47 protein-coding genes and 1 other RNA gene (2 of these 48 running past the window's edge) are annotated in these 57671 nt (G+C 38.0%); 34 read left to right on the forward strand and 14 right to left on the reverse strand.

Translation table 11 applies throughout. From position 1 onward, the window contains the following. Positions 1–1799 carry the 5' portion of a TonB-dependent receptor gene (locus tag HUJ22_RS02170; protein WP_290873081.1) on the reverse strand. It extends 472 nt beyond the left edge of the window, so the window shows 1799 of its 2271 coding nt (coding positions 1–1799); its start codon is at positions 1797–1799; the stop codon falls past the left edge of the window. Positions 1800–1857: 58 nt separating this feature from the next. Then, complete coding sequence (locus HUJ22_RS02175; RefSeq protein ID WP_290873084.1) at positions 1858–2745, reverse strand: DUF72 domain-containing protein; 888 nt, start codon at positions 2743–2745, stop codon at positions 1858–1860. Between the two features lie 149 nt (positions 2746–2894). Between HUJ22_RS02175 and ssrA the strand changes: the two genes are divergently transcribed. Together ssrA and HUJ22_RS02185 are read left to right on the forward strand one after the other, a co-directional pair. Then, positions 2895–3262: a transfer-messenger RNA gene (gene ssrA / locus HUJ22_RS02180) on the forward strand. A gap of 170 nt (positions 3263–3432) precedes the next feature. Beyond that, a complete protein-coding gene (locus HUJ22_RS02185) occupies positions 3433–4620 on the forward strand; it encodes a site-specific integrase (protein ID WP_290873089.1) in 1188 nt (395 codons plus the stop codon). Positions 4621–4734: 114 nt separating this feature from the next. Here HUJ22_RS02185 and HUJ22_RS02190 read toward each other — a convergent pair whose 3' ends face one another. Together HUJ22_RS02190 and HUJ22_RS02195 are read right to left on the reverse strand one after the other, a co-directional pair. After that, a complete protein-coding gene (locus HUJ22_RS02190; RefSeq protein WP_290873092.1) occupies positions 4735–5247 on the reverse strand; it encodes a hypothetical protein in 513 nt (170 codons plus the stop codon). Continuing rightward, positions 5234–5506: a helix-turn-helix domain-containing protein gene (locus HUJ22_RS02195; RefSeq protein WP_290873095.1), complete on the reverse strand. Its 273-nt coding sequence runs from the start codon at positions 5504–5506 to the stop codon at positions 5234–5236. Before HUJ22_RS02195 ends, HUJ22_RS02190 begins: the two co-directional genes overlap by 14 nt. Positions 5507–5979: 473 nt before the next feature. Here HUJ22_RS02195 and HUJ22_RS02200 point away from each other — a divergent pair, with 473 nt between their 5' ends. The 6 genes from HUJ22_RS02200 (at position 5980) to HUJ22_RS02225 (ending at position 9625) form a co-directional block, all read left to right on the forward strand. Further along, a complete protein-coding gene (locus tag HUJ22_RS02200; protein ID WP_290873098.1) occupies positions 5980–6327 on the forward strand; it encodes a hypothetical protein in 348 nt (115 codons plus the stop codon). A gap of 84 nt (positions 6328–6411) precedes the next feature. Next, the gene (locus HUJ22_RS02205; RefSeq protein WP_290873101.1) at positions 6412–7389 is read left to right on the forward strand and encodes a DUF3871 family protein; all 978 of its coding nucleotides are present in this window, start codon (positions 6412–6414) and stop codon (positions 7387–7389) included. Positions 7390–7537: 148 nt separating this feature from the next. Then, complete coding sequence (locus tag HUJ22_RS02210) at positions 7538–7780, forward strand: hypothetical protein (protein ID WP_290873104.1); 243 nt, start codon at positions 7538–7540, stop codon at positions 7778–7780. Positions 7781–7782: 2 nt separating this feature from the next. Then, positions 7783–8253 (forward strand): RadC family protein, encoded by a 471-nt coding sequence (locus HUJ22_RS02215; RefSeq protein ID WP_290873107.1) that lies wholly within the window; start codon positions 7783–7785, stop codon positions 8251–8253. Positions 8254–8359: 106 nt separating this feature from the next. Then, positions 8360–8896 carry a siphovirus Gp157 family protein gene (locus HUJ22_RS02220; protein ID WP_290873110.1) on the forward strand — a complete coding sequence of 179 codons (537 nt, stop codon included), beginning with the start codon at positions 8360–8362 and terminating at the stop codon, positions 8894–8896. A 15-nt stretch (positions 8897–8911) separates the two neighbouring features. Then, positions 8912–9625 (forward strand): ATP-binding protein, encoded by a 714-nt coding sequence (locus HUJ22_RS02225; protein ID WP_290873112.1) that lies wholly within the window; start codon positions 8912–8914, stop codon positions 9623–9625. A gap of 65 nt (positions 9626–9690) precedes the next feature. Here HUJ22_RS02225 and HUJ22_RS02230 read toward each other — a convergent pair whose 3' ends face one another. Next, a complete protein-coding gene (locus tag HUJ22_RS02230) occupies positions 9691–10686 on the reverse strand; it encodes a hypothetical protein (protein ID WP_290873114.1) in 996 nt (331 codons plus the stop codon). Positions 10687–10945: 259 nt separating this feature from the next. Next, positions 10946–11191, reverse strand: coding sequence for a helix-turn-helix transcriptional regulator (locus HUJ22_RS02235; protein ID WP_290873116.1), 246 nt, complete (start codon positions 11189–11191; stop codon positions 10946–10948). A gap of 112 nt (positions 11192–11303) precedes the next feature. Between HUJ22_RS02235 and HUJ22_RS02240 the strand changes: the two genes are divergently transcribed. Continuing rightward, a complete protein-coding gene (locus HUJ22_RS02240) occupies positions 11304–11567 on the forward strand; it encodes a hypothetical protein (protein ID WP_290873118.1) in 264 nt (87 codons plus the stop codon). Between the two features lie 18 nt (positions 11568–11585). Continuing rightward, a complete protein-coding gene (locus HUJ22_RS02245; protein WP_290873120.1) occupies positions 11586–11999 on the forward strand; it encodes a hypothetical protein in 414 nt (137 codons plus the stop codon). A 19-nt stretch (positions 12000–12018) separates the two neighbouring features. Here HUJ22_RS02245 and HUJ22_RS02250 read toward each other — a convergent pair whose 3' ends face one another. After that, positions 12019–12534: a hypothetical protein gene (locus HUJ22_RS02250; RefSeq protein ID WP_290873122.1), complete on the reverse strand. Its 516-nt coding sequence runs from the start codon at positions 12532–12534 to the stop codon at positions 12019–12021. A gap of 74 nt (positions 12535–12608) precedes the next feature. On the opposite strand from HUJ22_RS02250, the gene HUJ22_RS02255 reads away from it, so the two are divergent. From HUJ22_RS02255 to HUJ22_RS02265, 3 genes are all read left to right on the forward strand, one after another. Next, a complete protein-coding gene (locus HUJ22_RS02255; RefSeq protein ID WP_290873124.1) occupies positions 12609–13319 on the forward strand; it encodes an SOS response-associated peptidase in 711 nt (236 codons plus the stop codon). A gap of 305 nt (positions 13320–13624) precedes the next feature. Beyond that, positions 13625–14488: a hypothetical protein gene (locus HUJ22_RS02260; protein WP_290873125.1), complete on the forward strand. Its 864-nt coding sequence runs from the start codon at positions 13625–13627 to the stop codon at positions 14486–14488. A 98-nt stretch (positions 14489–14586) separates the two neighbouring features. Then, positions 14587–15222 carry a hypothetical protein gene (locus HUJ22_RS02265; RefSeq protein ID WP_290873127.1) on the forward strand — a complete coding sequence of 212 codons (636 nt, stop codon included), beginning with the start codon at positions 14587–14589 and terminating at the stop codon, positions 15220–15222. Between the two features lie 38 nt (positions 15223–15260). Here HUJ22_RS02265 and HUJ22_RS02270 read toward each other — a convergent pair whose 3' ends face one another. Next, entirely contained in the window at positions 15261–15869 is a 609-nt protein-coding gene (locus tag HUJ22_RS02270) for a hypothetical protein (RefSeq protein ID WP_290873129.1), read from the reverse strand. 70 nt (positions 15870–15939) lie between these two features. Between HUJ22_RS02270 and HUJ22_RS02275 the strand changes: the two genes are divergently transcribed. The 20 genes from HUJ22_RS02275 (at position 15940) to HUJ22_RS02370 (ending at position 49273) form a co-directional block, all read left to right on the forward strand. Then, the gene (locus tag HUJ22_RS02275) at positions 15940–17283 is read left to right on the forward strand and encodes a hypothetical protein (protein WP_290873132.1); all 1344 of its coding nucleotides are present in this window, start codon (positions 15940–15942) and stop codon (positions 17281–17283) included. Positions 17284–17371: 88 nt separating this feature from the next. Then, on the forward strand, positions 17372–18568 hold the full coding sequence (locus tag HUJ22_RS02280; RefSeq protein ID WP_290873135.1) for an ABC-three component system protein: 1197 nt from the start codon (positions 17372–17374) through the stop codon (positions 18566–18568). Continuing rightward, positions 18565–19050: a three component ABC system middle component gene (locus HUJ22_RS02285; RefSeq protein WP_290873138.1), complete on the forward strand. Its 486-nt coding sequence runs from the start codon at positions 18565–18567 to the stop codon at positions 19048–19050. The genes HUJ22_RS02280 and HUJ22_RS02285 overlap by 4 nt, the downstream gene beginning before the upstream one ends. Next, the gene (locus HUJ22_RS02290; protein ID WP_290873141.1) at positions 19047–21005 is read left to right on the forward strand and encodes a DUF3732 domain-containing protein; all 1959 of its coding nucleotides are present in this window, start codon (positions 19047–19049) and stop codon (positions 21003–21005) included. The genes HUJ22_RS02285 and HUJ22_RS02290 overlap by 4 nt, the downstream gene beginning before the upstream one ends. Positions 21006–21403: 398 nt before the next feature. Further along, complete coding sequence (locus tag HUJ22_RS02295) at positions 21404–22189, forward strand: DUF5677 domain-containing protein (protein ID WP_290873144.1); 786 nt, start codon at positions 21404–21406, stop codon at positions 22187–22189. Positions 22190–22356: 167 nt separating this feature from the next. Beyond that, a complete protein-coding gene (locus tag HUJ22_RS02300) occupies positions 22357–25491 on the forward strand; it encodes a BPTD_3080 family restriction endonuclease (RefSeq protein WP_290873148.1) in 3135 nt (1044 codons plus the stop codon). A 6-nt stretch (positions 25492–25497) separates the two neighbouring features. Next, positions 25498–28242, forward strand: coding sequence for a site-specific DNA-methyltransferase (locus tag HUJ22_RS02305; RefSeq protein WP_290873151.1), 2745 nt, complete (start codon positions 25498–25500; stop codon positions 28240–28242). A gap of 14 nt (positions 28243–28256) precedes the next feature. Then, positions 28257–29966, forward strand: a complete 1710-nt coding sequence (locus HUJ22_RS02310; protein WP_290873154.1) for an ATP-binding protein — start codon at positions 28257–28259, stop codon at positions 29964–29966. A 61-nt stretch (positions 29967–30027) separates the two neighbouring features. Next, the gene (locus HUJ22_RS02315; protein ID WP_290873157.1) at positions 30028–31266 is read left to right on the forward strand and encodes a S1C family serine protease; all 1239 of its coding nucleotides are present in this window, start codon (positions 30028–30030) and stop codon (positions 31264–31266) included. A 9-nt stretch (positions 31267–31275) separates the two neighbouring features. After that, positions 31276–31695 carry a hypothetical protein gene (locus HUJ22_RS02320; protein WP_290873160.1) on the forward strand — a complete coding sequence of 140 codons (420 nt, stop codon included), beginning with the start codon at positions 31276–31278 and terminating at the stop codon, positions 31693–31695. Positions 31696–32126: 431 nt separating this feature from the next. Beyond that, a complete protein-coding gene (locus tag HUJ22_RS02325; protein WP_290873163.1) occupies positions 32127–32978 on the forward strand; it encodes a proline dehydrogenase family protein in 852 nt (283 codons plus the stop codon). A gap of 151 nt (positions 32979–33129) precedes the next feature. Continuing rightward, on the forward strand, positions 33130–34611 hold the full coding sequence (locus HUJ22_RS02330; protein ID WP_366871001.1) for a carboxypeptidase: 1482 nt from the start codon (positions 33130–33132) through the stop codon (positions 34609–34611). Positions 34612–34837: 226 nt separating this feature from the next. Beyond that, positions 34838–38035: a SusC/RagA family TonB-linked outer membrane protein gene (locus tag HUJ22_RS02335; RefSeq protein WP_290873169.1), complete on the forward strand. Its 3198-nt coding sequence runs from the start codon at positions 34838–34840 to the stop codon at positions 38033–38035. A 48-nt stretch (positions 38036–38083) separates the two neighbouring features. Then, on the forward strand, positions 38084–39382 hold the full coding sequence (locus tag HUJ22_RS02340) for a RagB/SusD family nutrient uptake outer membrane protein (protein ID WP_290873172.1): 1299 nt from the start codon (positions 38084–38086) through the stop codon (positions 39380–39382). Positions 39383–39428: 46 nt separating this feature from the next. Next, entirely contained in the window at positions 39429–41027 is a 1599-nt protein-coding gene (locus HUJ22_RS02345; protein WP_290873175.1) for an amidohydrolase family protein, read from the forward strand. 80 nt (positions 41028–41107) lie between these two features. Continuing rightward, positions 41108–42694, forward strand: a complete 1587-nt coding sequence (locus HUJ22_RS02350; protein WP_290873178.1) for an amidohydrolase family protein — start codon at positions 41108–41110, stop codon at positions 42692–42694. A gap of 153 nt (positions 42695–42847) precedes the next feature. Further along, positions 42848–44449 carry an amidohydrolase family protein gene (locus HUJ22_RS02355; protein WP_290873181.1) on the forward strand — a complete coding sequence of 534 codons (1602 nt, stop codon included), beginning with the start codon at positions 42848–42850 and terminating at the stop codon, positions 44447–44449. An 18-nt stretch (positions 44450–44467) separates the two neighbouring features. Next, entirely contained in the window at positions 44468–47398 is a 2931-nt protein-coding gene (locus tag HUJ22_RS02360) for a tetratricopeptide repeat protein (RefSeq protein ID WP_290873184.1), read from the forward strand. A 146-nt stretch (positions 47399–47544) separates the two neighbouring features. Next, complete coding sequence (locus HUJ22_RS02365; protein ID WP_290873186.1) at positions 47545–48867, forward strand: M20/M25/M40 family metallo-hydrolase; 1323 nt, start codon at positions 47545–47547, stop codon at positions 48865–48867. Between the two features lie 22 nt (positions 48868–48889). Next, positions 48890–49273 carry a RidA family protein gene (locus tag HUJ22_RS02370; protein ID WP_290873189.1) on the forward strand — a complete coding sequence of 128 codons (384 nt, stop codon included), beginning with the start codon at positions 48890–48892 and terminating at the stop codon, positions 49271–49273. 3 nt (positions 49274–49276) lie between these two features. Here HUJ22_RS02370 and HUJ22_RS02375 read toward each other — a convergent pair whose 3' ends face one another. The 5 genes from HUJ22_RS02375 to HUJ22_RS02395 all read right to left on the reverse strand — a co-directional run bounded on the left by HUJ22_RS02375 (position 49277) and on the right by HUJ22_RS02395 (position 55688). Next, positions 49277–51916 (reverse strand): TonB-dependent receptor, encoded by a 2640-nt coding sequence (locus HUJ22_RS02375; protein WP_290873192.1) that lies wholly within the window; start codon positions 51914–51916, stop codon positions 49277–49279. A gap of 2 nt (positions 51917–51918) precedes the next feature. Continuing rightward, positions 51919–52878, reverse strand: a complete 960-nt coding sequence (locus tag HUJ22_RS02380) for a FecR domain-containing protein (RefSeq protein ID WP_290873195.1) — start codon at positions 52876–52878, stop codon at positions 51919–51921. 66 nt (positions 52879–52944) lie between these two features. Beyond that, on the reverse strand, positions 52945–54138 hold the full coding sequence (locus tag HUJ22_RS02385) for a hypothetical protein (protein ID WP_290873198.1): 1194 nt from the start codon (positions 54136–54138) through the stop codon (positions 52945–52947). A gap of 157 nt (positions 54139–54295) precedes the next feature. Beyond that, entirely contained in the window at positions 54296–54985 is a 690-nt protein-coding gene (locus HUJ22_RS02390; protein ID WP_290873201.1) for a hypothetical protein, read from the reverse strand. A gap of 103 nt (positions 54986–55088) precedes the next feature. After that, complete coding sequence (locus tag HUJ22_RS02395; protein WP_290873204.1) at positions 55089–55688, reverse strand: RNA polymerase sigma factor; 600 nt, start codon at positions 55686–55688, stop codon at positions 55089–55091. A 59-nt stretch (positions 55689–55747) separates the two neighbouring features. On the opposite strand from HUJ22_RS02395, the gene HUJ22_RS02400 reads away from it, so the two are divergent. Further along, on the forward strand, positions 55748–56554 hold the full coding sequence (locus HUJ22_RS02400) for a M23 family metallopeptidase (protein ID WP_290873207.1): 807 nt from the start codon (positions 55748–55750) through the stop codon (positions 56552–56554). 42 nt (positions 56555–56596) lie between these two features. Here the strand turns inward: HUJ22_RS02400 and HUJ22_RS02405 are convergent, their stop codons facing one another. Further along, positions 56597–57671, reverse strand: partial view of a penicillin acylase family protein gene (locus HUJ22_RS02405; protein WP_290873210.1) — the 3' portion only. It continues 1403 nt past the right edge of the window; only the last 1075 of its 2478 coding nucleotides appear in the window; its start codon lies off the right edge, out of view — the gene reads right to left on this strand; its stop codon occupies positions 56597–56599.

The following is a 57671-nucleotide window of genomic DNA, read 5'->3' on the forward strand; positions in this document are numbered from 1 at the left end:
CGCCAGGTATAACCAAGGGTATAGCCGAGGAAGCCTGTAAATTTTCCGGCTCTTTTTTCAAAAAATATCTCTATTCCGTAAGCATATCCTTCACCTATGCGAAATACATCTTCATAGAGCAGACCTGCAACATCAGGAAGGAAGGGGTCCAGCTCAAACAAATCATGCATACTTCGATAGTAGAGTTCAACGTCAAGTCCATAATTGTTAAAGGGGATGGTTTTGGCTCCCACAACAAATTGATCTCCGTAAGCCGGTGACACTCCTTTTGCGGATGTCAGCCAAACATCAAAGCCTGAAAAAGCTTCATTCGAAATAAGGGTAAGAAACTGATTGTATCTGCCATAGGCTGCCTGAAGGCGGATTTTTTCTGATGGCCTGTACTCCATAGAAAATCTTGGTTCCACCCGGACATAATCGCCGGCGGAAAAGTAATTAAGCCGAACACCCGGGGTAAAAATCCATTGATCGGAAGGGCGCCATTCGTCTTGCACATAAAAGGAGGAGTATTGGTTTTGAATACGATTGTTAAAAGTATTCTCATTATCGAATGAATCCTGAAGCTTAAAGGTAAAAACCCCTGCCCAAATCCCTGTTTTAATTTGATGATTATTTCCGGGCAAATATTCCAAATCTGACTTAAAGGAAAAGTCATAAATGTTATTCTCGCGGGTAAAAGGCGTACCGGCAATTTCAAATTTAGGCAGGTTAAAATACCGGGAACCGGTCAAAACAAAATTGGAAAACAGTTTTTCCGAAAAAATATGAGTCCAGTTTCCGCTCAGGGTCTGGTTACCATAGTCAAGGTTAAATTCGGCATCATCTCCGAAGGGAAAAGTAACCCTGTCTTTACCGGCATAGAAAGCGAGTGAAAATTTATCTTTGTCTGAAGCATCAAGGTTTATTTTTCCATTAAAGTCATAGAAGTAAAATTTACTTGGGATGTTGTCTATGGTTTGTCTCAGCCCTGCCAAAAGGGGTTCCAATGTGGAACGCCGTGCTGCAAACATCCAGGAGCCCTTGCTGTAAGGCCCTTCAATTGAAGCTCGTGATGCTAAAAGTCCCACTGTTGCCGAGCCTGAGGTTTTGTTTCTGTTTCCATCTTTATTGTAAATGGTCAGAACCGAACCAAGCCTTCCTCCGTATTGAGCAGGATATCCGCCTTTATAAAGTCTGACATCCTTAATGGCATCGGGATTAAAAGTAGAGAAGAATCCAAAAAAGTGGCTGGGATTATACACGGTAGTTCGATCAAGTAAAATCAAGGTTTGATCCGGACTTCCGCCCCGAATATACAAGCCGCTTGAAAAGTCGGAAGCCGCTTTTACCCCGGGCAATAACTGTATGGAGCGGAAGACATCGGCTTCAAATACAGAGGGTAATTCTTTGATAAGCTCAGTTTTTACCTGGGCAGTTCCGATATTCCTCTGCTCTTCTTGTTCGGCCCGTGATCGGACTTCAATTTCTTCAAGCTCAATACTTTCGGGAATTAATTCTACGTCAAGGCGTAAATTTTGTCCGGGTTTCAGGGTGATTTCTTTTTGGTAAGGCCGGTATCCAACATAGCTGCAGAAAACTATATAGGAGCCGGGTTCAAGATTTGGGATAGAATAGTAGCCCAGCGTATTTGAAGCCATTCCTTTATTAATTTCACGGAATCCAATATTGGCACTGATGAGGGTTTCCCCGGTTTCGGAGTCAGTAATGTATCCACTAATAGAGGCTTTTTCCTGGGCTAAAGAAGAGGAAGATATAATTAAAAATATGAAGAAAAGTAACAGTGTCTGAATACGATGCATGAAGAATGAACAGTTCCAATTTAATTATAAAATTTCAAACGAATTACTGACGATAAAGTTAGAGTCCTAAATCCCCTTGCCCATCTTCACCCGGTATATTAAGATTGGTTCCCAATTCTTTGTTAATTTTTTTGATGAAATGTGCCGACAGTAACGGAGATTCTTTCTCGATATTCTGATGAACGAAGAAATATAGTTTTTCCATTCCCTGCTCTTTCCAGTACTTTAATCGCTCAACCCAATCATCTAGTCGTGTATAGTCACTTTCGTGATTGGCTCCAACATAGCGAATAAAAGCAACCGGTGAGGTGAGGCGCATATGCAGTAGATCACGCCGTCCGGCTGTATCGGTTATAACATTAGCCACCCCATATTCTTCAAAAAGTTGATACACTTGGTTGGCTACTGCAGCATTATTAAACCAATCGGTGTGCCGTAATTCTACGGCTAACGGTATATCATCAGGCCAAATTTCAACCAATCGTTGAACCCGGTCAAAATCCTTTGGTTTGAAATCATCACGCAGCTGAAGGAAAATCATTTCAAGCTGATCCCCAAACCCACGCATTCCATGAAGATATTCTTCAAGCGGTGCTTCAATTGCCTTCAGTCTTTTGAAATGTGAAATGCTGTTTACCACCTTTGGGAAAAATTTAAAATCATCCGGTGTTTTCTCTGCCCATGTTTCTGCCTGCTCCGGACCATACATTCTGTAATGGGTGGCATTCAGCTCAATAGAGTTAAATTGCCGGGAATAGTATTCCAGTTCATCTTTAGTTCCCCGCGGATAAAAACCTTTTAAATCTTTTTTATTCCACTTGGCACAGCCTACGTAAGCATCAAAGCTATTACTGCCTCTTTTATTTAATATTTTTAAAGTGTCGGGATGGTCTTCCGGGAGGGTGAAGTCGATTTCTGAGGGATTATCTACGCTGCCGAATTTCATTTTTGAAATGTTGAATTTTGAATGTTAAATGCTAAATGTACGTGTCTATAACATAACATTTAGCATTTAACATTTATAATTATCTAGTTAGTTGGATTACAATAAAGAGCTAAAAATTTCGTATATTTAAGGCAGTTCATTGACGTATTGGGGGTGTTCTGGATTCGACGGGTTGAGTAGCGCCGTAAGTTGCATGTCGAGATTGTCCAATGATTCTCGTAATAACAATCATTATGGAACAAAAGTAATTGACAATAATTACTCATACCGCCTAGCAGCATAAACTGCTAAGCCGATCCCTTGGTTAAGTGCCTATCATTGCCAAGCCGATCGTCATACAAGATAGGATAGCGCAGTGGTGCTTTCTGTCGCCATTGCGTAAAACTAAAACAGAATAGTTTGAAGTCGCTTAGTTACTGGGCTCGGCTTCAGGCGAATTTTTAATCAGTGACTAAACATGTAGATGCTTGCAGGTTTACCTTCTCGGACCGGGGTTCGACTCCCCGCACCTCCACTAATATTAGTACATAATTCTTTAAATCCCTTCATATCGTTGATGTGAAGGGATTTTTTGTTTTTAGTACTTTGTATTTCACCTATTCTCTTCATGATTCTGGTTACCATATAGGTTACCAAATCAAATTCTCATTTTTGGTATCAAACATTAACAAAAAACAAGTAAAAACAATGTTTAATACCAATAAATACTTCTATATCAGAAATGATAAAGTTGACCAAAAAGGACTAGCTCCAATCTATCTTCGACTCACAAATAACTCAGGAAAAGTAGAAATATACACCAAGCAGAAGGTTAAACCCGAGAAATGGGATACTGATAAACAAAGATGTACAGGAAGGGAATACAAAGCTATTAACTTCAAATTAGACCAAATACAATCCAAAGTAGCCGATATAGAGTCAAAATTTCTTTTATCAGAAGAAGAACCGACTTTAAGTGAAATAAAAAAGATCCTCACAGGAAAAAGAGAAAAACGATATATCCTTGATTACTGGGATAAATACTTAGATCGTGTTGAATCCCTAATAGGACGAGATTACAGTGAATCCACCTATAAAAAGTACAGGACTACAAAATATCATTTTCGTGATTTTCTAACTGAAAAGGTAAGGGAAGAAGATATCTTATTTACCAAAATAGATAGCTCTATGGTTCGTGATTTTATGGATTATCTTAAGATCGATAAAGATCTGAATCATAACACGACAATTAAGTACATGAAAAACTTTAAGGTGGTAGTGGATGAAGCTCGTAAAAGAAAATGGCTTAATGAAGATCCATTCTTAAATATTGAAATGAAATATCAAGACATAGATCGACAGTACTTAACTTCGGAAGAGCTTAAAAGCTTAGAAGAAAAAGAGTTTGATATTGAGCGACTAGAAAGAATCAAAGATTTCTTCCTCTTTAGCTGCTACACAGGTCTCGCATACTCCGATATTTCAGCCCTAACACCTGCAAATATAAAAAACAGGGAAGACGTTCTTTTAATAGAGACAAGGCGGCAGAAGACTGATATAAGATCAATTATACCATTAAATAAGAGGGCAGTGGAACTTCTGGATAAGTACGGATTCCAACATAAAGATGACAGTGAACAAATATTCCCTGTTCCAAGTAATCAAAATTACAATGCTTATTTGAAGGAGGTAGCGGATCTTTGTGGCATCAAAAAGGAGTTGTGTACACATGATGCCCGAAGGACATTTGCCACTACAGTTGCAATGGATAAAGGAGTTTCATTGGAAGGAGTAAGCCTTATGTTAGGGCATAGCTCAATTGATTCTACAAAGATCTATGCTAAGGTAACCGATGAAAAAGTGATAGCTGAAATGAAAAAAGCTGGGAATATTTAAAAAAATTAGGGAGTAAAATTAAGGCTGGTTGATATCACCCAAGTAAAATAGTTTAAAACCCTTTTACTATTTCTCTTAGTTGTATTCAACCAGCCTTTTTACTGAAATGTATATTTAACGGTTATAAATATATGGAAATTGGGAATCCTCTAAATTTTCAACCTTATTCTTATAGTGTTCGAAAAGTTCCACGAAATCATTTTTATATGCTTCATTTATAAATTTATTATCAAATTGATTGAAATGATATATTTCTTCTATGTTATTGATGATGCAATCAAAGTTGACTGAATATCTATTTTTAAAATTATTCTTTTTATTGCCAGGTTTAATATTGATAAATCCAGCATTTTCTAATTCTCTTCTATATTTACGGTATGCATGATCACTTAATCTAAGATTCTCTAAAAACCGTTCTTTTTGGTAATAAAAAACCTTACCGTATATCATTGATAGCACAATAAACAGCTCAAAAAGTGCGATCTTTTCTATTTTCCAGTCACTCTGGTATAAGTCTAATCTGTATGTATTTAATGCTAACGGAGTTCTTGTATTAATGTCATGATAAACTCCATCGGAGTCTTTTTTTAGTATATTCGTTTCCTCTTCTTTTCTATAATGTATCATTTTTCAATACCTCATAAAGTTCATTGCGGTTATATCTCTTGCTTCCATCTAATTCATATTGTTTTATTATTCCTTTACTTATCAAATTGTAAAGTTTGGTTTCTTTTATTCTGAGATACTCCATTGCTTCTTTTGATGTAAACCATTCCTGGTTGTTTGCATGGAGTTCTTTGAAGCTCTTCAACTCATTAAATAATCTTCGTTCAAAAGCCTCAAAATCATTAGTTGTGCATATGTTTGTTAAAATTACATCTGCCATTATTTTAATATTAAAAATTAAGAGAGCGGCTCCTTAGGTCTTTGCGGTAGCTTCATCGTTAATCTCTGTATGGCATAACCATCTTATTTGGCTACAGTAGGTGGGATATATGCAGCGCTTATTCTATAGTGTAACCACCATGGGACTTCTGTTAATATTGGCTGATATGCCTTACCAATAATACGTTAAATACACCCTTCGTGGGTTTTACTGGCTTAGAAAAGTTTATATAAATACCAGTATTTTCTATTGAAAATTATTCTATAGAAACAAATATAGAGCAGATTGTATGTGAGCGCAAGAAAAAAATCGAATTATTTTAAGCCCCTTTTATTCTGATAACAAACAACATCCCCCCGCCTAGAATTTTAATTCTCTGTGAATGCGCAGACCACCTATCTCAAACACCCCCACAAAGTCTTGGGGGTATAACTATCCCCGTCACTTAAACTTTAATTAAATATCAAATAATCATGGTTAAAATCAAAAGTTATGTCAACAGAAAAAATTCAGAAGGGGAATCTTTCAATGCATTAGTGCTGGAAGGTGATCTTGAAACAGTAACCAGTGAAACTGGCAATGTATATTTCACAGCCCGCACAACAACAGTACCAAGTAATTTTGATGCTGAAAAGTGTGAATCACTAATTGGAAGAGAACTTCCAGGAAAAATTGTTCGCATTCCATGTGAACCCTATGATTATACCATTCCTGAGAGTGGAGAAGTGGTCATTTTAAGTCATACCTATGAGTATGATCCAAGCTCAACAGAAACTATGGAGGAAGCTGTCTTCACCAGAGATGAGGAATTAGTGGCTTAACTACACTCCAACATCAACATTCACACAAGGCAGGTAGTCGAAAGACTGCTTGCCTTTTATTATTTCAACCCAAATTTATTTGTTATGAATAATGAACTGATTATTACTGAGAATGAGGCCCATACTGAACATGATAACTCTTCACCCTTTATAGAAGCTAACACTGAAAAACTGGAATTGGAAACTATCCAACGTGAACACATTATACCCGTTTTTATTAAGGACAATGAGCCTGTTATTTCGACTCCTGAGTTTATAGATATAGCAGTTGGAGTTACTCATCATGTCTTTAGTGGTGAGCATGTTATAGAGCCAAATATCAGGGTTTCACACCCAATAAAAGGACGTATACCAGAGGCAAAGCACAAATCTGCGAGTGAACTTTTAGACCATGAGCGCACTATTTATTATGAGCGCACGGCTTTTGTGATCCAGATTCCTTCTATTTCTAAAACCGTTAATGGAAATACTCTGGCCTTAACAGTAGGAGGGATTAAAGCATATAATCTTGACAACCTCAACCGAAGTAAGGGGGCACCTGAACACTTTAAAATATTTGTGGGCTTTCTTAATAAAGTCTGTACCAACCTTTGTGTGTGGAATGAAGGTTTTTGTAAAACCGTAAAAGTTTCTACTCCACGACAGCTTGAAGTAGCCATTTTTGAAATGGTGACTGAATTCTGTGATTCAGGATATTTTGAAAAGTTTGGTTTTTGGGATCAGTTGGGAGAATTGGAGCTTGGAGAGCAACAGTTTGCCAATCTGATAGGCAGAGCTAAAATGTATCAGCAACTTCCAAAGGCAGCAAGAGATAAGCTGCCTGACTTTTTGCTCAATGATTCCCAAATCTCATCTATCACTAAGGAGTATTACAGTAATCCTAATTTTGGAAATCCCAGAGGTGGGAGTATCTCCCTTTGGAATCTGTATAACCTCTTCACGGAATCCAATAAATCATCCTATATCGATACTTTTTTGGATAGGGGACTCAATGCCCATCAATTTATGAGTCAGCTAACCAGTGCCCTGGTAGAGGAAAAGGAGTTTTGGTTCCTTAACTGAAATTCTTGTCAACTTTTGAGTGTGAGCGGGTGCCCTTATGCCCCTAAATCCAAGGTATTTTCCCACTCATGCTTTTCCATTCATTTACTATATAACAGTAACCAACGAAGGCAGGTGAGAAATCATCTGTCTTTTTCATTCAACAAATATGTATGAACCAATTTACTACACAGCAACGAGCCTGTTGATCTTTAATAAGCAGAGGGTGCTCAAAAGAATAAAATGCCCTTTCAGGGTAATTCCTGTTAAAGATGAAGGTGGTATCAGCCAAAGTGATATATACTTTGTTAACCGCGTATATCCTTCTGAAGAACACCGACTGATCTATGAAATTGAAGGAAAAAAATACCCATATAACACTTTTAAAATTGTCTTACAGGAGGATAAATAACAATGAATAAACTTAAAAATATCACACTTTCTGATTCAGTGCCTTATTGCAGTATCAGCTACTCAAAAGACCCCGTGATTGAAAATATGCCAACAATTAGTAGCTCTGAAGAAGCATACGAATTCCTTATGGGAGTTTGGGATCATGGGAGCATAAGCTATAAAGAAGAGTTTGCCGTGGTATTACTCGACAATGCAAAAAAGGTATTAGGTTGGGCAAAGATTTCCAGTGGAGGCGCTACAGCAACCATTGTAGACCCTGCTATGGTTTATCAGGTTGCTCTTTTAAGTCATGCCCATTCAATTTTATTAGCTCACAATCATCCTTCAGGAATACTCAGAGCTTCTACGGCAGATATTCATCTTACTAAGCGACTCAAGAAAGCTGGAAGACTACTTGGTATTCAAGTTGTAGATCATCTGATTATCAGTACCTCTGGCTACACTTCTTTTATGGACAAAGGGTTGCTCTAACCCTTTTCCTTTTAAAAGAACGAGACTTTATAGGTTTATCATAACCGCCTCCCCAAACCTGTACAGAAAAATTTTACACATTTATCACCAAAAACATGAGATAACTATGTCCAATTCACACATAAAAACACCAACAAAAACAAAAGAATCTCTATTTCAGATTGGAGAGCACTTTTACGCCCTTGAATCTCTGCTTATAGAGAATGAAGGAGAGATTGACGATACCATAGACCAGTGGCTTGAAGAGTACATCGCTAAAGAATCTGATAAGATTGACGCCTACTGCTACCTGATTCAAAAATTTCAGGAGATAGCAGAAGAGGCTAAACGATTAGCCGAAAGATCTTCTATCTACAACAAAAAAACCAAGAGTATGAAGGACAGGCTTAAACATTACCTGGAACGTAGAGGAAGGGATAAAGTGGAAACCAATAAGTTCACTATTACCGTATGTCAGAATGGAGGAAAACAACCCATCAAAGTTTTTGATGAAGTTAATCCAGAAAAGTTGCCAGATCAGTTTGTAAGAGTTTATCGGGAGCCAGATCTCGATGGAATTAGGACTGCTCTTTTAAATGATGATGAAGATGCACTAAAAATTGCAACACTACTGCCAAGAGGCACTCACTTAAGAATTAAATAAAAACGGAGAATAATTATGTTTAACAAAGCAACGAGAAAAGGAAAATTTATAAAACTAGCTATCACTGGCCCAGCAGGATCAGGGAAAACTTATTCAGCTTTACGGCTGGCAAAAGGGATATCAGAGAATGGCAAAATAGCCCTCATTGACACTGAAAATGAAAGTGCATCCTTGTATGCAACAGATTTTGATTTTGATGTGGTCAATGTGGAAGCACCTTACGAAATCAATAAGCTGGTTCAGCCTGTTAAAACAGCTCTGGAACAGAAGTATGATACGTTAGTTATTGATTCTGCGACTCACTTCTGGAATGGTATTCTGGAATATAAAACTAAACTAGACAAGAGGGGAGGGAACAGCTTTGCTAATTGGTCTGATGCCAATGTGCATTATGATTTATTTTTAAGAGCAATCCTGTTTTCTAAGATTCATGTGATTGTATGCATGAGAAGTAAAATGGAATATGTGCTTCAGGAAAATGAGAAAGGGAAGGCCGTACCTCAAAAAATTGGCATGGCTCCGATTATGAGGGATGGGGTAGAGTATGAATTTACTACTGTCTTTGACTTGGACATGAATCATCAGGCAATGGCAAGTAAAGATCGTACTAATATCTTTGGGGATTCAATATTTCAGGTTACTGAAGAGACAGGTGAATTATTCAGCCACTGGCTTAATGAAAATCAACAAACTCAGAGATTAGAAGAAGAAATACTCAATCTGGAATAAATAATAAATTGGATCAGAAGAGCTAATGGTTCTTTTGATCCATTCATTACTCGTTGCCAAACTGCTTACTCTTTCTTATTGAATAGAGCAATCTTATAACCTAGCCCAAAACCAAGCCAATCATTTTGATGAAAATTCCATTTTGTTGCTGCTGTCCCAATTCCAAAATCCCAACCATAGAATACTCCTAAATTAAAGTCGCTTATATGAAATAATAGTCCTACTCCGAGATTAAATATAGGTACTGAAGTTTTAGTTAGGACTGGATTGTTGGATAAATAAGTTGAGCTTGAGTCGATTTCCTGAGCGCTAAAACCGAGGACGGCTCCATATGAAAGGTTTAAATTTCTGTTTTTCATACCCTCATACATATCATACCTGTAATTGACTCGACTTAACCTTCTGCCTACGAATGTACTAATATTAATGTCTGTATTAAATTCTGCTGGTACCTTTACATTATTTTCTTCAAACCCAAAGTGCATTTTAAAGGGAAGGGTAATAGCGCCAATTTCCCAATTATGCCCCCAGAATGAAACTGCTTGTCTGTTTTTTAGCGTTATGAAATACTTTTTATTTGGGAGAAATTTGAAATCAGCTTCATTAGGAGCATCGAAATCATAATAAGTTGAATCATTATGTTCGGCCAGCCAAAAATTAATATACAGAGTATCATTAGAGGCATATAAATTAGCAGCATATCTACCTGAGGAGATGCTGGCTCGTTCTGAATAAGTTTCACTTATTGATTTTATAATAACGTCGTTCTGAGAAAATATTGAATCAGATTTTACGGTATATGTTTTTCCATTAATAGTCTTTTCTACAGTAGTGATCAATTGATCCCCTTTATTTATGTCTAAAACCACCTTCTTTGATCTGGTTTTTAATTCCATAATATCTAAAGAGTCCAGCTTTGAGTATTGTGCGATTTTTTTCTGTGATGAATCTTTTATATGGACAACATTAATCATAACTCGTTCTTTAAATTTTGTTTGTCCAGTCGCAAATTCTGAGAAAAGAAATAAAATTAAGCCCGTGAATAAAACGTGTTTAAGCATAATAACCCCGATTTTTGTACCATTAATTTTTTACTATGAGTAGGAGGGATGAATAGCAGTTTTGTTACAAAAAAGAGTGAAATCATTCAGAGACTTTATTGTTGAATCGCTACATTTTTGAAAAATGACCGAAGAAACGGGGGAGTTATTTCAGCAATAGTTGAATGATAGCTTAGTAAGTCTGCAAATGGGGCTTGAATTCTTACATTTAATAACAAGCATGAAAAGCATTAAAGTGGATTGTGAATAAGTCTTTCACCTAATCTTCGTTTGTAAGATTTGATTCCACTTTCTTTACAAACTGGTGGAGTTTCAAATCCAGAGCTTTTGAAATGATATAAACTGTACGAAATGTAGGCTGCTTTATCCCGCGTTCAATTTCTGAGATATACACGGCACTGGTATCACATCTTTCTGCTAATTCTTCCTGAGTTAAGCCCTTATTATTTCTAAGGACTTTTACAGTATTACCAAGTGCGATATTTAATCCGTCTGCTTTTTTCACTTGTAAAGCTTAAAGCAGATAGATAGATTAGTCCATAAACTATAGCATTAGTTAAGAATATACTTTAGATCCGATTTCAAGTATAACTGAAGGATTTAACGGGGGATTTATTTTGAGTAACGAAGCCAATAAAACATTTTTGAGAAAACTGACAGAGGCTAAATTAAGAGAAGCTGCTAAATCATCTTTAGATCGGAATAAAGATATGGATGACTTTTTTCTAGGGCATGTATTGCTTGAACAAATTGCCAACCGTTCTAAAAATTATCGCCAAAGTTTAATTGATGGTAAAAATAAACTTGGGCTAAGTGAGGATGAAATTAACCAAATTGTCGATGATGCTACTGAGGCAATCATCGCTGAATTTATAAGTTAATAGAACAGGTATTCAAATATGGGATGGCTACTATTTTTTGCTGTTGGTGTGATCATAATACTTATCAGGTATCAGCTTCGGGATAATGAAATTCAAAAGGATACTCCAGATCTGATGCGGGGACATCATAGCAAAAACGAAATGATGGAGGATTTGAGTAATCAAATTGTGGAAGTAGTTTTGGAAAAAATTAAGGGTTTGATTGATATGCCCGAATTTAAATACCAAGATGAGTGGAGTGAGCATCATTGGTATAAAATAAATCAATACATCAAATTTGGATTACAGGTAAATAAGGAAGGAATGTACATGGATAGAGAAGCCCATGGATTGAATGATGAGGAAATTGAAATTGTGGTTAATAATGCGAGATCAGAATTGAGTACACTAATCAAAAGAGCAAAGTTTTTAGGAGAACTGGACCTGGATTAAATAGCCGATGTTTGCTTGTTTAAGCTATAAAACTAATATCTTCATCATCAAATTTGTCGCTTACGAAGATTGAGACTGTGTGAACCTGATTTTCGATACTATGGTGCACTTCTTTGACTTCAAAATATCCGAAGCTGTATTCTCCTTTAATAAATTGTACTCTAAACTTATCACCTACTGTGGGTATATGCTCTAAGTGATCTAAACCAATTTGCCAATTCTCGTTATCTAACGTCTCTACGTTTACGAAATATTCTGTCTTCTTTATTGGGTACGTGTGAGCCTGAAATATAGAGTGTTTGAAGTCATGGTATAGCTCACGGAGTAATTCCATCAATTTTGTTCTTGTAAGGTCTAGCTGTGCTAACAAATCTTTCTGTTTTGGCATAGAGTTATACTCATCCTCTTTGTACTCAGAAAATACCTCCAGTATCATCTGATACTTCGGGTCATCTCCGAAATAATGCAACAACGTTTTTAGCTCAGAACTTAAAACAAGAAATAGATCTCTGTATCTTAGATTTGTTTCTGACATAGTAGATTGTGTTTTTAAGAATTATCTCGTTCTATTCGTACATTCCTTTTCAAATAAAATAAAACTTTCACCCAATGTGTGGCAGATACGTCCTTTATAAAGAACTTGATGAAGTTAATGACTTCCTGAATGCTATTGACAGTGGGAAATACCGCACCCCAGGCAAACAGGGAGAATTTTACCTTACTCCAAATTACAATGTAGCCCCCACTTCCATTATGCCTGTTGCATTTATTAATGATGAGGGGAAACGAATTTTGGAACCAATGCACTGGGGGTTTATGGGATGGAAACCAAAAGATGGTAAGAAACCATTTTTACCAATTAATACTCGAGATGATTCTCTTACTAAAAAACCGATGTGGAGTAAAGCTTTTATTCAAAGAAGGTGTATAGTCCCAGTCAATGGTTTTTATGAATGGACAGGGAAAAAGGGAAATAAAACCCCACACTATATTTTCCCCACAGAAGGCAAACTTATGGGCTTTGCAGGTATTTATTCAAATCTGGCACCAGATGATAAGGCAGCAGAACTATCCTATTCCATTATAACCACTTCACCGAATAAGGTGATGGAGGATATTCATGATCGTATGCCTGTTATCCTGCATCCAACTGAATTTAATGATTGGTTAAATCCTGAGCACGAAGATCCGAACTATCTGACGGAGTTTTTGAAACCTTATCCTGATGATGGAATTGATGAGTATATCGTTTCTCAGGCTGTAGGTAATGTGCGAAATAACGAGTCAGGTCTTATTGAAAAAGCTGATTTATTCGGGTAGTGTAAAATATTGAACACCTTATCCATTATCTAACTCCCATGCTTCGTTATTTCGTCTTCTCATTAAGTAATTGACTTAGTGAAAGATGAAGTTATATTTGTAGAGTAATAAGGAAGCAATTCCTTACAAAATTAATTGAATTTAACCGACGAGGTTATGCGACATTAACTTCCCATATAAACCAAAAGATGTCTCAAAAGATGTCTCAAAAGTGATTGTAAGGGATGTTTTAGAATATTTACGACGTCTTATAAGATACCCCTTGTCGCATATTAATAAGTTATAACACAAATAATAGTTCCTCTATGAATCAGTTTCTAACAAGAAAAATTATAGGTGATAACTACGAGTATAGGATCCTTCATGAATATTTTGATGAAAATGCCTTAGAAAAAGGTAAGAAGAAACTAGATAATAGTTTCATTACTCAAACTAGAGATTGGGATACACAAAAGAACTCTGAATGGGTTTTAAGGAATTATCTGGCAATTAAGATGATAATGTCTTCCACCGTTATGTTGACTTCTTTAGAATATGGAAATGAGAGAAATCTAAAAGTTGTCGATCCATATTTGACTTACTACTCATTATTAAACTTATCAAGAGCTGTTCTATTTACAAATCCAAACGCCCTTTGGAATGAAGGTAAACTTATTAATTCAACCCATTCTAAGATTATTAATATAGTAGGAGACGCGGTAGGTCAATTTGACAAACAAATTGGTAGCCAAATAAAAGGGATCTTAGAAAAAGCTAGAGACTATCGAGAATTATATTCTTATAAATTTCCTTCCACAGGAATAACTGATTTTAAAATTGAATCTTCTGAAGCAATTTCAATTTCCACATTACTTGCTGAAGTAGCTCAATTCCAAAGTGAAGTCTTAGAAAAGCGAGTTTTATCAAAAGATAAAATAATTAAAGAATTTGATCATGATATTCTTGAACTGGGATTTACTTATGAATTGAAAACTTATGATTTTATAGACCAAGAAGATCAATATAGGCTAGATTATATTGTACGTAAACAACCATTTCCAACAAGTCTATATTTAACATTAACGGAAGGTTTTGTAGATGATTTTTTTGGAGCGTGGTGCCCTGAAGACTCAGAAACTGATGATTATAATCCCGATTTGGATAACTCTTTGATTTTTCAAATGCCTTAACATTTTGTGTGAGATAAGAATCGAGGTAACTTGCTTTTTAAAAATGGACTAAAGTAATTGATGACTATTACTAATTACACAAACGATTTTTACATAACATGCCTAATATTACTTTAATTAGTACAGTTCATAAGGAGATTGGTAAATGCAATGCCGATGAATTATGTGAGATTATAGAAAGAATAAGTCCAGAAGTTATTTTTTTAGAAGCTCTTGAAAAAACGTATTCAGATTATGAAGAATCATTGTTCTCATCATTTGGAATATTTCATAAGAAATTGGAAATAAGTGCAATTCAGAAATACGGCTTCAATACCTCTTTTAAATATATTCCAGTGCTTGATAATGGATTGTCCGATTCTTTCGAAAAAAAATACAATATAGTTTGTGAAAAAAAAGAGTTGCAAATTTTGATTGACAATTTTGATTCTTTGGCCGCAGAACATGGGTTTAAATTTCTTAATAGCGTTGAAAGCATAAAGCTTCATGACGAAATGCGAATGCTAGAAGAGCGACTTTTAAGTGAAAGTGAGATAAATAAAGTGGCTAATGAAGATATTGATACATATGAAAACTCAATGATTCGAAATATCTATTCTTATTGTAAAACCAGTAAATTCAATACGGCAATTTTTATGTGTGGTGTAGCTCACAGAAAATCAATTATTGAAAAAATAGAAAAATTTAAAGCTCAAGAAGAAATAGATCTGAGTTGGATAATTTTTGGAGAATGAAGCAGCTTATATAACATGTCGTTATAATAAAGCACGAATTACCGTGCAAAAAACAGCTCCTCATCTACTTCCTGCATAAACCGCCAGTCTAATTCATCCAAAATATATACCAGGTGAAAAAAACGGTGTAGATCTGTTTTTACTACATAGTTTAGGTGCTTGGTTATCATGGTATTTTCCATATGTCGGGTAGGGATTTCAACTACCTGTGCAGAGTTTATTTTACCTGACTGAAACCTATAAGGTTGCATCCGATGAATAAGAGGAAGTTCAGTGCCATCATTTTCTTTTTGGACTAATGATTTAGGCAGTATTTCAAACCTGAAAGGGATAATTCGGTGTGCCCTTGAGGGTGTATGCTTATGTCGCTGAATAAAAGCCAAAACCCGATCAATGGTTTTATCCTCTAAACCTGGTGCTGATTCTAATGACCACAAAAGTTCTTCTTCATTAAAGCACAGATCAAAGAGTTCTCCACTCTTTGTTTCAATACTGAAAAAGGATTTTTTTATTCCACCATCTACTTTACTGTGACAAGAGCGCACCTTATCCATGTGCTTCACATATGGCTTCCTCCATGCAGGTTTTTCTAACCTGCTGTATCTGCTAAAAAAAGCCAACATCTCTACTAGGGGAAATTTATTCATGACCAATAATTTGTTTGGTCATTTTAAACTATACACATATTTTATACATATCAATATGTGCAACCAGAAAATGTCGAAACACAAACCCCATCCATACCAGCCAGAGAAAGATGTACATCGGATAACATTATATAGCACTATATATCCTGAGCATCAGCATCACTCCAGGAAAGAGAGGCTGTACCTTCATTTTGATTTTGCTTGTTTTTATGCTCAGGTAGAACAGCTCCGAAAAAAGCTTTACGGGTTACCGTTAATTATCGGGGGCTGGAGAAAAGATAATGGACAGGCGAAGGGCATTGTGGCAACAGCCTCTTATGAAGCTCGGGCATTTGGCATAAAAACAGGAATGAGTGCTTTTGAAGCTTACAACCTATGCCCTTATGTGTGTATGCTTCAAGTAGATTATGATGCTTACACAGCTATTTCAAAGCAAGTACACTTTATATTCAAAGAATTTGCTCCAATTGTAGAGCGATATTCTATGGATGAGTATTTCATGGAGATCGACTTCCTAAAAGATAAATCCCGTAAGGAAATTGAGCAGTTTTCAAAAAGGTTACAGCAAAGAATTTACGATGTAACAGGACTGGTAGGTGCAGTTGGGGTAGCACGCTCAAAAACATATGCAAAGCTTTCCAGCAGTTTAAAGAAACCCAAAGGCAGGACACTTATCTTAACAAATGAAGATGAACGGACAGAAATTTACTCGCTGAAAGTAAATGAAGTTTGGGGAGTTGGAAAAAGAAGATATGAACACATCTTAGCAGAAGGGTATAAAACTATTGGTGATGTAGCTGACCGTGGATCAGAGAAAACCTTTATTCGGCTGTTTGGAGCAAACTTTGGCAAGATGCTTTATCAGACAATAACTGGAAAGGATCAGGGAAGGGTTATGCCTGAAATCTCTGAAAATTACACACCAAAAGAAGGACCTGGATATGGGCATACATTTTCAGAAGGCTCTTTGGATGTAGAAAGAATTAAAGGTGAGTTTGCTATTGCAATCCAAAGAGTGTGTTACAGGATGAGAGCTTATGGAATAAGAGCAAAAAGCTTTTCTGGTATGTTTGGATATAATAAGCAGGGTGCAGGAGGGGTAGGTTTTCGTTTTGTAACAGATGGCTATACCAATATTGATGATTACATCTATAAAGCTTGCATGAATAAAATAGAATCTGCTTTAAGAAAAGCCTGTGATAATGGTATTGAGATTAGAAACATAGCTATTTATCCAGATCAAATAGACAAGTCTGAGCAGCTCGATGTATTTTTTCAGGAAGATGAAGAACTAAAGTCTCAGATAAAGGCGATGGATGTAATCAAGAATCGCTTTGGACAGGAGTATATTTGTAAAGGGAATACGCTACTCAGAGTAGAAGGAAATACGCATTTTTTGGAGAGAAATACATAAAAGAATGACATGTATCATGACTAAACTGGTATTTATTGTTATTTGACATATAAATATTATTTTAGCTTCAAGACATGATGGGGTTAAAATGACAGAAAAGTATTCGGCGAAAGACTCAAATCTTGGTTATTTATATCAAGCAAAGTATGCTTTATATGAAATAATAAGATCAGATCAAGAGGAAGATGCAAGTATTACTATTGAGGGGTTAGATGATTTTGATATAAAAAAGTTAGGAAGCGTAACTAAACTAGGTCAATTAAAACATCATAGAAAGCCAGGTGGGAATCTTACTGATGCAAGTCCTGATATTTGGAAAACTTTGCGAATTTGGATAGAAACTTACAAGAAAGGAGAGCTTCTGTTTGATAGGGTGACTTTATTTTTAATTACTACATCAAGCATAAAGGATGACTCAATAGCGGCAAAATTGACTAAAAGTAATCTAAGAGATATTGATGATGCATCTAAGAGATTAATTAAAGTTGCTAAAGAATCTAAAAATAAGGATCTAAAGGATTGTTTCGATGCTTTTATAGCCTTGTCAGAAGCAGAAAGGGAACTTATTCTAAGTCGAATAATTGTTAGGGGTAAGGCTTACAGTTTTGAAGAGTTAGAAAAGTTGATTAAAAATTTTCTACAATATTCGGTAAATCCAGATCGAATTCAAAGTGCTTATACAAGGCTTGTAGGATGGTGGAACAATCAAATTCTTGACATATTATTAGCAGAGAAACAGGTATATATTCAGCGGCAGAATGTACTATCAAAAATTAGAGAGATAGCTAGTCAATTTACAATCGATAGCCTTCCAGTTGATCTACTAGATATACATTTCACAGATCATAATGCAAGTGATTATCAAGACTACCAATTTGTAGAACAACTAAAAAGCATAGATGTTGGTAAAGAGAGAATCAGGAACTGTATTTTTGATTATTACCGAGCTTATACTCAACGTAATAAATGGATTACAGAAGATTTGTTAATTGATAATGAGCTTGAATCCTATGAGAAAAGACTAATTAATGAATGGAAGAGGCAAAGAATAATCATCAAAGATTCAGAAGGGATAGATGATAGTTCTAAAGAAGAAGAATTGAAGAAGTTTGGAAAAAAAGTATTGAACTGGGTTGAGCAAAAAGCAGAGCTACAAATTAGATCTGATGTTAAAGATGATGGTTATGTTATGAGAGGTAGTTATCAAATGTTGGCTGATGAAGAAGATCCAAAGATTTATTGGCACCCAAACTTTATGGAAAAATTTAAAGAACTAATTAAATGATGGATCTGAAAAATCGACCAATTGAAGTTATAAGTTTATTGAACCCAGCTTATTGTTCATTAATTCTATTTGAAGCGGTAAAGAATTACATGAAGAAGAAACCTGATGGGATGCCATTTTCATTAGCTTATGTAGCTTTACCAATGGTCTTAAATAAAAAACTTTTTAGTTCTTTCCCGTCTAATACAAATGCAAGGTTGGATATATGGATAAAAGATAATCCAGAATTGAAATATATATTTATGAAAAGTGCCGTTAATATTTCAAGATATGTAAATGAGGCAGTATTATTCTCACTAGATCAAAACTCAATTATCTTATCTGATAATGGTAATTTGTTGAAGGGCACTCTTAGAAAGAAAAATAATTACTTAAATGATGAACTTAATGAATGTATTGATAATGCAGCATTCATTGGGAAGTGGTTGAGTAAAATAAATAAAGAATCAACCATATATACAATTATGGGTATAAGACCATGAGTTTTCAAATTAAAAAAATATGCCTTTACAACCTAAAAGGTGATCGGAGAGATATAGAATTCGAGATTGGACAGGTAAATATTATATGTGGTGAATCGGGTACTGGAAAATCAGCAATAATTGATATTGTAGATTATTGTCTCGGTAGAAGCAAATTCAAAGTATTTGAAGGTGTCAATAGAGGGGTTATATCTTGGTATGCAATACTTTTACAATTTGAAGGTGAACAATTATTTATTGCAAAACCGCAACCTGATATAGATGTAGAAAGTCAAAGTGGATCATATATTTTAAGAGGTAGTAAAATTGAATTGCCTAGTATTGAAGAGTTAAGTATTGAGTACAATGACGACTCCTTAGATGCTTTGATTTCAAATATGACAGGAATAACCCCTATTGATAGTATCAATAATGAAACAAGAAGTACTTCTTCATATAAGATCAAGTTCAAACATTCAAAATACTATTTGTTTCAGAATCAAACTCTTATTGATAATGAGAATCAATTATTTTGGAGACAAGATGATGATTACATACCACAGAATATCAAAGATACATTGCCTTACTTTTTAGGTGCTGTAAAAGAGGAAAAAATAGAAATTACCCAAAAGTTAAGGGAGGCGAAGAAAACCTTAAATTCTCAAATTAAGAAGCTTAGAGAAGCAGAAGCAATCGTAAGCAATAGATATGAGCAGGGGCAAAGACTACTTTTTGAAGCTGAGCAAATAGGTTTAAATGTGAACTCAGATGTGAATAAAGAAGCAATCATTGAAGAATTAAGAAAAGTGGAAGGATGGAACCCTAACGAGTTTTTAGAATCCTACAAAGACTCTAATATACTTGAACTACAGGATGATTTGGAAAACTTAAGGGATGAGTTCAAAAAAAATCAAAGAGAACTCCATTCACTAAGAAGTTTTATAAATTCTTCAGATGAATACAAAGATAGTGTTACTACTCAGAAGTCAAGATTGATATCACTCAAACTGTTCAACAACAAAGAATCTAATTTTTGTCCTGTCTGTAATTCAAAGTTAAATGAGAAGAATGAGATTGTTGTACATTTAGAAAATACTCTACAGAAACTGAATAAGTCTTTGGAATCGGTTACTAATGAGAAGCCAGCAATGAATGAAAGGCTTGGTTTTCTTCAAGAGAGAATGTCAGAATTGAGGGAAGATATTAGGAACAAAGAATTAGAAATCCATACAGTCATATCTAATCAACAAGAGGCGAAAAAGATGAGGGATAGAACTGCTGAAATATCAAAAATATTAGGCAGGATCAGTTTATTTCTTGAAAATGTAAAGGCAATTGGTGTTTCCAAGGAATTAGAAGAGAACGTAATTGAAGCAGAAGTACTAGTGCAAACACTTGAAGAAAAATTGAGTGAATTTGATGAAGAACAGTTACTTGAATCCATATTCAACTTAATTTCGAAGTACATGGGAATCATACTTAATGACTTGAATCATGAGTTCAAAGATTCTGCATTTAGATTTGATTTGAACAAACTGACTGTTATTGCTGATAGTAAAAATGGAGCTATACCATTGTATAGAATGGGTTCAGGGAAAAATTGGTTGGGGTGTCATTTAGCTACTTTGTTATCTATTCACAGGGTATTTATAGAACGAAATCGTCCAGTACCAAGATTTATTATATTGGATCAGCCATCTCAACCTTTTTTCCCATCTCAAAATGATTATGACTTATTTATAAAAGAGCTTGAAGAAGGGGTAAACAGTGAAGAGGCTACTTCTGATTTAGCTGTTGTAAGGAATCTATTTGATGCACTATTTAATTTTGTTGAAGTAGTTAAAAATGATTTTCAGATAATAGTATTAGAACATGCCGAGTACCAAGATGATCAATATCAAAAGGCTGTGATTGAAGATTACTGGCATACAGATATCAACTCACCTTCTTTGATTCCAAAAAGATGGTTACAGTAAAACATTTCACTTTGATCTAAATTTTAAAGATTAAAGATGCTAAGCTGGTAGAGTTAATAAATGTGCTTTTCCAGGATTCCCGAGCTTTGGTATCTCACAGGGAAGCTTGTGATGGAAGTTCATGTGAAATGATTATTTAGTTCAGTTGTTACTTAAAGGTTCTAACTTTGCAGCTTAATTGATTTTAGTTATAATCAGTATATAACTATAAATCGATGTTTTTTAATGCAGAACTACTCAGTTAGACAGCATCTAATAGAAACGCTGATATATTGGATAAAGACATGGAAAATTGAGTACTGATAATTTCTGGGATTATACTTTCGAAACTTATGATGATTACTTGAATGAAAGGAGAAAGCTGATGAGTCGATATATAAACAATTTTATCATTCTCTATGACTGAACCTGATTATGAACAAATTGATGTTTTAATATCCAGGTTGATAAAAACTGTAGATGATTCATTTAAGAATGAACCTCAGGGTAATAAAGAAACATTTTTCTGGGGTTTATACTTTTCCTTGTTAGAATTATCTCAAGAGTCAATTCGTCTAATTAGCGAGAAAAGATATGAATTGGTTGCTATAGCCTGTAGGAATTCTGTTGAACTCTACATGGATGTCTATAATTGTCTTAAGTACGATGATTACATAGATCGCTTGCTGTTAACAAGCTTTTCAAAACAAATTAAGTTATCCGAATTCATATTTAAAGAAAAGAAAGAGTTTGATGAAAAAACATTAAACAGGGAAAGAGATAATATTGCATATGCAAAAAAACAGAAGGCATTATTGAAAAAGAGGGGGGTTACAAATATATACGGTATAGCTGAGAAATATAAATTGTCAAACCTTACACAGTTTCCGTTAATGTTTTGGATGATTGATATGTTGAATCAAGAAGTTCATGCGGATCTTAGATTAATGATGGAACGTTATAGTATTGAAGACAAAATACCAAGGGACTTTAATAAAGGATATATTAGTCCATATCGAAATAGCAAAACTGAGATAACTGTTAATAACTATCTTAATTTGTTTCTCGCTGGAATTTGCGAATCTACATCAGTAATTCTCAAAGAGAAAAAATTGCTCTATTCAAACTCAATTGAAGTTATAATCAACCAACTTAAAGATATACTAAGCCAAGCTGAAACAGAGGGTTCGGGAAATAACGCATAAAGTAGTTAATAAATGATCTTAGACAACAGAGACAACGGAAGGGTACTCGATACTTATAGCAATTTTCTGAACTGAATGTTGCCAATCTATAATTATACTGGCATATTCCACAAGCAAACTAGCTGTTAAATCACCATTAAATTGTTACTTACGGGGACTAATAATACATGCCTGATAACCACAATCCAATCTTAAATAATCCATACGAAGAACCTAAACGGCATTATGCTACCCGAATGAATGGGAAATTGGATTATGAGGATATCAGAAATGGGCGAAGAATCTTTGTACCAGTAAGTCAGTCTGCAATACCAAGTAGGGCAGGAGATCAGAAGGAGGTTTTTGATGTAAACGAAGAAGCTGTTCAGTATGAGTCACATCTTATAAATAGGTTAAGGAATTTAATAAGGCAGTGGAGAGATGATAATTACCCCCATGTCACAAAGGTGACAAGAGACTTGTTAAATCACTGGTTTATTCAATATGAAAATGAGCCACGTAAGAATCTATTTTTCGCCCAGAGAGAAGCCCTTGAAACTGCCATATTTTTAAATGAGGCAGCACATAAATCAAATCCTGGAACAAATATTTTAGAACAGTTATCAAAAACTCATAAATCTGTTGATCCTGGTAATCCTGCAAATCAGCTTCCACGTATAGCATATAAAATGGCTACTGGAACAGGCAAAACCGTAGTTATGGCTGGGCTTATTATATATCATTACTTAAACAGGCAGAATGATAAGTCGAATACTAACTTTGCAGATTATTTTCTGGTAGTTGCTCCAAGTATTACGATAAGGGATAGATTGCAGGTACTTCTTGTAGATCAAAAATCGGATAATTTTCAAAATAGAGATGATTATTATGCCGAAAGAGACTTGGTTCCCAGAAAGTATTCGAAGTTTTTAGGTGGTTTAAACGCCCGTATAAAGATCACTAATTATCACTCATTTATTCTGAAAAATCTTCAGGGTAATAAGCGATCAATTTATGATGGAAAATTAGATGCTGATGGTAACAAAACTACAGAACAAGAGACTCCTACCCAAATGGTTAAACGAGTAATGGGAGATGCCAAATTTGGAAGGAGGTTATTGGTGTTAAATGATGAAGCTCATCACTGTTATTTGCCTAAACAAAATAGGAGCAGACAAACGACATCAGATTTTGATCATGATGAAAATGAAAAGGCAGCTCTTTGGTTCACTGGACTAACTTATATTGCAAAACGTTATAAGCTCACGCAGGTTTATGATCTTTCAGCTACTCCGTATTACTTAAATGGATCAGGATACGAACCATATAGTCTGTTTCCTTGGGTAGTAAGTGATTTTGGTTTAGTAGAATCGATTGAGAGTGGATTAGTTAAGATTCCATTTCTACCAGAAAAAGATGATACTCATCAAATTGAACAACCCGTACTTAGAAATATTTATGACCATGTAAAAGATAAGGTCCAAAATAGAGGCTATAAAAAAAGGAAAAAGAAGAAACTTTCGGAGAATGAAATTGAAAATAAAAAGCCCGTTGTTCCAGAATTAGTTAAAAATGCTCTGGATCAGCTTTTAAGTGATTATAAAGATCATTTTTACGGTTATCGAAAAATACAGGAAGAATCCCCTAATCTATTAAGCGCTCCACCAGTAATGATAATAGTCTGTAATAATACTCGTTTTTCGAGAGATGTATTTAAGTATTTGGCAGGTTATGAAATCAAAAATGAAGATGATGAATTACAAAGAGTTGTTGAAGGGCATCATGAACTGCTTACAAACTATGATGGTCAACAACAGCGGCATAAGAAGAAACCTCCAACTATATTAATTGATAGTGCTGCTTTAGATGACGCAGGGCAAATTAATGATCAGTTCAAAAATGTTTTTGAGCAGGAAATTCAGGAATTCAAAAGAGATTATGCATCACAGTATGGGCAAGGAGCAGCGGCTCAGTTAACAGATGCCGATATTTTACGTGAAGTAGTTAATACAGTTGGAAAAAATGGAAGGCTTGGTTCTCATGTGCGATGTGTAGTTTCAGTGTCGATGCTTACTGAGGGATGGGATGCCAATAACGTGACTCATATTATGGGAGTAAGAGCTTTTCAGTCTCAGCTATTATGTGAACAGGTAGCAGGTAGGGCACTAAGAAGGATGGATTACGGACTACGTGGATATGATAGTGAGGGAAATCCGACTAAAGATAAACGCAAGATTACTGAGTATAGGTTTCCCCCAGAATACGCCACTATTATTGGAGTACCATTCCAATTCTTTAAAGGGGGAGAACAGCCGACACCTGAACCAAGTGAATCTGTACAAGTTCGTGCTTTGCCAGAAAGAGAGGAAGAGCACGAGATTAAATTTCCAGTACTGGAAGGATATCGAAGGGAATTTGCATCCAAAGAATTGGAATATGATTTCAGTAATGTGGAACCCTATGAAATAGAAGGGGGAAAAAACCCTACAGAGACTATTATTGCATCTGCTTTTTCTAAGGAGGAGCGTAAGCTAGAACCAGAAAAGTTACTTGAGCTTAGAGAGCAACAGATTATTTATGAATTGACCAATGAACTGATGCAGGTGTACTTTAAGGATGATGGGCAGATGGCAATGTTTGGTAAACTGAAGGAGATCGTTGAATATTGGTACAATAATAAGTTGAAATTGCTGAATATACCTGACCAAAGGTATAAACGCTTTGTGAAGTATGAGGACCCTAAAGCAGTTTGTGAACATATTAGGAGAGGGATAAATCCTCATGAGAATAAAGAGGAATACCTTCGTCCCATATTTATGAATAAGTATGAAAAATTGGGCAGTACACGCTATGCTCATGGAATAACCACCAGAGAAGTTTACCCTACTGAGAAAAGTCATTTAAATTTTGCAGTAGCAGATTCTGAATGGGAGCGAATTTTTGCAAAAACCTGTGAGGAAGTGGATATGGTTAAATCTTACGTGAAAAATGACTATCTCGGATTCAACATACCTTATAATAAAGATGGCGTTGAAAGAATGTACAGACCAGACTTCATTTTAAAAGTGGAGAATTCAAAAGGGGTGAAAGCAAATGTGATTATTGAAATATCAGGATATAGCAACGATAAAGATGAGAAAAAGTGGTACACCACTTATAATTGGTTGCCTGCTGTTAATTCTGTTAGAGAAAAATACGAGTACGAGCCCTGGTATTTCTATGAAATTGCAAATGATATACGTGATGTGAAAAATCATCTTATTGCCATTATTGAAGACCTGAAGCCTGAACCAGAAATTGAATTAGCTGATAAATCACAGTAAAATATTATGTCCAATAAATCTTACAGACATACCTCTGATAAAAGAGCCCATATTCCATCTAAAGAAGAAGCTGGATATGAAAAATCAAACAACAAAGTTCGGGAAGCTGGGGAGAGATACCGTTTACCAGTAAATCCTATTTTACATCGTGGGCAGGACCCTGAATTATTTTGGATGGATAAGTATAAGCACGATGAAAAGATCAGGGAATTGCTTGATAAACTAGCTGAGTCTAAAGCTGATCCTGAAACAAAGGCATTGGTTGATGAATTAAGAACGGCATTAACAAACCCACCTGATGAAGCATGGGAAGAGATGCTGGATATTGATATCCGTTCACTCTATAGAACTGAACATATTGCTCCAGAATTACTAATTGAAGGGCTCGCCAAGCTGGTAAAAAATGAAAGGGACCAGGGAGATTTATTTCAGCCAAATGAGCTATTTGGTAATTCTCTTGAAAAGGATGAATTGAGTAAAGTTAGTGATTATTACACACATAGTGATGGTTGGAGTAACCGAATGATTCTTGGGGATAGTCTAAGGGTTATGACCAGTTTATTGGAAAGAGAGGGGATGGCTGGGCAAGTACAAATGATCTACATAGATCCTCCTTATGGGATCAAGTACAATAGTAATTGGCAAATGAAAATAAATGATAGAACAGTAAAGGATGGTAAGGATGAACATATAACTGAAGAACCTGAACAAGTAAAAGCTTATAGAGATACTTGGGAGAAAGGAATTCACTCTTACCTAAGTTATTTACGAAAAAGATTGAATGTTGCGAAGGAGTTATTAAAAACCTCAGGTTCCTGTTTTGTACAAATAAGCGACGAAAATGTTCATCTAGTGCGAAATTTAATGGATGAAGTTTTTGGAAGTGAAAACTTTATTAGGCTGATATTCTATAAAACAACATCAGGGTTAGGGCAAAACTTATTAGATAAATGTGGTGATTATTTAGTCTGGTACGCAAAAGATATCAATGAAGTTAAATACAGAGAGCTTTTTAAAGATAAAAAGATTGAGTCCGTAAAAGATAGCTATGGATATGTAGAAGAAGATGGAAAGGTTCAAACTGTCCATCAATGGGAAAAAAAGAATGGGATAGAGTTAACTGATGATACAATTTCTAAGAAGGGTAAATTACTAAAGTATGCAGATCTGAAAAGTCAGTCAGGAAGTGGGGGTGAAATAGAGATTGAAGGAAAAAAATTTGTAACGAATAGCGGTAGCTGGAAAACAAACCAAAGTGGTATTAATAACTTAATTAAGGAAAATAGAATTTACCTTTCTGGAAAAGTACCTAATTATAAGCGTTATCATAGCGACTTTCCTGTTATGTCTTTAACTAATATGTGGGATGACACAATTTCTGGTGGGGATTATAAAAGGTTTGTTGTTCAGACTACGAACCAAATTATACAAAGATGTCTACTCATGACAACTGATCCTGGCGACTTAGTTTTAGATCCAACCTGTGGTAGTGGAACTTCAGCACATGTAGCAGAAGAATGGGGTAGAAGGTGGATAACAATTGATACCTCAAGAATAGCATTAAATATTGCTAAAATTAGATTGATGAGTAGTACATTTCCTTATTTCTACCTCCAATCAGAAGTAAATGTAGAGCGAACTCAAAATGAAAGTAATGAGATCAATAAAAAGATAACCTATAAAAATAAGAGTGAGCAATTAAGTGATACTAAACAAGGGTTTGTTTACAGAGAAGTACCACACATAACTCTTAGACAAATTGCTAATAATCTAGAGCCAGAGACTGAAATATTATATGATAAGCCATTTGTGGACAAAAATAGAATGCGTGTTTCAGGTCCATTCACTGTGGAAACACTGCAAAATTTAAACCCTGTTAGTCCATCTGAAATTGAAGCTGAAACTCGTGATGATGAAGAGGCTCAGAAGTTTGAAGAGATGGTGTATCAACATCTTCAATCAGCTGGCATAAAGAATGGAATCAAACAAGAGCAGGCAGTATTTACATCTGTAACAGGACTTAGTAACCGAGCTCTCCATGCAGAGGGATATTATAACACTGGAGATGGGGAGCGTAAAACCTATTTCCATATTGGTCCTAAGTTTGGAACAGTAAGTAATGAGTCAGTTAACGAAGCCATTAAAGAATGCCGAGCTAAAGGAGATGGTGATTGGTTAGTTATTTTAGGTTTCAGCTTCGAAAGTGAAATTGAAAACCAAAGCGTAACCACAAGTTTAGGTAGTTTTGAGGTTACTAAAGTCCGCATGGCAGATGATCTACTTCAGGATGGACTTCTCAAGAAGGATAAAAAAGCGGCATCCTTTGTCACCATTGGTGAACCAGATATTGAAGTTCACAAAAATGAAGATGGTACAGTACAATTAGAAGTGCAGGGCATTGATATCTATGATCCCATCAAAAATCAGATCAAGCCCCGTAATGCCAAGGATATTGCCTACTGGTCAGTGGATGATGAATATGATGGCAGTAATTTTGTAGTCCGTCAGATCTTCTTCAGTGGAGGTAGCAAAGACGAGTTTAAAGACATCAAAAAAGATCTCAAAGATCAGGAAAAGTATGCTACCAAAAAGGCAGTAGAACACACCCTAAGAATCGAAATAGATGATGAAGCCTTTGACAGGTTATACGGCTTAAAATCGCATCCAATTGAGTATAAAGAGGGTAAAAAGGTGGCAGTAAGGGTGGTAAGCCAGTTTGGGGAAGAGACTACTAAGGTTATCACATTATAAATAGTTGGTACATTTTGAGTGAGTTAAAAAATCGTATAAAATCGGGCATAAGAATAAAAAACTATAAATGCTTTGGAGAAAAGCCTCAAGGTTTTGATGAGATTAAACCCATAAACATCATTATTGGTAAAAATAACTCAGGAAAATCATCACTATTGGATTTGGTTGATTATGCAACTAAGGAAAAGATAAATATCCAACCACAAAAATTTCGAGGTAATAAACAATCCCAAATTGAAATAACAATTGAACTCGAAGAGGACCAGATTAAGAAAGCTTTTCCAAATAATAAAAGTGGCGGGCAAATTCCTGGAAATCATTATAGTTATGGTAGCAAGTTTATAGGAAAGAAATTTTCATTCGAATTAGATAGGAAAAATAGATTTACTTTTCTGATGGGGGAAAGTAGAAAGTCAGTAAAAACTGGGCAAAATTATTGGGATGATTTAGCAGTAAGATTAAGTAGCCCATTAGAGGGTTATTTGTATAAAAAAATTTCTTCTGAGCGAGATATATTACCTGAAAGCGATAATATACAATCTCTTAAACTGGAATCGAATGGAAAATATGCAACCAATATTATCCAAAACTATTTGAATCTTGCGACTTTGAATGCAGATCTGGTTAGGAAAAATTTTTTAGATGCATTAAATAAAATTTTCGCACCAGATATCCATTTTAATGCAATCCATTGTCAAAAATTAGATTCGAATAGATGGGAAATATTTTTGGAAGAAAAAGATAAGGGTACTATACAACTTTCAGAATCTGGCAGTGGTTTAAAAACAGTAATACTTGCACTTATACACACTGTTTTAACTCCAAAAATTGAAAAGCGACCGTTACAGGACTTTATTTTTGCTTTTGAAGAACTTGAAAATAATCTACATCCATCTTTACTTAGGAATTTACTTGTTTACTTAAGAGACATTGCAATTGAAGAACAAGCAATTTTTTTCATAACAACACATTCAAATGTAGTTATTGATTTGTTTAGTAAAGATGATTACGCTCAAATTAATCATGTACAACAGGAAAGAAATGAGTCAAAAGTATATTCTGTTTCCTCGTATTATGATAATATTCGGATTTTGGATGATTTAGATGTCAGAGCTAGTGATTTACTTCAGTCAAATTTGGTGATATGGGTTGAAGGGCCTTCAGATAGAATATATTTAAACAAATGGATACGACTTTATTCCAATTCAAGACTACTTGAAGGAGCACATTATCAAATAGTTTTTTATGGTGGTCGGTTACTATCCCATTTAACATTTAAAGAACCCGATAGTGATGAAATTGATAACTTGATAAAGTTACTTTCAGTGAACCGAAATGCTGCTATCATAATAGATAGCGATAAAAGAGCTAAGCAAACAAGGCTCAATGATACTAAAAAGAGAATAATCGCAGAGTTTAAAAAACATAATGGTTTTGTCTGGGTAACCAAAGGTAAAGAAATTGAAAATTATATCCCTTCCTCTGTCATTAATAGAAGCTTGTCAAAGAAGATAAGTTCATCAGTTAAGCAATATGGTGATTTCAGTAATTATTTAAATAAAAGGGAATCTGGATTGGGTAAAAAATTTGTGAAGAATAAAGTTAAGTACGCACATCTTTTTGCGGACAATTTTGAAACAAAAGATTTCTCAGGAGTATTAGATCTTAAATTTAAAATCAAGTCGCTAATCAGCTACATTGAAAACGTTAACAGTTTAAAATAATTGACTTAAAAGGGAAGCACTGTTAAGTAACTTAACAATAATTAAATATTCGGGAGTAAGTATGAAGAAATTTCAATTAATAAAATTAATTCTTTTAGGGGCTGTGTTATCTGTATTTACTGGTTGTGCCACAACTACTCAATTAGAAAAAGCATCACAAAAAAGAAAGATTGAACCAATAGAGGTGGAAGATTCTGAATCGATATCATTCCACAGAGTGATTTTTAAAGTTCCTCGAGGGAAAAAGTTAGGTAATCACCATGACGGTATCGCCAGAGTCAAATACCAAGATTACACTTGGAGATCAGGAGTTTCAATCGGTTCAGATGAATTTAAAATAAGTGCTAATGAAGAACTACTGTATTATGGTTACTCAGTTCCAGATGGGGGGGATATGCTGTTTACTAGTGATAATACCGCCAAAGCCAGATATCAGATTGGTGCTGAGATCTTAGATATATCTTATAATACTTACGCACCTTTGGCAGGAGATTTTTCTGAGGCTTCAGTTAATGTAAGCTGGCAAATTTATGACTCTTTTAACGAAAAAGTTGTGATGCGTTATGAAGATACTGGCTATTCAAAAAATCAGAATAATCAATCAGTCATAATTGATGCCTTTATAAACTCTATGTATATGTTGATGTCTCAGGAAGATTTTGTTTCACTTATAATTGATGAAAATTCGTCAGAACAACCAGTGTTTGAATCAATTCAAATTGCTAACGCAAATAAAGATTTAAGTCTCCCGACTAACATTGAACAAATTAATAATTCAGTGGTTACTATTGTTTCAGGATTTACTCATGGTACAGGCTTTTTTATAAACTCCGAAGGATATTTACTAACTGCGGCTCATGTAGTGTCTGGTTTAGACAAAGTACAAATAAGAACAAATCAAGGATTTGAGTTACCCGCAAGAGTTGTTAGAAAAAGCGAAAACTCCGATGTAGCATTATTAAAAGTTGATGGCACTGGATTTGAGGGATTATCACTTGGGTTAAATAAACTTAATTCAGGAGTTGATTTATATGCTATAGGTACGCCAATTGATAAATCGCTTTCAAACACTGTTTCTAAAGGGATATTAAGTTCCTATCGGGATATCAATGGTGTAGAATTTGTGCAAACGGATACCAATTTAAATCCTGGAAATAGTGGTGGTCCATTACTTAATACTAAAGGCAAAGTCATCGGAATTATTAGTTGGAAATATTCAAGTAGGGCGGGTTATGAAGGCATAGCTTTTTGTGTTTCAATTCCACAAGCAGCTGAAACTCTTAGCTTAAACATTAAATAATCATTGATTATGAAAAAAAGATATTGTTTATGTTTTCTTATAGGATTTTTGTTATTTGTAAATAGTACGCATTTACTGGCACAGTTAACGGTAGAAGCAGGTGTAAGTTATCAAATGGAAGATGATGAATTTTCCGATTATTATTGGCGAGAAGTAGATATTGTGAGTGGTAGTATTTTGAATAGAAATTCAATTTTGAATGAATATTCATTTTCATCTGATTATGTGATAGTTTGGTTTTCACAAAATGAAGCAGCAGTTATAGAACTTACATCAGTTAGATTTTCAAGTATCACAAGAAGTGAGATCTCAAAGGATATTTTTAACTTTACGCTAAGACTTAAGGGTGATGATCATAAAGGAGTCGATAAAAATGGAACTAACTGGAAAATTTGTTTTAATACATTATTGAAAAGTTTTTGTGATTAACATTAAATTCAGTTACCAAATAGGATACCAAATTTTTAAAAACACCAAAAATGTAGCTTAGTAGGGATTAGAGAAGTACTTTTTATGTGGATGTTGTTCCCCGCACCTCCACAATACAAAATTTACCTAAGCCAAAGTGCCTTTAAAAGCGCTTTGGCTTTTTTATTTGGGTGAATATTTAATGTTTTGATGACCTATGGGGTGACCATTTAACAATCGATAACATATCCTCTTACGTTTGCGCTTATTCAGTTCGGAATAGGTTGTTTTGAAAAAGCGGGTCTTGTTATACTTTGTTAAATGGAGGGGATATGGCCAATTTTTTAGGTGAGGCTATTTTATTCACTGTAAAGTTTCTTCATTTTATTTTGAAAGTTTTTGGTCATGCAAAGGTGCCAAAACATCAAAGCATAAAATTCAAAATTATAGAAATGAAATTACCTTTTGTTCTCGCGAAAAAGTTTGTAGCCGGAGAATCTTTTGTTGATGCCAAGCCTAAAGTTGAAAACCTGAATGGAAAAAAAATTAAGATTACCCTGGATTTACTGGGGGAAAATGTTGAAGACCGGGATACAGCCGATGCCACTGTCCAAAGTTATATAGATCTGATCAATAGTATAAAAGAGGCTCAATTAGAAAGTAATATTTCTATCAAGCTTACCATGTTGGGCCTCGACATAGACCAAGGCTATTGTAAAGAGAACTTATTCAAACTCCTGGAAGTTGCCCGCGATAATAATCAGTTTGTCCGAATTGATATGGAGGGCTCTGATTACACACAGGTTACCATAGATTTGTTTAAAGAAGCTCATCAGGAATTTGGCAAACATGTTGGGATTGTAATACAAGCTTACCTGCACAGAAGTAAAAATGATATTATCGAGTTGGCGAAAATCGGGGCAGATGTACGCATTTGTAAAGGTGCGTACAGTGAACCCAAAGAAATTGCATTGCAGAACATGGATGCCATTCGGGAAGCCTATAAGAAATATACAAAAATCTTGTTGCAGGAGACTCCTTATCCAAGAATAGCGACGCACGATGACAAACTCATAGATTGGATGAAAGCCTATACGAAGGAAAACGGGATTGAAAAAGACCGGTTTGAATTTCAAATGCTTTATGGCCTGAGACAGGATACGATGGAAGGATTTGTGAAAGAAGGGTATAACGCCCGGATATATGTTCCCTTTGGAACGATGTGGTTCCCGTATTTTAAAAGAAGGCTCATGGAGCGAAAAGAAAATATATGGTTTGTGATTTCGACGATGTTTCAAAAGTAACAGAAAAAAATGCTCTTGAGAAGTAATGCCCGGTGTTTCCGGCCAATCGTTTGAATCAACAATTTTCTTGAACTAATTATTCAATTTATACACTAACCCTTAACCAGAATGAAACAGACTAATTATGAATTCAAACCTTAACACATTTAACATGAAGGCTCTTTTGTCTTTGTTAATGCTATTTATGATTTCTTCAGCAACAGTAGACGCTCAGAAGCGATCTTTGCCGATAGATACAGCTATCGTTTCAAATGATGAAGTCACGATTAAAGGACAAAAAGTTCCCTATAAAGTAACAGTAGGCACCCAACCCGTTTATGGGGAAGATGGTGAGGCAGATGCTTCATTATTCTTTACCTATTATGAACGTACCGATGTCAGCAATAATGAAAACCGGCCGGTTTTTATATCTTTTAACGGCGGACCAGGTGCAGGTTCTCTTTGGATGCACTTGGGATATACAGGTCCCAAGCGTCTAAAAATAAGTGATGAAGGATATCCGGTTCAGCCATATGGAGTAGAAGACAATCCACATTCAATTCTTGATGTGGCAGACATTGTTTTTGTGAATCCTGTAAATACCGGATTCTCACGCATTGTAAATGATGGAGAGCCCGAGCAATTTTTCGGGGTAAATGAAGATTTGGCTTACTTAGCTGATTGGATCGATACATTTATTTCGAGGCATGAAAGGTGGAAATCTCCAAAATATTTAATTGGGGAAAGTTATGGTACGCCAAGGGTATCCGGGTTAGCAGGACAGCTACAAGGCCGCCATTGGATGTTTTTAAATGGCGTTGTACTTGTTTCTCCCACCGGCTTGGGATTAGAGCCTGAAGGCCCATCTCCTCGTTCCTCAGTGCTGAAGATGCCTTACTATACCGCAGCAGCCTGGTATCATAATCAGCTTACTCCGGATTTACAGAATAAAGATTTAACTGATCTGCTTCCGGAAGTTGAAGCATTTACGCTCGACGAATTACTTCCTGCGTTAACCAGAGGAGGTTTTGTAGATGCAAATCGAAAGGCAGAATTAGTAAAGAAAGTAGCAAAGTATGCCGGACTTTCAGAAGAGTTCGTTGAAGATTACAACCTGGCAGTTCCAGCTTCCGCTTTTTGGAAAGAGTTACTGCGAGATGAAGGATTTACCATTGGTCGTTTAGATTCCAGGTATAAGGGAATTGATAAAACGGATGGCGGAGACCAGTATGATTATCCGGCTGAATATTCATCATGGAAGCATTCGTTTACTCCTGCTATTAATCACTATATACAGGATGTATTAAATTTTAAAACGGATCTTCAATATTATGTTTCCGGGCCTGTACGTCCATGGAACAGGGAAGGAAATGAAACCGGAGAAATGCTTCGTCAGGCTATGGCTGAAAATCCAAACCTGAAAGTATTGGTACAGTCTGGTTACTATGATGGTGCTACCGATTATTTTTCCGCGAAGTACACCATGTGGAACATCGACCCGAGTGGAAAGATGAAAGACCGGTTTAGATTTGAAGGGTACCGAAGCGGTCATATGATGTATTTGAGAACAGAAGATTTGGAAACTTCTAACGAACATATTCGCGAATTCATCAAAGATTCTTTACCTGAAACAGGGGCTCCTGCTAAATATTAAACCCATTTTAAGGTAAAAATGACCAAACCACAGCTGTGAATTTCATGGCTGTGGTTTTTTTATATCACTAGTTAACAGTCATATGTGTGAAGATGTTGTGAAGCTTGAAAGCGCTTTTCAATCTTTTACACAGTCTCCTTTGTATTTGCGCTTTTAATAGAAGAAAATAGAGGGACCTAAAATATGGTAATGGATTAGTTAATCAAGAACCAAAAATAAATATCAAATGAAAATACAGATACCACTCTTTATAATATTAGCAATACTGTTTTGCATACCCAGTCTGAGTTGGGCGCAAACCGGTACAATTGAAGGACAGGTTACGGATGAATCCGGTGAAATTTTAGTCGGAGTAAACGTAATGTTGCAGATTGAGGGCAGAACCCTCGGAGCATCTACAAATGTAGATGGGACTTATGAAATTAATGGGGTGCCTGCAGGTACCGTTGAATTGAGAGCCCGCTTTGTTGGCTTTAGAACTGAAACCAGAGAAGTTCAGGTTACAGCAGGTCAAACAACTACCGTTGATTTTATATTGTACACATCAACCATGAACCTGGATGAGTTAGTAGTAACCGGTACGGGTGGTATGGTAGAACGGAAGTCATTGGGGCATACTATTTCATCCGTTGAATTCGGCGGCATTGAAAATGTTTCGACTACTTCGGTACAAGATGCCCTGACCGGTAGAATTGCTGGTGTAACCATTAATGCTCAAAGTGGAGCCGTAGATCAGGAGCCTAAAATCCGTATTCGCGGAACCTCAAGTTTGTCTATGACTAATCAGCCTTTGATTTATGTTGATGGAGTTCGTGTAAACGGCGGCGGTGGATTTGCTCCTGGATTTGGTACCGGTGGTTTAGGTGCTCCTTCAGGGCTTGCAAATATTAACTTTGACTCTATCGAACGAGTTGAGATCCTAAAAGGACCTGCTGCTGCAACTCTGTACGGTTCTCAGGCGAGTTCCGGTGTAATGCAAATTTTCACCAAGCAGGGAAGGCAGGAATCCGCTCCTCAATTTGATATTGAATTAGGTACTACCTTGTACCAAATGCCAGATCGTTTTAAGACAAATGCCGGTTTTGTGGAAAATGCCACTGAGCAACAAAATGTAAGTGATGTTTTAGGGTTGAATGTGGACTTATATGAGCCATTCGAGACTCCGATTAATCTAATCGATCTTTACAGTATCGGTGTAGGCCAGGAAATTTCTGCTTCCGTTCAGGGTGGTGGAGAGTCGATGACCTATTTTTCTAATTTAAGATATACTCACACCGACGGCCCTTTCGATCCAAGACCTTCCAATTTTAATGGAGGCCCGGTTGGTGAAGCAAATGATCTTTATAAAAAGATTTATTTCACCGGTAATTTAAATTTCATGCCGAGTGATAATTTTACTTTGAGAGCTCAAACTTCTTATACCAATTCGGATATTAGCATCTATGAAAGTGGTATTACCATTTATACACCTACCAGTACTTCCCGTTATGCGAAACCCGAGCGAGTAGGCCAGGTCAGTCAGTATGATACTTTTGGTATTCCACTTTTTGCTACTGTTAGGGAAGGAACGTATCCAACCGTAACTGATGCCACAAACCAGGGTAGAGTAGTGTTAAAAGCTGATTACTTCCCTACGGATGAGCTTTCTTTTGATGCTTCTTTTGGTCTTGACTATCGTGACCAACGCAGTTCTAATTATCTGCCGTTCGGTTATAATGTAGATGGCCTTGCTCCGAATGGAGACGGACAAATTGCAATTGGTACGCGTCAGCAAATGGTAAAGTCATTAGAAGGTAAAATGAACTGGACCAAAGATATTAATGAAGACATCAAATCAACCTTTGTAGCCGGTTTCCAAGCCTACCAGGAAGAGCAATATACTGCAAACTCTACCGGTACCGGTTTTTCCGGCCCCGGGTTAGAAGTATTGGGTGCAACGGCATCTCAGACTTCAAATTCTTCTTTCCAGGAAATTGTTAATGCAGGTGCTTTTGTTCAGGAGCAAATTGACTACAGCGACTGGATCTACCTGACGGTTGGCTTGCGTATGGATGCAAGTAGTGCCTTTGGAGAAGATTTTGATTATGCAACTTATCCAAAATTCTCAGCATCCTTTATCCCCACCACGGCATTTGATTTTGAGATTAATAATGTTTCTTCATTCAGGATTCGCGCTGCCTGGGGACAATCAGGCCAGCAGCCGGGTGCCTTTGATCGATTCACAACTTTTGTTCCTGTGAACTCATCTGAAGGGGCGGGAGTATTACCCGGTAACCCAGGTAACAGAGACCTGAAACCTGAAGTAGCAACCGAATGGGAAGCCGGGTTTGAACTTGGTCTGTTTGAAGATAAGATTGGATTCGAAGCTACCTACTGGGATCGTGTAGTTAGAGACGCTCTCATTGACCGGACATATGCTCCATCAGGCGGATTCACCTCATCGCAGCTTACCAATGCAGGAGAACTTGTAGCTCATGGCCTTGAATTAGGCTTGAACAGTAATGTGATTCAAAACTCGAACTTCACACTTAATATATTTGCCAATGCAGCCTACATAAAGGAAGAAGTGACATCACTTGGTGGCGAACCGCCTATCAAAATTGATGCATCTTACATTCGTGACCGAATGTTTATTAAAGAAGGATATGCACCGGGTTCTTACTTTGGAACCAAACTTCCTGAAGGCGTAGCTTTTCCTTTTGATACTAATCAAGATGGTGTTCCTGACAGTCAGGCTGAATTGGAAGCTTATTTTTCAGGACCAGTTGACCCGGGTTCATTTAACTCAGCCATTATGGTTGCAGGAGCTAATGGAGAAGCCCTTCCCGGTGGTTCAACTTACTTAGACCACTATTTAGGCAAACCAACTCCGGATTGGGAAGGTGCTTTCGGATTCACAGCGAATGTGTACAAAAATATCTCAGTCAGCAGTCGTTTTCAGTATGCTACAGGAAACTACTACCACCATAACCTGACAGATGCATTCCGCAGGGTAAACAGTGCTATTGGACGAAATACTTTGAGTGCTTCCAGCCTTGAATCTGTACTGAAAAATCCGAACAGTACCACCGCAGAACGTATAGATGCAGCTCAGAAATGGGTTAATAACAATGTATCTCTTTCACCCTTTGACGGATTAAATGAAATTGAGAAAGCTGACTATATCAGATGGACTAATTTGAGTATTTCTTACCGAATTCCTACTGAGACAGTTGAGAAACTTGGTGTAAACGGTGCTTCATTGACATTATCAGGCAACAACCTGGCGCTTTGGAGTAAGTATAAAGGAGTTGATCCTCTTGCTACCGGAGAAGCCAGTTTAGGGCAGGGAGCAACTCTGCAAGAAAACTTTGGTGGCGGAATGGATACCTATGGTACTCCACTGCTTAGAACCTATGCCTTAACATTAAAGTTTGACTTTTAATTTAATGTTGTCAGCACAAACAATTTTTCACTCAAATTATTTTCAATTATGAAAAGTATATTTAATCAATTTAAAATTCGCCACGCCACGATATTAGTTACAGGTACACTCCTGTTGTTTCTTGGTAGTTGTAACCTGTTGGAAGTAGAAAATCCAAACAGCCTCACCGTAGAGGATGTAAGTTTGCCTTCATCTGCTGAAGGTTTAAAAAATGGACAGCTTAACGCTTTAATGTCCGGATTAGGATGGACCTATGCCGCTACTGCTACCATTAGCGACGAGATTTACTGGACCGGTTCTTACGAATCGTATAAAACGTTCAGTGAAGGAAGAGTCGATTTTGATGCTAATGAAATAATCGTAGCCGGTTTTCCGGAAATAAGTCAGGCAAGATATATGTCTGATTTTGCCATCGAGAAGTTAGAAGAGTTCGACAGTAATTCCGAACTTGTTGACCGATCAGTATTGGTTCGGAGTTATATATACGGGGCATTGACTCGTATTACGATTGCCGACTCCTACGATAATTTTGTTTACTCTAACGGAACTGAAACTTCCCCCGCCATTGGTGAAGACCAAATGTTTACGGTTTATGATCAAGCGATTGAGATGCTGGATAAAGCACTGCCTATTGCCCAGGCAATTGGTAATACCACGCTTGAAAGTCAGGTATTTGGACTTCGTGCGCGAGCAAAGCATGCCAAAGGAGTTTGGCAGAAACTGAATCCTAAAGGATCAACTCCTGCTAACCCATTGGTATCAGGAACAGGTGCTATTGCGGATGCTGAAGATGCCCTGGCACTTATGTCTGCAGATTATAAAGCGGTTATTGACTATCAGGCAGGTAATATTACCAATTATTTAGCCGGTCAGGTAAATAGCCGCGGGGAACTTACTCTTACTCCTGATCCTGATGGAGACAGAGCTCCTTTCGATGATCTGAAAACAGGTAATCCGGATCCCCGGGTAGTAGCTATTGCAGCTGACTTTAATGACACTCAAACATATACCGAGAACTATTCTCCGTTAACTTGGTTGTCGGCTCGGGAAATGCATCTCATTATAGCAGAAGAGTTAGTAGGAACGAATGATATCAGAGCCAGAAGTGAAATCAATACGGTAAGAGCACTTGATGGCCTGCCGGATATGGATATAACCGATGATTTCGTTGCGTTTATCGAGCATGAAAGAAGAGCCAATCTTTATCTGCAAGGCAGAAGGTTGAATGATATGTACCGATTCGGATCACAATCTCCTGATTGGTTGGCTGGTGAAGATGCCATAGAGACTCCCGGGATATTATTGCCTATACCGAGAAATGAGCAATTAGCCAATCCTGACCTCTGATAAAAAATTCAAATCAATAGAAATTATAATTAACTGGATCTAAGATATGTTGAATCTAAAATTTAAAACCATGTTGTTGGGCTTGGGAGTATTTATGCTTTCCATGTTCACAACAACGGTGTTGGCTCAACCTTCAAATCCCGCCCCTGACCGGACGGAAGGTGAAGGACCTTACGAGCGTCTTATTATTCGTGGCGCTAATATGATTGATGGAACCGGGGCACCTATGACAGGCCCGGTTGATATCGTCATCGAAGGTAATAAAATCGTATCAGTGCACCGGGTAGGTTATCCCGGTGTGCCGATCAACGAAGATCGCCGCCCGGGTGGAGCAACACAGGAAATTGATGCCACCGGAATGTATGTGATGCCCGGATTCATTGACATGCACGTACATACAGGCGGACAGCCAAAAGTGCCTAATGCCGAATACACCTATAAATTATGGATGGGTCACGGTATAACAACCGTACGCGGTGTTCCATTTGATAATTTGGAATCATCACTGAGCGAGAAAAAGCGAAGTGAGCGAAACGAAATTGTAGCTCCGAGAATGTTCAGTTACCATCGTGTAGGCTCGGGATGGGATGAGCCTGTAAATACACCTGAACAAGCACGGGAGTGGGTTCGTTGGGCCAAAAAACAAGGTATTGACGGGCTGAAAGTAGGCGCTCATGATCCAGGCATTATGGAAGCTCTTCTTGATGAAGCAGAAAAGCTTAAGCTTAACAGCACCGCGCACTTAGACCAAATTGGAGTGGTTCGCATGAATACTGCGGATGCTGCTAAATTAGGTTTGGGAGCGCAAACTCATTATTACGGATTATTTGAGTCCATGTATGATGACCATGATCTGCAGCCTTATCCCAATGACTATAATTACCAAAATGAACAAGATCGTTTTGGGCAAGTTGCGCGGCAGTGGAACAAAATTGTAGAGCCGGGTGGCGAAGAATGGAATGAACTGATTGAGTTGTTTCTGAAACATGACCTGACCATGGACCCGACCATGACTATCTACGAGGCGAGCAGAGATGTTATGAGAGCTCGTAATGCCGACTGGCACGAAGATTATACCTTGCCAACTTTATGGGACTTTTATAAGCCCAATCGTGTAGCTCACGGATCATATTGGTTCGATTGGACCACCGAGGACGAGGTTCAATGGAAGAACTTTTACCAACGTTGGATGCAATTCCTAGATGATTACAAAGATGCAGGTGGACGTGTTACCACGGGTTCCGATGCAGGATTTATCTATAAGCTGTATGGCTTTGATTATATCCGTGAACTAGAACTGTTGCAGGAAGCCGGTTTCCATCCTTTGGAAGTTATTCGTTCAGCTACCATGTACGGTGCCGATGAGTTGTATAAAAAGCTGGATGGAGATGCTCCTTTCGGAATCATCCGTCCAGGTAAATTAGCTGATTTGGTTATCGTGGAAGAAAATCCACTTCAAAACTTAAAAGTACTGTATGGAACAGGAGCGATAAGAGTTGAAGGTGTGGATGAAATTGTACGAGTGGGAGGTGTGAAATACACCATTAAAGATGGAATTGTGTATGACGCAAAACAACTGCTCGAAGATGTTCGCAATATGGTTGACGAACAAGAAGCGGAACTTGGTGAGAAGGAACGTTACTAAGATTTCTAAATATTATTATTAATATCGAAGCCCCTGCCCAAAACAGGGGTTTCTTTTTAAGTAAAAGTGGGATTAATAAAATGAATAAAATTAAAGCTATAACTACAATACTCTTGGTAATACTTTTTTGTGGTGTTTCATTCGAGGGTATGGCTCAAAAGAAATTCGGAGACTTGGCAGAAGGTCCATATGACCGATTAGTAATTCGGAATGCAATGGTAATTCCGGGACATGGCGGACCTCCTGTAGGGCCTTATGACATTGTAATTGAAGGCGATAAGATTACCGAGATGATACCTTTCGACCCGGTAACAGCTGAAAGAAGGGGAGACAGTGACCGTCCAACAGGAAACAGGGTGATTGAAGCGGATGGTAAATATGTAATGCCCGGTATGATTGATCTGCATATGCACTTGAGACAAGAACCAATGGAAATTGAATATGTGTATTACACGAAACTTGCTCATGGTGTGACAACAATGGTGCCGGCGCCTGATCGCGGATTAGATAACGCGATGGAAGAAGCAAAACGCAGCGAGGATAACGAGATTCTGGCTCCCAATATGTATCCGATTTGGGGATGGGGTTCCAATACAGATTTTGACCGCGAATTTTTGGAAAATCCTGCCAATGCTCCCAAGGTAGCAGCAGAAATGTTTAAAAAAGGTGCACATGTGGTAAGCGTGGGAAGTTTGGGATGGAATCAGAAATTACTTGGCGCAGTAACCAAGGCAGTGACTGATAACGGTGGTATTACTACTTATCATATTCCTCCTAATACTACTTCGGTAACACAGGCGGTAGATGCGGCCCGTTTAGGCGTTACGATGATTGAACACCATTACGCTTACGCCGAGTCATCTTTAGATCGTCAAGTTCAGGATTATCCTCGCGATTATAATTATAACGATGAAAATGCACGGTTCCGTCATGCCGGTAAAGTATGGACAGAAGCCAACCGGGAACGGCTTTTGGGTGAAGTAGCTGATTCTCTCTTTGCATACGGTGTGCATATGCTTCCGACCCGGGTGGTATATGAAGCAAACCGTGACATTTTAAGAGCGGCCAGTTTGCCATGGAATGAAAAATATACTCACCAGGCGCTTATAAACTGGAACTTACCTAATCCTGCTTTTCATGGATCATATCACTATGACTGGACTTCTGATGATGAGTATTACTGGAGCTATGCATTTGACTTGTGGGGAGATCTGATATATGAATTTAATAAAAGAGGTGGCCATGTTTCTTACGGTACGGATGACAATTATATTTGGGCAACTCCCGGATTTTCTAACATTCGCGAACTACAGTTACTCAGAGAAACAGGAATGCATACTCTAGAAGTACTTAAAGCCGCCACACACAACAGCGCGATTACATTGCGTGAAGAAAAACTGGGCCTCGTACGTCCCGGCTATACAGCTGATCTGATAATTGTAGATGGAAGCCCACTTTATAACCTCCGCAATATGTACTCATTTGGTGCAATTAACACCGATCAAGATGGAGACATGTTTCGTTCAGGAGGTATTATACACACAATTAAAGGGGGTGTTGTGATAGAAAATGACCGTCTGATGGAAGAAGTAGCCCGAATGGTTAAGGAGTCCAAAGAAGGTGTTTCTCAGGAAAATATTATGACGGCTCCATTTATAGTGGAATAAAGTTAGCATAACAAAATAACAGTTTTTATTACTGCAATAATAAGTTGAAAAGAATTCTTATCCGTCCTTCCATCAAGGCAAATCCTGATGGGAGGATTATAAGATGTTTTTTGGCCGTAGATTATATCATTCACCAATAAGTTGGACTATACAATGATTTATCAAATTAATAGGATCGCTAAAATTCTTGGACTCGGATTGGTTTTACTGGCTCTAAGTTGGCAAGAAGCACAAGCACAAAAACAGTTTGGAGACCTGGCGGAAGGCCCTTATGACCGATTGGTTATTCGGAATGCAATGGTAATTCCGGGACATGGCGGCCCACCGGTAGGCCCATATGACATTGTTATTGAAGGAGACAAGATTACAAGAATGATTCCTTTTGATCCTGTTACGGCAGAGCGAAGAGGTGATGCGAACCGTCCAACGGGAGACCGGATAATTGATGCCACCGGCAAATATATAATGCCCGGGCTCATTGACTTGCACGGTCATCTCAGGCAAGAACCTATGCCTCTTGAGTATATCTACTATTTAAAACTAGCTCATGGTGTAACTACTTTTGGGCCAGCCTCGGACCGAGGGGTTGAATATGCGATGGAGGAAGCGCGGCTTGCAGACCGAAATGAAATTTTGGCGCCCACCATGTACCCATTATGGTCTTGGGGTTCCGGATTGGATTACGATGAAGTGTTTTTATCAAATCCTGAGAATGCCCCCAGAATAGCTAAAGAAATGGCTGAGCAGGGAGCACATCAGGTTTATCTTAACGGTATCGCCTGGAACCAGGAATTATTTAAAGCTGCAGCGGATGCGGTATGGGAAAATGGGGGCGTTACCGGAGTTCATATTCCCCCGTCTTATACTTCTGTGATAGATGCAGTGGATGCAGCTCGATTAGGGGTTACATTTATCCTTCATCATTATGGATATGGTGAATCATCATTAGACCGAGCGGTTCAGGATTATCCAAGAGATTATAATTTCGATAATGAGAACCACAGATTTCGCGAAGCCGGAAGGGTATGGCAGGAAGCCAACCGGGAACGGTTGTTAGGTGAAGTAGCAGATTCACTGGTTGCCTATGGAGTGTTTATGCAGCCTACTCAGGTTGTTTATGAAGCGAACAGAGATATTATCAGGGCCCAGAGTTTACCTTGGCATGAAAAATACACACATCAGGCTTTGATAGAATGGAATCTGCCTGATCCGGCCTATCATGGATCCTTTCATTACGACTGGACTTCGGATGATGAGCAGACCTGGTATGAGGCCTATGATCTTTGGGGTGACTTGATTTATGAATTTAACAAGCGGGGCGGTACGGTTGCTTATGGTACAGATGATAACTATATCTGGGCCACTCCCGGTTTTTCGAATATCAGGGAATTACAACTTCTGAGGGAATCAGGCATGCATACACTTGAGGTTCTGAAATCAGCAACTCATAACAGTGCAAAAGCTCTTCGTATTGAAGATAAGACAGGCTTAGTGCGTCCCGGGTATGAAGCAGATCTTATCCTGATAGATGGAAGTCCTTTATATAATCTTCGATTTATGTATTCCTTTGGAGCCGTCACACTTGATGAGGATAATAATATGTACCGGACCAGGGGGATTGTTCATACCATAAAGGATGGAATTGTCATCAATAATGATAAGCTCATGGAAGAAGTAGCCCGAATGGTAAAAGAATCAAAAGAAGGGGTGGGTTCAAATATTGCCAATGATCCCTTTTTAATTGAAGAAGACTAAAACAAAAATTTACCTCTTATGTCATTTTTTAAAAAACTTTCGATAGCAGTAGTCCTGCCAATACTTTTTACACTGTTACTCATATCATGCAGTTCTGAAGCGGATAAATACGCTGATGATGTAGCTTCAGTGCTGGAGAATCTTGAACAGGAGCGTGCAACAACACTAGCAGAACTTGAAACTGAAGTAACACCACAAAATATTGAGAAGCTTGTTGAGCTGGGATTGTGGAGTGAAGCAGAACAATATATTACCAATGCGGGTGCGGACAGTGATGAAGTCAGACTTGCGGAAGCTAAATTACTGTTTAAAAAGCATCGTTACAGTAGCTCAGAAAGTATTGTTAACACGATTTTAGAGGAAAACCCTGCTAATCGTGAAGCAAAATTACTAAAGGCTGAATTGAATATTCAGGCTTGGGAATTAGACGAAGCTGATGAGGTTGGTGCGGCTCTTTTGGAAGAAAATATGAATGATGCCGAGGCCGGGTTAATTCGAGGGAAAGTAGCCCTGCTAAAGCGTGACTTTGAAGAAGCACTTCGCTGGGCAGAAAATGTTCAGGACTGGGACCCGCAATTTGACGGAGGTTATCTGCTTGAAGCTGAAGGTTTGTTCTGGGATCAGGACCCAGCAGCAGCGGAGCCTGCTTTGAAGGAAGCTTTGGCATTGAATCCATACAACCCTGATGCCCGATTCAGCTATGGCTATGCTGTATGGCGGAGAGTAGATGCCACGCAATTGGACAATATGGCCGCCCAATGGAACCTGGCTTTTGAGGTGAATCCGCTTCATTATCTTACACACTGGCATTTTGGAAATGGGCATACCAATTTAACCTATGCGGATTATATCCATCCTTCCGACGATAAAGTGCGTGAAGAACTTAGCCGGGCGGAAGCACTCATACCTCAAAACAAATTAGATGAGGCTATTCAAATAACACATCAGGTGGAAGCAGAATATCCTGAATCGGTTCTCCCGGAGATGATGCGAGGCTCCATTTATTATATGTACTATGATATGGATCGGTCTGCACGACTGGATTCATCACAAGCTGCTTTTGAGAATATCCTGGACAGAAAAAAAAATTACGGCCCGGCACATAACGGATTAGCGGCAGTTATTAAACAGCGTCAGTTTGAGTATCTGGATGGATTTGAGGAGCTTGAACAGACAATAGCTGACACCCAGATACCAGATGAAGGCGCAGTGTTTTATAATGTATTTAAGGATGCCAATTACTATCCGGGTGAGCGCGTAAAAAAGATGATTGCGCAGCAGATTGGACCCAGTAAGGCCTATCTTCCAATGATCAATAAATTTAATTCCGATTTTGCCATTCCGCCCCTCCACATTGATTTGGCTATTGCTATGGACCGGAGCTATTTCCGGTTTGGTACTACCTTTGATAATCGGCAATGGATGGATATTCGCGGAGTGGGCAGCGGTGCTACCGGCATTGAATATTTAGAAAGAGGAGCCCATTGGGAGCGTAATGTGCTGGCCCATGAATATGCTCATCTTTACCACGGGCGTATTTTAACAGATGAAGAAAGCCGCAAAATCCGGTCATTATATTACACGGCCAAAGAAAATAATACCACCCTGGATTATTATGCTTCTAATAACGAAAGTGAATTTTTTGCACAGGGGTACGCCGGATTTCTTTCGGAGAAAAAAGTGCACCCGCTGAATCATAAATCGATGAATACCCGTGAATTTATTCAGAAGAAAGATCCGGATTATTATGAGTTTTTAAAATCACTCCTGCAAAAGCAAGAGAAATACCTTGCCGGCAACGAAGAAGTGCTGGCCGATAACTGGGCCCAAACTTATTTAACACTTGCAAACAGAGCTTATGGCAGTAACGACCTGACTAAAGCTACTGCTTACCTTGATACCGCGCTGACTTTCAGCAACGATTATATTCCGGCACTACTTGAATATGCGGAAGTAAATGCGAAGAAAGGTGATTTTGAAGGTGCCGAAAGCATGATTACCAGGTCACATGATCTGGATGCAAATTATGCCCCGGTGTTAGTTACAAGGGCAAATGTTATCCATCAAAAAGCATTGAACGGCTTAATGACGTTTGATGAAGCGATGGAGGAACAAAAAACACTTTTTGCTGAAGCAAAATCAATAGAAGAGGATTTAGCTGAAGCAGCTAATCTCAACCGCCTTTCACGGGAAAGATATCGTAACTATGGTTTTCTAAAAGAAGCCATTGAGGTATCCGAAAGTTATGTGGCTGATGCCCCCATGGTTTCCACGTATCTGCGGGACCGAAAAGAAGATGCAGAAGCTTTTACAAATAACCTTCGCAGTGTACTTGGATACTCAGGCGAAGTGTCTGCATTCTTTAAAGACCTGTTGGATCAAAATCCCCAAAATTTTGATTACCGGCTGATATATGCTGATGTACTGACACGCCAAAACCGGCTTGATGACGCATTAAGTGTTTTGGAAGAAGGTCAGCGTATTTTAGCTTCAGCTGATAATGAATTACCCAGCTATACACTCAGAATTGCCCACATCAATTTTGAAAATGGAGAAGTGGAAAAAGCTGAAGAGGCGGTAAATGAGATATCCGGTGGTGAGGCAGAAATGGATGAAAAGTTTTTGCTTGCAGAACTTTATGCAAAACTCGGTCGGGTGAGTGAAGGCAATGATGTACTGAATGATATTTCAGAAATAAACTTACCCATTCATAAGGCTGAATATGAATATGTCCGCGGTACACTGGCGGAAGCTGATAATAATAACGAAAGTGCTGAAAACCACTATAACGAAGCTTTGACGCTGAACGTATATCATTTGCCTGCACGTGCAGCTTTAATTAAGCTTATGAATCAGCAGGATAAAAATGATATGGCCGAAACACTGATTGAGGCAGCCGAAGATCTGCCGATCCCGCTCGGCCCCGATTTTACCCGATTGATCAACTAAATAAGAAAGAACATTATTCTACACATTAATCAAGCCAAAGTGTCCATCCGAACGCTTTGGCTTTTTCTTTAAACTCATAACCGCTTTCACTATAATTGATTGCTGTTTAATGGTTTGAACTTTCACCTTTATAACAAAATAATCGAATGAAATTCTTTAAAAAACTGATAATTCCGGTACTTGCCTTATTAATAATAAGTTGTTCATCAAATGAACCCAATGAAAATGATGCAACTGCTGAAACCGAAATTACTTTACAGGAAGTTTATAAAAATGAAATTCAGGAATTAGCAAACCATAGCCAAATGGAAGAGGCTATGGAGTTTATTCAAAGAACAGATAATGAAACAGTTCAAAATCAGATTCTGATTACAGAGATCCCGGCTCCGCCATTTCAGGAAGAAGTGAGGGCTGAACGTTATGCGGAGATGATGCGCAGCTATGGCTTAGATCAGGTTGAGATAGATGAAGAAGGCAATGTCATTGGCAGGCGCCCGGGTACAGAGGGAGAACGAAACATTGTGATTTCAGCTCACCTCGACACCGTGTTTCCGGAAGGAACCGAAGTAAAAGTTGAAGTAAGAAATGATACCTTATTTGCCCCGGGCATAACGGATGACACCAGGGGACTTTCGGTACTCCTTGCCATTTTAAATACTTACGAAACACTGAATATTCAAACCAAAGATAATATATGGTTTGTTGGGACCGTGGGAGAAGAAGGGCTGGGAGATCTAAGAGGAGTAAAACATCTTTTTGAGACAGAAGGAGATAATATCGATGCCTTTATTAGCATCGATGGAAGCAACGATAGCCGTATTGTGAATAAAGCATTGGGGTCTCACCGGTATAGAGTCACTTTTGAAGGTCCCGGTGGTCATTCATGGGGAGCATTCGGAATTGGAAATCCGGCTCATGCATTAGGAAGAGCTATAACACACTTTGATGAAGAGGCGTCGGAATTCGTTAAAAATGGTCCGAAAACAAGTTATAATGTGGGAAGAATTGGTGGTGGGACTTCAGTAAATTCCGTACCATTTGCCAACTGGATGGAAATAGATATGCGGTCTGAAAGCCAGGAAAACTTGAAACAAATTGATGAAATCTTGCAGGAAGCAGTTCAGGAAGCCTTACATGAAGCCAACGATATTAAAACCGAGGGTCCGCAGTTAACCGTGGATGTAGAGATGATTGGAAACCGCCCTTCAGGTATCATTCCCTCTAATAATCCATTTATACAGCGGGCTATTGCCGTTTCAAAATATTTTGAGCAAGAGCCGGATCTGACACGATCTTCCACCGATTCCAATGTTTCCATTTCGATGGGAATTCCCTCAATGACTTTGGGAGGCGGAGGCAGTAGTGGGGGAGCACATTCTTTGGATGAATGGTGGTATAATGATGAAGGCTATAAAGGCGTACAAAGAGCATTTATGATCTTAACTTCAGAAGCCGGTATAGCAAATTAACTGATGACTTAAGTAAAAACCGATGAAGCAAAAAATATCTTCCGGATCTGAATGGGAATCAAAGGTAGGATACAGCAGGGCGGTTAAAACCGGGAACCTTATTTTTGTATCCGGAACTACTTCCATAGGTGAAAATGGTGATATTATTGGAAAAGGCGATGTGTACCAACAAACAAAACAGTGTATTTTAAATATTAAAAGAGCACTGAAGAAAGCCGGAGCTTCATTGGAAGATGTAGTCCGAACCCGTACATTTATTACGGACATGGATGAGTGGGAGGCATTTGGGAAAGCCCATAGAGAGTTTTTTGGGGAAATAAATCCGGCGGCCACCCTGGTAGAAGTTTCCCGGTTAATCCATCCTGATTTACTGGTGGAGATAGAAGTAGATGCTGTTATGTCCTGACAGCTAAAACCATATCATAACGTTGAAAGAAGGCTGAATTCCAAGATCATACACATCTACGGGGTAAGCGGTTAATCTTTGCTGAGAGGTGGGTACTGAGGAATCAATTACCAAGTCCAATTCCCGATACCAGGTGTTTTGTTGATCTAATACATTAAAGACTGAAATATTCATTTCAAGCTGTGATTGACCTATTTCAAGATTGTATTCAAGCCCTGCATCAACCCGGTAATAATTGTTAAGTCGCTGTTGCTCTTCCACTCTTAAGAAGTGAAGCCGGTTTGGAACTCCCGAAGCTGCAGTAAAGCCGACAAAAGTTGTTAAGTTTGATGTGATCTTAAGCTCTGTAGTTGAGTTAAAACTATGAGTCCGGTCCCACTCTGCATGAAACTCAGAACCATTCAATACGGCAGGGTTTTGAAAAGTAGCCGAAGAGAGGGCGTATGAGTTTGTTAAGGAAAGTTTTTTAAATTGATTTTTGATAAGGATTTCCACGCCTTTTGAGAGACCGTCATTATTATAAAGCCACGGCGGTGCGTCAAAGCTGTTGGTTAGTGTTTGAGCATTGATTTCGAAAAGCCTTGCATTGGTGAGATATTTATGATACCCCTCAACCTGAAAAAGTGTGTTTTTTATACCGCGGAAATAAACACCTGCAGTAAAATAGTCAGAAGAGGCGGGGGGTTGCTCTTTCGAACTGATCACCCACACATCGGGACTGCTTACATTATAAAATGAAAGACGGTGCGTAAATTGGAAATTTCGGCTGTAACCCAAGCCAAAAGAAACCGGTTTTTCATTAAAAAATTTAAGCTTAATTCGGGGTGAAAAATAAAGGTAATTTCCATTGGTGTAGTAGTGTAAACGGGACCCGAGATGTACGTTCATAATTTCCCAGTCGGTGTAATCAAGTTGGGAATAAATGTCTGCCAACCCGGATTCGAAGGAAATAAAAAAGCCGGGACGATCAAATGATTCTTCAAAATACTCACCCAAAAAATATTGAAAGGAAGCCCCGAAGGTCCATTGCGTTTTTGGTAAAATCAAGTCAAACGATTGGTCGAATTTAAATTCATTGAATACACTTTGATTTCTCAGCGGGAAAGTGAAAACCTCAACTCGGTCGGTATTTCTTTCAATCCGGTTATACACAAAATCATCTTTACTGAACTCCGTGTTATAGATACTGGCGGCAGCCATGGTATGGCTATAGAGGGAAGGGGTAACCGGGGTTTTAAAAGTTAGGCTGCCACTTAGATTTCCCCATTCATTTAACGTTTGCATTTGCACCCGGCTGAATCGTTGCTCCGGTTTATCGGGATTAAAGCGGCGAACAAGGCGTTCAGCTTCCTGGGAAACATTATCTGCCCCGTAATAAGCCCCGGTAATCAGGCGGCTACCATTATCGAACTCAAAATACATTTTCCCGTGCAGATCAAAAAAAGCTGCATCATACTCCCCGGGAAACACCAGGCGTGAATCCAAGTCTGTAATATCCTTGCCAATTACTTCCTTGGGGCGGTCTATATTTAAGCCGTATGCGATCAATTCATCATTGCCAAGCCAGTTTAGTGTATTCATGTAAGAAGACCGTCCGGAAAGCAACCAGCTGCTTTTCCCGGCAACCAGGGGAGCGTTAAGGGTAGCGTTAAATGCTGTGTTACTTAATCCTGCTGAAGAAGTGAAATTATTCAAAGATCCGGTTTTGGTAAGCATGGCCAGTGTGCCGCCTGGGGATGATTGAAACTGGGCAGGGGTTACATCATAGAAAAAACCTGAAGTTTGAAGTGCGCTGGGATTAAAGCTATCAAGCAGTCCGAATAAATGACTTTGGTTATAAATAGTAATGCCATCGAGGAGAATCTGAGTAGCGTCTGATGAACTTCCCCGCACATTGATTCCGTTATTGATGGCTGTGCCTGAACTTACAGAAGGAAGCGATTGTAAGGCACGTGCAGTGTTATTTTCTCCAAATGGATTTAATACCCCCACATTTACAAAGTTACGATAGATACTATCAGACCCTGCCGGGTGGTTCAAACCAGTAACAACAATATCATTTCCTTTAACGGTGATTGGATTTAGACGAAGGGTGATGTCCTCAAACGAAATGCCTTGCGTTAAATCCAGTGAAACTTGGTTTGGTTGGTAACCAAGGTAAGAACCTGTGAAGGTAAACGTATTCCCTTCGGCTGGGGAAGAAATTTTAAAGGCACCGGAGGAATTGGCCGCTACGCCATTTTTTGTATTCCTTGTTTCCCAGAAAAGAGTAGCATAAGGCAATCGTTCTCCTGTCTCGGCATCCACCACCTGACCGGAAATGGTGAGCATTTTTGATGTGCCAATTTTTTGTTTATACAGGATAATTTGGTTGCGGCTACTGTCTGATTCCAGAGAAATATGATAGTTTGATAACTTAGCCCTTAGGGAGTCTATAATTTCTTCGCCATGTGCTCTGAAGCTGAGGTTGATATCAGCAAGTTGTGACTCACGATACAGGAACCGGTAATCACTTTCATTTTCAACTGTTTCTATAATGTGAAGCAAGGGAGTATCTTGAAAGTAATACTGAGCATAGATACTTTGGCTTGCCAGAAAAAATATAATGGCCCCAAAAATGATAACGGCAGGTTTTTTCTGCATGGTCAATTTAAATTAAAGACGTAGTGTTTGTCACCGGTTTGTGTAAAAGTTCCATCCAGCACCAATTCTAAATCGTCTAGTACTGTAGCAAGATCTTTTAAGCTGATAGACCCGCTTAAAGTTTCACTTTCAAGGTTTGCGTTACTTTCAATTTGGATATCAAAATGTTGCTCAAGTTCATTAAAAATCATATCCGCTGATTCGTTTTGGAACGTCAGCTCATTATTTAGCCAATCGGTAAATACAGATTCCCTGGCTTGTAAAATTCCAGGTGTTTCATTCAAATCATTGATGACAGAAGATTGTCCCGGTTCCAGTATCACGGACTTCAAGCTGCTTAGGGATTCATATTGTATTTGTCCTTCTTGTAAAAATACCTTTGAGATTCCTCCCCAATTGCTTAATACGAATTTGGTCCCCAATACTTCCACTTTTGCCCGATCTGTTTTAACAATAAAAGTGCGGTTTGGATTATGAGTTACCTCAAAAAATGCTTCCCCCTCAAGTCGATATTCTGCTGAGTTTTCAGAAACAGAATGTTCGTATAGCTGAGAATGAGGGCGGAGGTTAACGGTGGTCCCATCCGAAAGCTGTACTTGTTGGATATTGGAAAAACTTTCTGCGATCAGGCTTGGGTTTGTAATATTTTGATAGATGAAGCTGCCTATAAAAGCCAGAATTAAAATACCCGCTGCAATGGCATATCGTTTGATTGCCGGTGTCAGGGTAAAGAAAGGAGCTTTGGTTTGCTGTTCATTCATTTCAGCCTGAATCGAATCCCAAAGAGAATTGGAGTTGATAGCAGGGATCTGTTCCGCAGTTGCTTTTTTATACCTGAAAAGTTCAGAAAGTAAGGGATCAGCATCGGTATCCAATGCCTTCAAATTGGGCAAAGCAGCTCCAATCTTTTGGGCGAGCAAAAGATCTGCGTTGTCTGGGGATATGTTAGAGTTATTTGGCATATTGTATTCAATAACATCCGGGCAGTTGCTGCGGAGCCTGCCCGGGATATTAAAAGAGTTTATAAGTTAGTCGTTATCACCATCATCGTCCGGCAATTCGAATTCGATTTCATCAGCGATAAATTCTAACTGGTTTTGAGGGTTTTTATAACCGTCAACTTCAGCGATAACATTTATTCCTTCTTCCAAAGCAAGGGCTACTTCTTCCAAGGTTTCAAGTCCGTCATCTCCTTCAACTTCTGTCCTGGGGGTGATAATCACAACGATATCATTATCCAGTGTAACCGTTCTGTTTGTGGCATCTACAGAAGCAACAGGAGCTTCGAGATCATCATCATCATCGGTCACAATACCGGATTTTAGGTTCACATAAAATAATTTATCCAAATTCCGGAAACGTAATAATGCAGAACCGTCACCGTCCATTTGAATCGTACCTGTTACTGTTTTGGTAGATTCATCACCATTATTATTCTTATAAAGACTCATTTCATAATTCAGGGTGCCGGTTACGCCATGTTCTAATGAACCATAATGGGCTACCGTATCTTTATTGATCTGAATATCAAGAAAGTTGATTTCATTTACGAATGAGCGCTCAAAGGTATCACCATTACCGCGTACGCCATTGAATGTGCCATTACCCTGGTGCTTGCCATCCAAAGTTAAAATAGCAGTAGCATTACTCACCCCGGTGATGGCAAAAGTATCGGCCCGGCTGAATTCTGAACTCCGATACCGATTGGTTATATCTCCGGTTTTTAATGCAGTGAAGTCAATGCTTTCAATACTTTCCTTATTTACTCTTGGCTGTTGAATAAAATTACCGTCAATGTCTGTAAAAATATAAGTAAGTACGGCAGATAAGTTTTTTTGGAAGTTAGTAGTGCTTACATTTCGTTCAAAGTTTATGGTATGCAGTCCGGTTTCCGGGTCATACTCATATTGGTAATTACTTTCTCCGCCACGACCGGAATAATCTTCGTCCTCATCTTCTTCGCTCTCTTTATAGGTGGTACTGTTTGTGCCAAAGCTATCCATTGAAACAGCAGTAAAAGCATCATTCAAGCTTGACAGTACACCATCATTGTCATCAGAAAGGGCATGTCCCATAATTTGACTTGCTGCTTCTATTTCTTCGGGGGTTAGGTTGTTGTTTAGTTCGTCAGATACATCTCCCAGAGTGCAGGCTGATATTAATATAGCGGATAAGAAAAAGTATCCGGTTGCCTTAAGGAGTTTTAGTTTTAATGCTTTCATGGTTTTATAAAATGGTTGTTGTGTTCATACTTAATACACATCAAGTTATTGGTTCCCCTAATCAATGATAACATTTTTTAGTATTAACAGAGCAAACATAAAAAACCCTGCCATTGTTCAGGTAGCAGGGTTTGATATGGGTTATGTTAGTTAGCAATTAATCGTCATCATCATCGTCGTCATCATATTCACCTTCTGCTTCAAAGGAATTTTCTATGTTTTCTTCAATAGTTTCTTTATTTGCCGGATCAGAAGGGTCTAACGAGTTGCCTTGAGAATCCAGAAACCAAGCGGTGGGATCAAGATTAATGGCTACAGAAGCAGGGCCATTATTTCCGCTTAATTCTAAAGGTGGATTTAATTCCAGTTCGATTTCAAAATCTTGGTCAGACCGGAACATAAATTCTTCACCATTATAGATTCCCTTTACAACGATGGAATACTTTGTCTCACCCTCATAGAACTCAGGATCATTAACTGTTTGCCCGTCATCATCGTTTTCGATTTCCATTTCAAATTCATCATAGAATCCGGCCGGAATTTGTTGGGAGGTTAATTCAATACTGCTTCCGTCAAGAGGTAAGTTGATCAACAGGTCTTCTACTTCAAAGTCTGAGGAGTCATCATTGACGCTTTCAAGTTCGAGTTCTTCAACCAATAGCTTTATTTCTGTAAGAGAATCTAGAGTCATTGCTTTGAATTTAGCGGCAGAAGTTGATTCAATCTGCATGGTTACGGCAACTTTAGCAGGTCCGTCATTACCGGAATTGGAAATGTCGCACCCGCTTGCAATTAGTAGTAGACTTGCTAAAAATGTGAATGGTATGAATATCTTGGATAAATTCATGATTATATTCCTTTTAAATTATTTGATTTTACTTTTTAACAGCATTTCGCTGTCTTTGTTTCACCTCTATTACACAAGTAAAAAGGAATACCCCTAAAAAGAATTATAAAAAGTCCTCGGCTACCTTTGAGAGGGAGGATCGTAAGTCTTTTAAAGCAAGCCCCATATGATTTTCTACCGTCTTGGTTGATACTTCAAGAAACTCAGCGGCTTCTTTATAAGTAAACTCCTGCAGAAAACAGAGCCGGAACACATTTTGCCTCTTCTCCGGCATGGCTGAAATAGCTTGTTCAATTGCCATATTTAATTCCTGCTGATTCAAGTTTTCGTCAGCCGGGTTATTTGAAATACCTACATCCGGAATTTCCTGATTACGGTCAAACTTGGCATGGTCCCGAAAAAGGTTAAGCATGCGCGTATAGGCTATACGAAACAAGTAAGCTCTCAGGGATTTATGTTCTTCAATCTTATCTCTGTGTTCCCAAATGTAGATAAATGCTTTTTGAATGAGGTCTTCAGCAGCGTCTTTTGCTACTCCTTTTTGCACCAAATAACGAAATACTTCTGTATGATGAGCATCAAAAAATGTTTTAAAAGCTTTTTGATCTCCGTTTTTAATTTTTAAATATATCTCTGATTCGTTAGACTCTGTATCTAAAGCAGCACCTAACACCAGCAATAATTGAATAAAGGTAACGTCCATTATATATGAATTTATTTAAGTGCAAATTTGAGCAAAAACCTACAAAATTGGAAATCTGAATGAAGTCTGTTTGGTTAATATTATTTTTGATAGCAGGGGGCTTGAGTCAGGATGAAAGGTCTGTGAATGTGTATCGGGTTGAAAAAGAGGAAGCGTTGGAACTTCATGCTACGAATACGAACATTTATCCCGTGACCATAGAGTTAAATTTGATTACAGAAGGGCTGAAGGCCAATACAAATCTACCCTATACAGGTGTTTTGCCATCCCAAAGTGATGAAAAAATAATGGATCTCAGTTACACTAATAAACAAGCGGGATGGAGTATTCAATCAAGCTATCGCTTTTATATGGGAGATATCTTTGCGCGCCATAACGATTCTTTTGCATACCGGCTTCCTTTTCCGAAAGGGGATCAATATAGGGTGACCCAAGGTTTTGGAGGAGAGTTTTCTCATCAGGGTGAGTTGCGGCATGCTCTTGATTTTAATATGCCTGACGGTACTCAAATTTATGCTGCAAGAAGCGGGAAAGTAGTGATGATGGAGGAAGGAAATAATAAGGGCGGCCCCTCAATAGATATGATGGAGTATGCCAATTTTATCACCATCATGCATGATGACGGCACATTTGCTGACTATTCTCACCTTCGGTACCAAGGGGTAGAGGTAAGATTGGGGCAATCGGTGAGAATGGGTCAGCTGATTGGATATTCGGGAAATACAGGGTATTCTACCGGCCCGCATCTTCATTTTGTAGTGAAAAAGGCAAAAAGGGGAGGCGGTTATGTTTCGATACCCGCAAAGTTTGCCACCAAGGATGGAATTATAGAGCTGACCAAAGATGGAGACTATATTGGGTACTAAAATAAATATCTGTGATATAGAGAAGTGATCTCCGGTCACGACTTACTCACCGGGTACCAATTTCATAGTACGAATATAGGTCTCATCAAAAAGTGTACTGTCCTGATGTAGCCACCGGTATTGTCCACTCAGCCACAATTCGGTTTGATCTCCAAAAAAGTTGGAAAAGGGGTTTCCAGACTGTCCGGTAGGGAGTACGCTTTTACTCTTGCTCATATCTGATAAATCCGAAATTCGCCGAATGGAAGGGCCAAGAACCATTTCAAAAGGATCTTCCCAGGAATACTGTCCATTGTTTACGCTCATACCATGGCCTGCTACTTTATAAGGCCCTTTACTGAGCACATTGTTTACAATCAATTTTAAAGATCCGGATGCCTCAGGTGCTTGAGCAGCCTGAGTAAAAAACGGGGGAGCAAAAGTGATGGTGTGAAGTTGTTCCCACCGCCATTCGTAAGGTTCACTGCCAAGAGAATCGCTTAATATTAAAATGGCATCCTGCATGCTTTGCACCACCATATCCTCTTTTACTTCAACAGAATCAGTGCGGATGTCATCAAAAAGAGTACTTTCCGAGCCGATTAGCGAAGTTATGGTACGCACCGGAATATTTTCATGCTGAATAAAATTGGAATATGCCATATCACCGAAATCATCTTTGAGGGTATTTTCTGTAAACTTCAGAAGAAAGCCATCGAATATAGACGCCGCTGTAGACTTGAGGCCGTATTCATAGTTCCAGTTTTCGAGATAAGAAATGGGCAGGTCAAAATTATAGGCATCCTGGTTCTTTATGATCTCCAAAATTTGCGGTGTAATTTTAGCAGCAAAATCTGAATAGGTATCATTTTGAAGTTCCTCAAAACGGTTATAATCAAAAGTCAGACTGTCATCCAAAATATCTTCGATACGCTCAATTCGGGAAGACGGCTCCCAAAATGTACCGATGTAATAGGGATAACCATCAGTTGTGATTTTGTTATTGGCATTTGCGATCCAGCCTTCTTCCGGATTGATAACGCGCGGCAATTCCTCAAAAGGGATGAAACCCTGCCAGTCTTGTTCTGAGTCCCATCCTTTTCGCAATATAATCGAATTTCCGGAACGTATAGGCAGT

The organism is Gracilimonas sp. (assembly GCF_014762685.1).
In the GTDB taxonomy this organism is placed as follows: Bacteria; Bacteroidota; Rhodothermia; order Balneolales; family Balneolaceae; genus Gracilimonas.

Excerpts from the sequence above, each read along its gene's own strand:
- HUJ22_RS02175 (WP_290873084.1), bottom strand. The coding sequence starts at position 2,745 with ATGAAATTCGGCAGCGTAGATAATCCCTCAGAAATCGACTTCACCCTC.
- HUJ22_RS02185 (WP_290873089.1), top strand. The coding sequence starts at position 3,433 with ATGTTTAATACCAATAAATACTTCTATATCAGAAATGATAAAGTTGAC.
- HUJ22_RS02190 (WP_290873092.1), bottom strand. The coding sequence starts at position 5,247 with ATGATACATTATAGAAAAGAAGAGGAAACGAATATACTAAAAAAAGAC.
- HUJ22_RS02195 (WP_290873095.1), bottom strand. The coding sequence starts at position 5,506 with ATGGCAGATGTAATTTTAACAAACATATGCACAACTAATGATTTTGAG.
- HUJ22_RS02200 (WP_290873098.1), top strand. The coding sequence starts at position 5,980 with ATGGTTAAAATCAAAAGTTATGTCAACAGAAAAAATTCAGAAGGGGAA.
- HUJ22_RS02205 (WP_290873101.1), top strand. The coding sequence starts at position 6,412 with ATGAATAATGAACTGATTATTACTGAGAATGAGGCCCATACTGAACAT.
- HUJ22_RS02210 (WP_290873104.1), top strand. The coding sequence starts at position 7,538 with ATGTATGAACCAATTTACTACACAGCAACGAGCCTGTTGATCTTTAAT.
- HUJ22_RS02215 (WP_290873107.1), top strand. The coding sequence starts at position 7,783 with ATGAATAAACTTAAAAATATCACACTTTCTGATTCAGTGCCTTATTGC.
- HUJ22_RS02220 (WP_290873110.1), top strand. The coding sequence starts at position 8,360 with ATGTCCAATTCACACATAAAAACACCAACAAAAACAAAAGAATCTCTA.
- HUJ22_RS02225 (WP_290873112.1), top strand. The coding sequence starts at position 8,912 with ATGTTTAACAAAGCAACGAGAAAAGGAAAATTTATAAAACTAGCTATC.
- HUJ22_RS02230 (WP_290873114.1), bottom strand. The coding sequence starts at position 10,686 with ATGCTTAAACACGTTTTATTCACGGGCTTAATTTTATTTCTTTTCTCA.
- HUJ22_RS02245 (WP_290873120.1), top strand. The coding sequence starts at position 11,586 with ATGGGATGGCTACTATTTTTTGCTGTTGGTGTGATCATAATACTTATC.
- HUJ22_RS02250 (WP_290873122.1), bottom strand. The coding sequence starts at position 12,534 with ATGTCAGAAACAAATCTAAGATACAGAGATCTATTTCTTGTTTTAAGT.
- HUJ22_RS02255 (WP_290873124.1), top strand. The coding sequence starts at position 12,609 with ATGTGTGGCAGATACGTCCTTTATAAAGAACTTGATGAAGTTAATGAC.
- HUJ22_RS02260 (WP_290873125.1), top strand. The coding sequence starts at position 13,625 with ATGAATCAGTTTCTAACAAGAAAAATTATAGGTGATAACTACGAGTAT.
- HUJ22_RS02265 (WP_290873127.1), top strand. The coding sequence starts at position 14,587 with ATGCCTAATATTACTTTAATTAGTACAGTTCATAAGGAGATTGGTAAA.
- HUJ22_RS02270 (WP_290873129.1), bottom strand. The coding sequence starts at position 15,869 with ATGAATAAATTTCCCCTAGTAGAGATGTTGGCTTTTTTTAGCAGATAC.
- HUJ22_RS02275 (WP_290873132.1), top strand. The coding sequence starts at position 15,940 with ATGTCGAAACACAAACCCCATCCATACCAGCCAGAGAAAGATGTACAT.
- HUJ22_RS02280 (WP_290873135.1), top strand. The coding sequence starts at position 17,372 with ATGACAGAAAAGTATTCGGCGAAAGACTCAAATCTTGGTTATTTATAT.
- HUJ22_RS02285 (WP_290873138.1), top strand. The coding sequence starts at position 18,565 with ATGATGGATCTGAAAAATCGACCAATTGAAGTTATAAGTTTATTGAAC.
- HUJ22_RS02290 (WP_290873141.1), top strand. The coding sequence starts at position 19,047 with ATGAGTTTTCAAATTAAAAAAATATGCCTTTACAACCTAAAAGGTGAT.
- HUJ22_RS02295 (WP_290873144.1), top strand. The coding sequence starts at position 21,404 with ATGACTGAACCTGATTATGAACAAATTGATGTTTTAATATCCAGGTTG.
- HUJ22_RS02300 (WP_290873148.1), top strand. The coding sequence starts at position 22,357 with ATGCCTGATAACCACAATCCAATCTTAAATAATCCATACGAAGAACCT.
- HUJ22_RS02305 (WP_290873151.1), top strand. The coding sequence starts at position 25,498 with ATGTCCAATAAATCTTACAGACATACCTCTGATAAAAGAGCCCATATT.
- HUJ22_RS02315 (WP_290873157.1), top strand. The coding sequence starts at position 30,028 with ATGAAGAAATTTCAATTAATAAAATTAATTCTTTTAGGGGCTGTGTTA.
- HUJ22_RS02320 (WP_290873160.1), top strand. The coding sequence starts at position 31,276 with ATGAAAAAAAGATATTGTTTATGTTTTCTTATAGGATTTTTGTTATTT.
- HUJ22_RS02325 (WP_290873163.1), top strand. The coding sequence starts at position 32,127 with ATGAAATTACCTTTTGTTCTCGCGAAAAAGTTTGTAGCCGGAGAATCT.
- HUJ22_RS02330 (WP_366871001.1), top strand. The coding sequence starts at position 33,130 with ATGAAGGCTCTTTTGTCTTTGTTAATGCTATTTATGATTTCTTCAGCA.
- HUJ22_RS02335 (WP_290873169.1), top strand. The coding sequence starts at position 34,838 with ATGAAAATACAGATACCACTCTTTATAATATTAGCAATACTGTTTTGC.
- HUJ22_RS02340 (WP_290873172.1), top strand. The coding sequence starts at position 38,084 with ATGAAAAGTATATTTAATCAATTTAAAATTCGCCACGCCACGATATTA.
- HUJ22_RS02345 (WP_290873175.1), top strand. The coding sequence starts at position 39,429 with ATGTTGAATCTAAAATTTAAAACCATGTTGTTGGGCTTGGGAGTATTT.
- HUJ22_RS02350 (WP_290873178.1), top strand. The coding sequence starts at position 41,108 with ATGAATAAAATTAAAGCTATAACTACAATACTCTTGGTAATACTTTTT.
- HUJ22_RS02355 (WP_290873181.1), top strand. The coding sequence starts at position 42,848 with ATGATTTATCAAATTAATAGGATCGCTAAAATTCTTGGACTCGGATTG.
- HUJ22_RS02360 (WP_290873184.1), top strand. The coding sequence starts at position 44,468 with ATGTCATTTTTTAAAAAACTTTCGATAGCAGTAGTCCTGCCAATACTT.
- HUJ22_RS02365 (WP_290873186.1), top strand. The coding sequence starts at position 47,545 with ATGAAATTCTTTAAAAAACTGATAATTCCGGTACTTGCCTTATTAATA.
- HUJ22_RS02370 (WP_290873189.1), top strand. The coding sequence starts at position 48,890 with ATGAAGCAAAAAATATCTTCCGGATCTGAATGGGAATCAAAGGTAGGA.
- HUJ22_RS02375 (WP_290873192.1), bottom strand. The coding sequence starts at position 51,916 with ATGCAGAAAAAACCTGCCGTTATCATTTTTGGGGCCATTATATTTTTT.
- HUJ22_RS02380 (WP_290873195.1), bottom strand. The coding sequence starts at position 52,878 with ATGCCAAATAACTCTAACATATCCCCAGACAACGCAGATCTTTTGCTC.
- HUJ22_RS02385 (WP_290873198.1), bottom strand. The coding sequence starts at position 54,138 with ATGAAAGCATTAAAACTAAAACTCCTTAAGGCAACCGGATACTTTTTC.
- HUJ22_RS02390 (WP_290873201.1), bottom strand. The coding sequence starts at position 54,985 with ATGAATTTATCCAAGATATTCATACCATTCACATTTTTAGCAAGTCTA.
- HUJ22_RS02395 (WP_290873204.1), bottom strand. The coding sequence starts at position 55,688 with ATGGACGTTACCTTTATTCAATTATTGCTGGTGTTAGGTGCTGCTTTA.
- HUJ22_RS02400 (WP_290873207.1), top strand. The coding sequence starts at position 55,748 with ATGAAGTCTGTTTGGTTAATATTATTTTTGATAGCAGGGGGCTTGAGT.